The sequence below is a fragment of the Jujubicoccus corallicola genome (genome assembly GCF_047345645.1).
GTDB lineage: Bacteria > Pseudomonadota > Alphaproteobacteria > Rhodobacterales > Rhodobacteraceae > JBLEFH01.
This window is the reverse complement of the sequence record NZ_JBLEFH010000006.1, coordinates 1-54,525: the sequence shown is the minus strand read 5'-3', so window position 1 is coordinate 54,525 and position 54,525 is coordinate 1. Positions and strand designations below refer to the sequence as shown.

Genomic DNA, 54,525 nt, shown 5'->3' with positions numbered 1-54,525 from the left:
TGCCTTGGGCGGTGCCGGGCGCGGCGGCGCTGGTGCTGGTCGGCGGGAGCCTGACCTTTCTTGCCTATGAGTGGTTTCACGCGACCGCGCATCTGCCGGTGCCGAAAACTGCCGTTGAGCGCCATGTGACGACGCTCCACAATCAGCACCATTTTCGCGATTTCTCGAAATGGTTCCATGTCACCGCAGGCGGCGCGGTGATCGACCGCGCCATGGGCACCGCCATCGACCGCGACGCGCTCAAAGGCCAGCAGCGGATGGAGTTTATCCGCACATTGGGGCTTCAGCCGGATGATCCAAGACTGGTCGCGGCGCGGACGCGATATGCCGGAAAATATGGTTTGACCGAGGAAGAGATCACGCGCGCCGCGAAAACCTAAGCGGCGCGCGTCGCCTCAATCATCCATCTTCAGCGCATTGATAAATGCTTCCTGCGGGATCTCGACTTTCCCGAACTGGCGCATCTTCTTCTTCCCCGCTTTCTGCTTGTCGAGCAGCTTGCGTTTCCGGCTGACATCGCCGCCATAGCATTTCGCGGTCACGTCCTTGCGCAGCGCCGAGATGGTTTCGCGGGCGATGATCCGGCCGCCAATCGCCGCCTGGATCGGGATTTTGAACATATGCTGGGGGATCAGCTCTTTGAGCTTCTCGCACATGGCGCGGCCGCGGGCTTCGGCGCGGGCGCGGTGGACCATGGTGGAGAGCGCGTCGACCGGTTCGTCATTCACCAGAATCTGCATTTTCACGAGCTGATCCTCGGCATAGCCGATCATCTCATAGTCGAAGCTGGCATAGCCGCGCGTGACCGATTTCAGCCGGTCGTAAAAGTCGAACACCACCTCGTTGAGCGGCAGATCATAGACCGCCATGGCGCGGGCGCCGACATAGGTGAGATCGAGCTGGATGCCGCGCCGGTCCTGACAGAGTTTCAGTACATCGCCCAGATATTCATCCGGCACGAGAATGGTCGCCTTGATGCGCGGCTCCTCGATATGGTCGATATAGACGGGGTCGGGCATGTCGGCGGGGTTGTGCAGCTCGATCATCGTGCCGTCAGTCTTGTAGATATGGTAGATCACCGAGGGCGCGGTGGTGATCAGGTCAATGTCATATTCGCGTTCCAGACGGTCGCGGATGACTTCGAGATGGAGAAGCCCAAGGAACCCGCAGCGGAAGCCGAAGCCGAGCGCGGCGGAGGTTTCCATCTCATAGGTGAAGCTGGCATCGTTGAGCGCGAGTTTCTCGATGGCGTCGCGCATATTCTCGAACTCGGATGTGTCCACCGGGAAGAGGCCGCAGAACACCACCGGGATCGAGGGTTTGAAGCCCGGCAGCGGTGTCGTGGTGCCGTGTTTTTCGAGTGTGATCGTGTCGCCGACGCGGGTGTCGCGGACCTGTTTGATCGAGGCGGTCAGGAACCCCATTTCGCCCGGCCCGAGGCTGTCCACCTGCACCATGGCGGGTTTGAACACGCCCACCTGGTCAATCTGATAGGTGCCGCCGGTTTTCATCATGCGGATGCGCTGGCCCTTTTTCATCACCCCGTCGATGATGCGCACCAGCACGACGACGCCGAGATAGGGATCGTAGCGGCTGTCCACCAGCATCGCTTTGAGCGGGGCCGACGCATCGCCGCCATGGGGCGGGGGCAGACGCTTGACGATGGCCTCCAGCACCTCGGGGATGCCGACACCGGTTTTGGCGGAGATCATCAGCGCGTCCGAGGCGTCGATGCCGATCACATCCTCGATCTGCTCTTTCACCCGGTCGGGCTCCGCGGCGGGCAGATCGACCTTGTTCAGCACCGGGACGATCTCGTGATCCGCCTCGATCGCCGTATAAACATTGGCGAGCGTCTGCGCCTCGACGCCCTGCGCCGCATCGACCACCAGAAGCGAGCCCTCGACGGCCTTCATCGAGCGGCTGACCTCATAGGCGAAGTCCACATGGCCGGGCGTGTCGATCAGGTTCAGCACATAGGTGTGGCCGTCCGACGCCGGATATTCGATCCGCACCGTGTTGGCCTTGATCGTGATGCCGCGCTCGCGCTCGATATCCATCGAGTCGAGGATCTGGTCCTTCATATCCCGCTCGGACAGCGTGCCGGTGAGCTGGATCAGACGGTCGGCGAGGGTGCTTTTCCCGTGGTCAATATGGGCGACAATGGAAAAGTTACGAATATGGGCTAGATCGGTCATAAAGGCGCTTATGAGGGCGCGTGAGAGGCCCGTCAAGCGGGGGAAATTGCCGGGGCCGCAGATCGTGACTTGCAAGGGCGATTCCCGCACGGCAAACTGGGGCAAAACAAGAGCAGTGGCTAAAGAATGAGGGCAGTTATGACTATCAAAACGAAGATTGGGGCGCTTGTCGTCACCGCCGCCGCGCTGTCGGCTTGCGGGGTTGGCGGCTCGACCACGGTGACGAAGAGCTGCATGGGTTCCTCGCGCAGTCCGGGCGGGTCCGCCTGTTCCTGCGCGCAGCAGGTGGCCAACCAGTATCTGAGCGGGTCGGATCAGGCGAAACTCGCCAAGATGGTGAACGAGCCGGATCTCTACCTGCGCTATAAGGAGCGGGATCGCGGCTTTATCAATCGCCTCAGCAACTACGCCGAGGCCGCCGAAGCCTATTGCGGCTAAGGGCTTAGATAGACACGAAAAACCCCGCCTTGTGAGCGGGGTTTTCTTTTGGCCGGGTTACTGCTCGTTGGCGACTTCGGGCTGATGATCCATGTTTTCATGGTCCATTTCTTCGCCCGCATCCTCGGGCATCCGGGCGTTATCGACGGTCACATCGACGGTCATTTCCCCTGCCGTTTCAAAGATCAGCGTGAGCGGGAAGGTCTGGCCGTCCTCAAGGCCCGTGACGCCGAACATCATGATGTGATCTCCGCCGCGCTCCAGCGCATGCTCGCCCTCCGCCGGGATCACCGCGCCATCTTCGAGCGGGCGCATCCGGGCAATGCCGTCCTCCATAATCGTCGTGTGCAACTCGGCGGAACCCGCGACATCGGTGGTCGCGCCGATCAGCCGGTCATCGGTGTCGGTGTGATTCTCAATGACCATATAAGCCGCGCCGGTCGGGGCAGGGCCGCCCGAACGGGCATAGGCATCGACAATCGCCAGCCCGTCATGGGCAAAAGCGGGCAGGGCGATAGTGGCGGCAAGGGCCGCGAAAAGAGTGGTTTTCATGATTTTTCCTCTGATTTGAACTGCGTTTTGTAGACTCACGCAGACAGAGGCGGCTCCCGCGCTCGGAATCGTTTCGGCAGGATCGGCGCGGCACTGGCGCGCGCCACCTGCGGCGCGACAAAATCCAGCTCCACCCAGACCGCATCCGCCTCAGGCGTCTCGCCCGCGACGAAATTTGCCAGACAGCACTCATGATGATGCGCGCTCGGCGGCGCATTCGGATCGGGGATCTGTTTCGTCTCACCGCCCGCGCAAATCGTGATCATCCGCGCGGGACCGGGAACGGTCGCCGCCGAGAAACTGACGATCAGCAGAAGGGCAATGAGACGCAACATCGGGCGGACTATAGGGCGCAGATGTTTAAGGAAAAAGTCACAAAACCGCGCCAGACACAAAAAACCCCGCCGAGGCGGGGCTTTCATCAATGCTGTCGAGCCAGATCAGGCTTCGAGCGCAGCCGCTTCGTCCGAGGACTTGGCGATCAGCTTTTTCACTTTCAGCGCGTTCGGCGAAAGCTGGGTGTCTTTGGCTTTCTGAAGGAACGCGTCCAGGCCGCCGCGGTGATCCACGGTGCGCAGCGCTGCCGCCGAGATGCGGAACTTGAAGTTGCGGCCGAGTTTCTCCGAGGTCAGCGTCACGTCGTTGAGGTTCGGGAGGAACCGACGACGGGTTTTGTTGTTGGCGTGGCTGACATTGTTCCCGGTCTGCACAGCCTTGCCGGTGAATTCACATACGCGAGACATGGGACTGTCCTATCTTTCTATTAGCGTCATTGAGCGTGGCGCCGGCCAAAGCCCTGCGCGAAAACTTGAAGCGCGTCTATACGTCCGCCTTGGGCTGCCGTCAAGCCTTTGGGTGGGGTATTTTTAACGCTTGGGGGCAAAAACACTCTCGATAAGCTGCGCCGCCGCGTCGTCGGGGGCAATCTCGCCTGCGGCGGTCTGATTGGCAAGGGTTTCGAGCCGTGTGCGCGCCGCCTCATCGGCCGTCAGCCGCGCCATCAGACCCGCCTCAACCTCCTGCCGGAACCAGTGCCGCGCCTGCTCGCGCCGCCGGGCCTCGAAATGGCCCGACTCGCGGCGCCAATTGGTGAGCGCCTGCATCTCGTCCCAAAGCGTATCCAGCCCGGTGTTTTCATAGGCCGAAATCGCGACCGCCTTGGGGAAATCCTCCGGGTCATAGCTGCGCTTGCGCAAGAGCCGGAGCGCGCCGGAGTAATCCGCCCGCGTGCGCTCGGCCTGCCGCTTCATCTCGCCATCCGCCTTGTTGATGCAGATGATATCCGCCGTCTCCATGATCCCGCGCTTGACCCCCTGCAACTCGTCGCCGCCCGCAGGGGCGAGCAGCAGCAGGAAGAGATCGGTCATATCCGCGACCATTGTTTCCGACTGGCCGACGCCGACCGTCTCGACAATGATCACGTCGTAACCCGCGCCCTCACAGAGCAAAATCGCCTCCCGCGTGCGCCGGGCGACGCCGCCAAGGGTGGAGCGGCTCGGGGAGGGGCGGATGAACGCATCGGGATGGCGCGAGAGGGTCTCCATCCGCGTCTTGTCCCCCAAAATCGAGCCGCCGGAGCGGGCCGAGGACGGGTCCACCGCCAGCACGGCGACTTTCAGACCCATTTCGATCAGCATATTGCCAAACGCTTCGGTGAAGGTGGATTTGCCGACCCCCGGCGTGCCCGAAAGGCCGACCCGCAAACTCGACCGCTCCGCCGCCATCACCTCCCGCAAAAGCGCCCGCGCCGCCTCGCGATCATCGGCCCGCGTCGATTCCACCAGCGTGATCGCCCGCGAGAGCGCACGGCGCTGGCCCGCCAGCAAATCAGCGGCAAGGGTGGCAGGGTCGGGAAGCGTGCGGCTCAAATCATCCTCACATTAGAGTCAGCCTTGATATTGCGCCCTTTTGTGCCGAAGCCAAACGGGCTATGTCCAGTGTAAATCTGATTATGGAGCGTGATATGCGTCTTGTCGCAACTCTTCTGACCCTGGCCGCCGCGCCGATGGCGATGGCCGAAAGCATGACTTACACCGCCAAAGTGTCCGGCGCGCGGATCGGCACGATCACCATGAATGGGGAGGCGAACAGCAGCTCTTACGCCGTGTCGGGCCAGCTCTCCGGCTCGGGTGTGCTCGGGGCGATTTTCGACATCAGCTATAACGGCACCGCCTCAGGGAGCCGCGCCGGTGAGGCCTTCCGCCCCGCCAAGACCGATTTCACCTCGGGCAGCCGCGGCGATGTGACGAACACGGCCATTCGCTGGAATGGCACCACGGTTGCAAGCGCCACCCGCGGCGATGGCGAACAGGCGAGCAATCTCGGCGCCTATTCCGGCGCGCTGGATCCGCTTTCCGCCACCTATTTCCTCGCCCGGACCCAGCCGAAGGCAAGTGTCTGCAACGACCGCATGAAGGTGTTTGACGGCAAACGCGCCGTCGATATCGTGATCGGTGCGCCGACCGCGACCGCCAATGGCGTGACCTGCAACGCCCGCTGGACCCGTCAGGAAGATGAAAATCTCGGCAAGGTCATGGAGCGCTCCGGCAGCTTTACCCTGACCTATACCGGCGGCGATCAGGTCAGCCTCCAGCGCATCGACGTGCCGAGCCCGGTGGGCCGTGCCGTCATCTCCCGCTGATCCGCTCCCGATAGACGCGATCCTGCCCGAGATCGGGCAGGCCCTCGCGGACCGCGCCCGCGTTGTCATCGAAGCCCCTCCGGGGGCGGGGAAAACGACGCGGGTGCCGCTATTTTTGCTGGACCGTGTCGAGGGGCAGATCCTGCTCTTGGAGCCCCGACGTCTCGCCGCCCGCGCCGCCGCGGAGCGGATGGCGGATACGCTCGGCGAGGTGCCCGGCGGGACCGTCGGCTACCGGATGCGCGGCGCGGACAAGACCGGCCCGAAGACCCGCATCATCGTCATCACCGAGGCGCTGCTGACCCGCATGATCCAGGCGGATCCGGGGCTGGAGGGCGTCGGCTGCGTGATCTTCGACGAATTCCACGAGCGCAACCTGCATTCCGATCTCGGCCTCGCCCTTGCCCTCGAAGTGGCGGCCCTGCGTGAGGATCTGGCGCTGGTCGTCATGTCCGCTACCCTTGATGCGGAGCCGGTGGCGACACTGATGGACGCGCCGCGCGTGCGCTCCGAAGGGCGAAGCTATCCCATTGAAACGCGGTGGCTTCCCCGTCCGCGCGGGCAGGGGCGGATCGAGGGCGACATGGCCGATCTCATCCGCACCGCCTTTGCGGAGACGGAAGGAACGCTGCTCGCCTTCCTGCCCGGCGAGGGCGAGATTCGCCGCGTCGAAACCCTGCTCGGCGATCTCGCCCCCATCTTCCCCCTCTATGGCGCGCTGCCGTGGAAAGCGCAGCAGGCGGCGCTCCGGCAAACGGGCGCGCGCCGCATCGTGCTGGCCACCGCCATCGCCGAAACCTCGCTGACCATCCCCGATGTGCGCGTCGTCGTCGATGCGGGCAAGGCGCGGCGGGTGGCGTTCGATCCCGGTGCGGGGATGAGCCGCCTCGTGACCCGCCCGGTCTCCCGCGCCGAAGCCGCGCAGCGGGCGGGCCGCGCGGGCCGGGTCGCCGATGGCTGGGCTTACCGCCTCTGGGCCAAGGCCGAAGAGGGTGCGCTCCCGGCCTTCCCCCCGGCGGAGATCGAGGAGGCGGATCTGACCGGCCTCGCCCTCGACCTCGCCGCTTGGGGGGCGGAGGATCTGCCCTTCCTCACCCCGCCCCCGGAGGGCGCGCTGACCGAAGCGCGGGCGCTTTTAGAGGCCCTTGGCGCGCTCAAAGACGGGCGCGTGACCCCCCATGGCGAAGCGATGGTGCAACTCCCGCTCCACCCGCGCCTCGCGCATATGCTCCTCGTTGCGGGCGCGCAGGCGGCACCGGTCGCGGCGCTCCTCTCGTCCCGCGATGTGCTTCTGCGCGGCGCGCCAGTGGACTTTAAGTATCGCCTTGAAGCCCTTGCGGACGAACGAAAGTTCCGCGCAAATCGATCCTACGGCGTCAACAAAGCCGCGCTGGCCGAAGCCCAAGCCGAAGCGCGGCGGCTCACCAAACTCGCCCCGAAAACGCAACACATCCTGTCCCCCGGAGCCATCGCCGCGCTGGCCTATCCCGACCGCATCGGGCTGCGCCGCCCCGGCAATGACCCGCGCTATCTGCTCTCGGGCGGCAAGGGCGCGGTGCTGCCCGCCGAGGACGCGCTGGCGGGCGCGCGGATGCTGGTGGCGCTCGATCTCGACGGCGATGCGCGGGAGGCGAAAATCCGGCTGGCGGCGGAGACCTCGGAGGCGGAGCTGCGCGAGGTCATGCCGGAGGCGTTTTTCGAGGCGTCCGTCTGCGAATGGGACCGCCAGACCCGCCGGATCGAGGCGCGGCGGCAAACCCGGCTCGGCGCGCTTGTTCTCGAAAACCGCCACTGGCCCGATGCGCCGGAGGACGCCCGCGCCGAGGCGGCGGTGGCGGGGCTGCGCCATGTCGGCTTGCAGGCGCTGAACTGGACGCCCGCCGCGAAACGCTTTCAATCGCGGGTCGAATGGCTGCGCGAGAAGGGGGGCGAGGTGCCGGACCTCTCGGACGCCGCCCTCACCGAGACGCTGGAGACATGGCTCGCCCCCTATCTCGGCCAGATCAAAACCGCGCAGGATTTCGGCAGGATCGATCCGCTCGCGCCGATGGAAGCGCTGCTCGACTGGGACGCCTGCCAGCGGCTCGACCGCGAAGCGCCGATGGCGATCACCGCGCCGACAGGGACCAAGCTGCCGATCGATTACGGCGCGGCCAATCCCACGGTGGAGGTCCGGCTTCAAGAACTGTTCGGGCTGACCGAACACCCCAAAGTCGGGCCGAACCAGATGCCGCTGACGCTCTCGCTGCTCTCGCCCGCCCGCCGTCCGGTGCAGGTGACGCAGGATCTGCCGGGCTTCTGGGCGACAAGTTACGCCGATGTGCGCAAGGATATGCGCGGGCGCTACCCAAAGCACCCCTGGCCCGAAGACCCCACCACCGCCGAGGCGACCACCCGCCGCAAACCGCGCGGCCAATAAGCCGCTGAAGATAAAGCCTTGCCGCGCCGCGCGCGCTCCGCTTAAGTCGCGCCTATGAACAGTGATCCGATGATCCTCGCCGCCACCGCGCTGGCCGTGACGCTGGTCGGCCTTTCCAAGGGCGGGCTTGGCGGCATGGCGATCATGGGCGTGCCGATCATGGCGCTGGTGATGTCGCCCGTGACGGCGGCGGCGATCCTGCTGCCGATCCTGCTCGTTATGGACGCCGTGAGCCTTTGGACATGGCGCGGCTGGCGCGATCTCAAAACGCTGAAACTGCTGCTCCCGCCCGCCTGTTTCGGGATTTTCATCGGCTGGGCGACCGCGTCCTTTGTCTCAGATGATGCGATCAAACTCATTATCGGCATTGTCGCCGCATGGTTCGTGTTGCGGCAGGTCTTTCAGGCGCGGGCCGGGCGGGTGGAGCCGCGCGCCCATGCGGCGGGCCCCGCATGGATCTGGGGGAGCGTCGCGGGCTATACCAGCTTCGTCGCCCATGCCGGCTCGCCCCCTTTCCAGATCTACACCCTGCCGCTGCGCCTCAGCCCGCAGATTTATACGGGCACAAGCGTGGTGTTTTTCGCCGTGGTCAACACGGTAAAACTGATCCCCTATGCGGCGCTCGGCCAGCTCGATGCGAGCAATCTCAAACTCTCGCTGCTCTTCGTGCCGCTGGCGATTGCGTCGACCTATGCGGGGGCGTGGATCGTGAAACGGATGCGCGCCGAAGTCTTCTACCCGATGATCTACAGCTTCGTCGCGCTGGTGGCGGTGAAACTCATCTGGGACGGCCTCGGCGGCCTTCTCACCTAGCGCGCCCACCCAAACGGAAAAGAGGCCCGACACGCGGACCTCTTTGCGGTTTTTGCTGGGAGATTACAGACCCTTGGAGCGATAACTGCTGGTGATCCGCTCGATGGCGAGGATGAAGGCCGCTGTGCGCAGGTCCTTCACATCTTCCCGCGAATGCCAGATCTCGCGCATGTCCTGATAGGCGGTGCGCATGGTGTCATCGAGACCCGAGCGCACGAGTTCCAGCTCGTCCGAGCCTTTCAGATACTCGTCCTTGAAATGCGGGGTCATGGACCATTTGTCGCCCAGGTAGCGGTCGAGACGCTCCAGCTCCGCCACGATCAGGCGGTGGCGTTTTTCCTCCGCGCGGCGCTCCATCCGGCCAAAGCGGATATGCGAGAGGTTCTTGACCCATTCGAAATAGGAGACCGTCACACCGCCCGCGTTGGCATACATATCCGGGATGATGACGACGCCCTTTTTGCTCAGGATCTCATCCGCGCCGAAGGTTACGGGGCCGTTCGCCGCCTCGATGATCAGCTTGGCCTTGATCCGGTCCGCATTGTCGAGATTGATCACGCCTTCAAGCGCCGCCGGGATGAGGATGTCGCATTCCATCTCCAGACCCGCCGCGCCGTCGTCATGGGTGGTCGCGCCCGGAAAATCGCGGATCGAGCCGGTTTTCAGTTGGTGCTGTTTCAGCGCCTCGATGTCGATCCCGTCCGGGTTGTCCACACGGCCATCATATTCGATGACCGAAATGAATTTCACGCCGTCCTGCTCCGTGAGGAACTTGCCCGCGTGATAGCCCACATTGCCGAGACCCTGCAGAACGGCGGTCTTGCCTTCCAGTGTGCCGTCCATATTGGCGATCTTCACGTCCTCTTCATGGCGGAAGAATTCCTGCAGCGCATATTGCACGCCGCGGCCCGTCGCCTCGACGCGGCCCGCGATCCCGCCCGCATTGCGCGGCTTGCCGGTCACACAGGCGCGGCCATTGATGTCGGTCGTGTTCATCCGCTGATACTGGTCGGAGATCCACGCCATCTCGCGCTCGCTGGTGCCCATATCGGGGGCAGGGACGTTCTGTGCCGGGTTGATCAGATCGCGCTTCACCAGCTCATAGGCGAAACGGCGGGTGATCTGCTCCAGCTCGTTCTCGTTCCACTCTTTCGGGTCGATCGCGAGACCGCCCTTGGAGCCGCCATAAGGCACCTCCACGATCGCGCATTTATAGGTCATGAGGGAGGCCAGCGCCTCCACCTCGTTCTGGTTGACCTGCGGCGCGTACCGGATCCCCCCCTTCACAGGCTCCATATGCTCGGAATGGACCGAGCGATAGCCGGTGAAGGTGTGGATCTTGCCGCGCAGGCGGACGCCGAAACGCACGGTATAGGTGGAGTTACAGACCCGGACTTTTTCGGCCAGCCCCTCGGAAATATCCATGATGGACACGGCCTTGTCGAACATCAGCTCGACGGATTCGCGGAATGTTGGTTCTTTGCCACTGGTGCTGGACATGATTCCCCCCTCTGATCGGTTGATCCACAGGGCTAAGCTATGCACAGAAGTTAAGCAATTGGCAAAAACTTCGTGACATTTCCGTGAATTACGCGCTGCACTGCAACAAATTCGGAAGCGGTCTTTTCGGGGGAGAGAAAGGGGGGAGATGGTACCGACGCCCCGGCTCGAACGGGGGACCCCTAGATCCACAATCTAGTGCTCTAACCTACTGAGCTACGTCGGCACGCTCTTCCCATGCGGCGCAAGCGCTGCACTGGGTGAGGGACATAGCGCGCAGGTCTGGGGAATGCAACCGGGATTTGGGGGAATTTCGCGCCAAATCGGGGGAGCGCTTTCCCTCAGGATGCGCCATGGGGACCGGCGGGCGGTGCGGCGAAGGGAACGTTGTTTTTCAGATGCCGCATCACCAGCCGGTCGATCTTGCGCCCGCGCAGGATGCCGTGGGCGGGGATGGGGGTGAAATCCGGGTCGGTGAATTCGGGAAAGAGGGCGGAGAGTTCCGCCCACGCGTCTTCGCCAAGGTTCTTGCGCGTGATCGGGCCGGGAAAGAGCGTCTCACAGGGCGCGCCATTGGCGGTGATCACGGCGTGATGGTCGAGCAGGATGTGGAAATAGGCTGTGCTCTCCACATCCTCGGCGATCTCCACACCGTCCAGCGCCAGCAGGCGTTTGGCGGGGATGAGCACCTGATCGGCGGCGCACATCCGCGCCACGATCTTCGATTGCACGCGGATGCGGTGCTGCGGGCTCACGAGCAGATCCGCCGCCGGAACACCGGGGCCGAGCGCGCCCGCGCGGATACGGATCGGGCGCAGCTTCGGCTGGCGCGTGAGATCCGCCGCGCTGAGTCGCCGCTGGCCGATCCAGCGGATCGCTTGCGGGCCGTGGGTGGCGGTCTCCACCACATCGCCGACGCTCAACGTCTCGATGGCGCGCGGTCCGGTCTCTGTCTCGATCATCGTGCCGCGGGTGAAGCAGACAAACTCGACATTTTCCGCAAACCCGCCCCCGTCGAAATTGCTCGCCAGCATCACCTGCGTCAGATCCACGCGGCCGCTGCCCGTCCCGACATAGTTGCCGAGCGTCACGCTGGTGATGCCGACGCCCTCCTCCTGGGTCTCGGCATTGATGCTGTCGACCATATTGTCGCCGAACAGCACCGTCTGATAGCTCTCACCCGTCACCGTATTCGTGATCGTCACGAGATTGACCGCGCCCGTCACCGTCTCGCCATTGTTGAGCGTGACCTGCGTGCCGCCATAGCGGGCGATCTCGGTGATCCGCAGCCAGCTGTCATCGGCTTCGCTGCCATCGTCATTCTGGTCGATGCGCATGGCCTCGCCGAGTTCCAGATAGACGTCATCCTGCGGATGGTCCTCGGGAAAAACGGTGGACGTGTTGCTCGCCGGTATGCCGCCGACCTGCGCCGAGCTTGGGTCCGTATAAAAGGAGGATTTGGTGAAAAAGGAATTGGCGCGGGTGAACACCGCCCCATTGCCGCCCGCGCCGCTATAGCTCGTGTCGCCCAGATAGAGCGTGGAAGCGTTGATGAACTCATTGGCCATGGGGCACCGGGCTTTAGGTTAATATGTCATTTTTATAAGGCTTTAGTTCTGTTACGCAACCCTTCGCCGCGCGTTCTGGCGCCGCGTTTGTGCTGCCGGAGTTGCGTCAAACTGTCGCGATCTTGCGGCAGTGCATATCCGGGCAGCCGCGCGCTGCGTGACCCCTTGTTCTTCTCGCGCAATCAAGGGAGACTGGCGGCGACATGAGGCGCGCTGCGCCGCAGACGGATCAAGGAGTGACAAATGGGCATTAACCGCCAGAGCGATGATGTCGCGAATTTGCAGATCGGGCCGACCGATCACGGCATGGTGCGGCTCTATATCGAGACCAGCAAAATGGATTATCCGATGGATTTCGACCCCGATGAGGCGGAGGAAATCGCCGAGGAGATCATGGCGGCGGTGAAGATCGCGCGCTCGGTCAGCAAGTGAGCGACTGCCAGGCGCCGAAGACGGTCAAATTGCTCTCCGGCGACAATCCCCAGATTCCAAAAGGTTATGGCGATGCGCCGGTCGAGGCGTGGCTTGCTGCCGTGCCGGGCTGGAAACAGCGCGTCTGCAAAGAGGTGGACCGGCTCATCCGCGAGGCGGTGCCCGAAGCGCAGCGGGCGATCAAGTGGAACTCGCCGCTTTACGGGCTGGAGCGGGATCTCTGGTTCACCTCCATGCACTGCTACAAAAATTTCGTGAAGGTGGCGTTTTTCCAAGGCGCGTCGCTGGATCCGGTGCCGCCGGGTCCGTCGAAACAGGCGGCGGTGCGCTATCTCGATCTTCGTGAGGACGACCCCATCGACGCCGACCAAATCCGCGATTGGATGCGGCAAGCGGCGGCGCTTCCGGGCGAGAAAATGTAATCAGCCGGGCAGGGCGGCATCGGCCAGCGCCTGCCAGCGGCGCAGCCCGTCTCGGGCGAGCTTCAACGTTACCGCCTTGCGCCGCGCCCCCGCCAGCGCATCAAGCGGCGCGTCCCGGATCACCTCCCCGTCCCAGGCATCGGCGCGGATAAGCCCCGGCTCCGGCGGCAGGATCTCTTCCGGGAACCCCGGCGGGACCGCGAAAAAGAACCGGTCGCACCATTCGAGATAGCCCTGCCATTTCCGGTCCGACTGGAAATCGGCGCGACTCGATTTGCACTCGACGATCCAGATTTCCCCCTTCGGCCCGAGCGCCATCACATCCGCCCGGAGCCGCGTTTTCAGCGTCATTTCCGTCAGGCAGGAAAAGCCATGGCTCGCCAGAAGGCGGCAGGTGCCACGCGCGATGGCGGGGCCGAAAAGCGGGGTGTCGGGTGCGATTTCCATGAAAAAGAATATAACGTGAACATTTACCGGCAAGCAAGCGCCAAACCCTTATTTTGTTATACGTTAACGCCTTGCCGCGCCCGACTCATCCGCGTAGATTTCGCCCCATGGCACATAATCACGACGATCACAGCGGACATAATCACAGCCACGGCGCAGGCCATGTTCATGGCGGCGGCGATGCGAAATCTCTCGGCTTTGCGGCAGCGATCACCGGCGGCTTCATGCTGGCCGAAGTGGCGGGCGGCATCATCTCCGGCTCGCTCGCGCTTCTGGCCGATGCCGGGCACATGCTCACGGACTTCGCGGCGCTCACCATGGCGTTCTTCGCCCTGCGCTTTGCGCTGCGCCCGGCGGATGCGAAACGCAGCTATGGGTTTGACCGACTCGCCGTCCTCGCGGCCTTCGTCAACGGCATCGCGCTCTTTGCCATCGCCATCTGGATCACCATCGAGGCGATCGAGCGCTGGCGCGAGCCGGTGGAGATCCTCGGCGGGCTGATGTTCTGGATCGCCCTCGCGGGCCTCGCGGTCAACGCGCTGAGCTTCTGGATCCTGACCCGCGGCGAAAGCAACACGCTCAACGTGCGCGCGGCGGCGCTCCATGTGATGGGCGACATGCTCGGCTCCGTCGCGGCGCTGGTGGCCTCCATCATCATCATGTGGACCGGCTGGGTGAAGATCGACCCGATCCTCTCTGTCCTCGTCTCCGTCATCATCCTGCGCGCGGCTTGGACCATCGTGCGCGAAAGCGGGCGCATCCTGCTCGAAGCGGCCCCGTCGGGCTTCGATCAACCGGCGGCCAAGGCGGCGCTGGAGAAGGTCAGCGGCGTTGCGGATATCCACCACATGCATGTCTGGTCGATCAATGAGGCCCGCCCCATGGCGACGCTCCATGCCCGGCTGACCGAAGGCAGCGATGCGGAAACCGTGAAGCGCGACCTCAAGGCGGTGCTGGAAAATGAGTTCAACATCAGCCACGCCACCGTCGAGATCGAAGCCCCCGGTGCCGATTGCGCCGATGAGGGCGCGCCGGACGGCCATGGCGCGGAGGGCGATCATTCCGGTCACAGCCATGGCGAAGACGGCGATCACGCTGGCCATGACCATGACGAGGAGGAAGAGCGCCCCGCCCGTCCGGGCGAGCTTCCGGCGACCTGACGCGCGACTTTCTCAACCGAACCCCTTGCGCCCGCCCGGCAAACTCCTATCTCATGTCCTCGGCGGGTGCTGTTCCTCGCGTGTGGGCCCTGTATTCCAGTGGCCTTAATTTCTCGAAAGGGAGCCGGCTCTGCGACTGGCCCTGGCCTATCGCACCTGGCGCCCACCTGGTTTACCAGGCTCTCGGGAATCTGTGCGCCCCACGGTTGCTACGGGCCCGCCACCTGCGCTAAAGGCGCTTATGCAATCGGTAGATGACGATCCCAAAGCCGCGCTCCGGCGCGAGATTCGCCAGCGCCGCGACACCGCGGAGCGCGCGGCGCTGAGTGCGGCGCTGAACACGCGGCTTGCCGGTTTTCTCGCCGATGCGGCAGAGGATGCGATCATCGCAGGCTACTGGCCCATTGGCAGCGAGGCGGATATCCGGCCCGCGCTGGAAGACCTCTCCGCCCGCCACAAGGTCGCGCTCCCGGTCGTCACCGCCAAGGCCGCGCCGCTCACCTTCCGCCTCTGGACGCCCCAAACACCCATGACCGAGGGCCGCTACGGCGTGCAAATCCCCGAACAGGGCGATCCCGTCAGCCCTGACGTTATCCTTGCGCCGCTTCTGGCCTTCGACAAAAATGGCACCCGCCTTGGCTATGGCGGCGGATATTACGACCGCAGTTTCGCGGCGCATCCCGCCGCCCGCCGCCTTGGCGTGGGGTTCGCGTTTCAACAGGTGCCGCTGGTGCCCGCCGAGGCGCATGACATCCATCTTGAGACCATCATCACCGAGGAAAGGGTGATCCAGATATGAAGCTGCTCTTTCTTGGCGATGTGATGGGCAAGGCGGGCCGAAATGCGGTCGCCGAAAAACTGCCGGCGCTGCGGCGCGATCTGGGGCTCGATTTCGTCGTGGTCAACGGCGAGAATGCCAGCCATGGACGGGGCCTCACCCGCGATCACGCCAACCTCTTGTTCGAGGCGGGAGCCGATTGCGTCACCCTTGGCGATCATGCGTTCGACCAGAAAGACATGCTCCGCGCGGTGGAGGACGACCCGCGAATCCTGCGCCCGATGAACATCGCCAAGGATGCGCCCGGCGTGGGCGCGCGCGTCTTCACCATCGGCTCGCGCAAGGTGCTGGTGGTGCAGGTGCTCGGGCAGGTTTTCATGAAACAGCCCTTTAGCGACCCGTTCTCCGCCCTCGATCAGATCCTCAAGCGCCATCCGTTGGGGCAGGGGGTCGATGCCGCCATCGTGGATATCCACGCCGAAGCCACCTCGGAGAAAATGGGCGTCGGGCATTTTTGCGACGGGCGCGCCTCGCTCGTCGTCGGCACCCACACCCATGTCCCGACCGCCGATCACATGGTCCTGCCGGGCGGCACGGCATATCTCAGCGATGCGGGCATGTGCGGCGATTATCATTCGGTGATCGGCATGGACAAAACCGAGCCGATGCGCCGTTTCATCACCGGCATGGCCAAAGGGCGGTTCAACCCCGCCGAAGGCCCGGCGACCCTCAGCGGCGTTCTCGTGGAAACCGGCCCACGCGGGCAGGCCAAATCGGTTTCGCCGCTGCGCGTCGGCGGCCATCTCAGCCAGACACACTGACGCCTGCCTTGACACACCCCGCCCTGAAAAGGGTTTCATTGCGGCGCGCGACTCCTCTTGCAACTGCCCCCCCGATGCGCCATCTTCAGCGCCGTTGCCCTAATTTCGGATAACAGCTTGGACTTTCTGACACAGATTCCACAGTTCGAGGCGTGGTTGGCACTGGCGATCGTCATGGCCATGTTGGCGCTCTTTATCTCCGAGAGATATCCCCCCGAAGTCACCGCCATGCTCGGCGCGACGGCGATGGTCGTCACCGGCCTTCTGCCCGCCGATGATATGGTCGATGTCTTCGCCAACCCCGCCCCATGGACCATCGCGGCCATGTTCGTCCTCTCCGGCGGGCTGGTGCGCACCGGGGCGCTCTCCTACATGTCGAACCAGATCACCGAATATGCGGCGGTCTACCCGGTCCGGGTGCTTGGCGGGATCACGGCCATGGTGCTGATCGCTTCGGCCTTCATGAACAACACGCCGATCGTCGTCGTCATGATCCCCGTGGTGATGCAGCTTGCCCAGGTGCTGAAAATCCCGGCCTCCAAACTGCTGATCCCGCTCTCCTATTTGGCCATCCTGGGCGGCATGTGCACCCTGATCGGCACCTCCACCAACCTGCTCGTCGATGGTGTGGCGCGCGGCTCCGGCCTCGATGCGTTCTCGATGTTCGAGGTCACACCCGTCGCCGCCGTCATGGCCCTTGTCGGCGTGGTCTATATCCGCCTCATCGGGATGCCGCTCCTGCCCGCCCGCGAGAGCATGGGCGACATGCTGATCGGCAAGAAACAGATGAAATTCTTCACCGAGGTCGCGATCCCCGAAGGCTCCCCCGTGGCGGGCCGCATGGTGAGCGAGGTGGATCTCTTCGCCCGCGAAGGGATGCGCATCATCGACGTGCTGCGCCATAACGAGTCGCTCCGCCGCCAATTGCCCGATGTCATGCTGGAGGAGGGCGACCGCGTCGTCCTGCGCACCGGGGTCAACGAGCTTCTGGGCCTCAAGGAAAGCCGCGCGCTCGCCATGGTCGATAAACTCAGCTCGCAGAAGACCACCACGGTCGAAGCGCTGATCTCGCCGGGCTGCAAACTCGTGGGCCGCTCGCTCGGCTCGCTGCGCCTGCGCCGCCGCTACGGTGTGTATCCGCTCGCCGTCCACCGCCGGAACCAGAACCTTGGCCGCCAGCTTGACGAGGTGATCGTCCGCGTCGGCGACACGCTGCTCCTCGAAGGCGCGCCGGAAGACATCTCGCGCCTCGCCCGCGACGTCGACCTCGTGGACGTCTCCCAACCGACCGATCTGCCCTATCGCCGCCAGCACGCCCCCATCGTGATCGGCGTGCTCGCCGCCGTGGTCGCGCTCTCCGCCTTCGGGGTCGCTGCGATCCTGCCGCTGGCGCTGCTCGGCCTCGTGATCGTCCTCGCCACCCGCTGCATCGACAGCGACGAGGCGTTTTCCTTCATCGACATTCCGCTCCTCGCGCTCATCTTCGCCATGCTGATGGTCGGGGCCGCGCTCGACAATTCCGGGGCCGTCGCGCTCATCGCCGCCGCCGTCGCCCCAATCCTCGACGGGCTCCCCCATTGGGCAATCATCACGGCGGTCTACCTTATCGCGACCATCCTCACGGAACTCGTCTCCAACAACGCCGTCGCCGTGGTCGTGACCCCCGTGGCCATCGGGCTCGCCAGCCAACTCGGCGTCGATCCGCGCCCGCTGGTGGTGGCCGTCATGCTCGGCGCCTCCGCCAGTTTCGCGACCCCCATCGGCTATCAGACCAACACGCTCGTCTACGGTCCCGGCGGCTATAAATTCACCGATTTCACCCGCGCGGGCCTGCCGCTCAACCTCATTATGTGCGCGGTGGCGAGCGTGATGATCCCGATTTTCTTCCCCCTCTGATTTCGCGCGTAGATTCTCCCTTTGGCGAGAGGGCAAGAGCGGTTAGGCTACACGCAAACAAGGGAGACACCGATGGCCAACCGAACCGGATCCTGCCGCTGCGGCGCGCTTGAAATCAGCCTCGCCGGCCCGCCGCTGATGAGCGTCGCCTGCCATTGCAAGGGCTGCCAGAAAATGACCGGCAGCGCCTTTTCCATGAGCGAAATGCACCCCGAACCGGCCTTCTCCGTCACCAAGGGCGACCCGGTCCTCGGCGGCCTCAAAGGCGAGACCGAGCATAATTTCTGCCCCGAATGCCTGTCCTGGGTGTTCTCCCGTCCCGCCCGCCTCGACGGGCTGGTCATGGTGCGCGGCTCGATGATGGACGACGCGGACCAGTTCCCGCCCTTCGCCGAAACTTGCACCGCCGAGAAATTCGCTTGGGTTGAGACCGGCGCCGAACACAGCTTCCCCTCCTTCCCGCCCGAAGAGGCCATGCCGGAGATTCTGCAAGCCTACGCGGCGCTCCACGAGCCCCAAGCCTGACGCCCACACCGAACCTGCCTTGCACCGGGCGCGCGCCGGGTTATATTGCCCCCCAAATCATTTCACGGGGTGTCACATGGCTGGCCATTCAAAATGGGCAAATATTCAGCATCGCAAGGGCCGTCAGGACGCGGCGCGCTCGAAGCTGTTCTCGAAACTGTCGAAGGAAATCACCGTCGCCGCGAAGATGGGCGACCCGGACCCTGAGAAAAACCCGCGCCTGCGCCTCGCGGTGAAGGAAGCCAAAGGGCAGTCCATGCCCAAGGACAATATCGACCGGGCCATCAAAAAGGCGACGGGCGGAGACGCGGACACCTATGACGAAATCCGCTATGAAGGCTACGGCCCTGCCGGGGTCGCGGTGATCGTCGAAGTGATGACCGACAACCGCAACCGCAGCGCCTCCAATGTCCGCTCGATCTTCTCGAAAAACGGCGGCAATCTGGCCGAAACCGGCGCGGTCTCCTTCATGTTCGACCGCAAAGGCCAAGTGGTCTACCCGGCCTCCGCAGGCGCGCCCGACGACATCATGATGGCCGCCATCGAAGCGGGCGCCGAGGATGTGGAAAGCGACGAAGACGGCCACATCATCTGGTGCGCCGACACGGACCTCAACGATGTCTCCAACGCTTTGGAAGAGCAGCTCGGCGAATCCGAGACCTCCAAACTCGTCTGGAAACCGCAAAACACGACCGAGGTGGACGAGGATTCCGGCCGCACCCTCATGAAACTCATCGACGCGCTCGAAGACGATGACGACGTGCAGAACGTCACCGCGAATTTCGAGATGTCGGATGAAGTGATGGAAGCGGTGATGGGGTGAGGTTCATTCCGCTATCTTGGAATATTATGATATTTAAGGTTCGTATGGTGAGGGGTCCTCGTATTTAATAAAATTATCGAATTTATCACGATGAATCGGAGTCTTATCGTTAAATTGGATCGATTCGATCTCTTCGTCCTCTTTACATGTGCGAAAGAATTTGCTTCTAGCCTCGATTGCTCCTTGGCTAAGCTCGCTATTTTCTTCCGTCATAAAAGTATCGAATTCTTTCCGTAGCTCTTCACCGGCATATGCCGCCCATTCAGGAAAGTTTTTTTCGGTCAATCCTTCCAGAAAAGCATTAGTTAAATCGCTTTCAGATGCCTGGCTGATTGCAACTAGAATTGCAGCGAAGTTCACCCAGAAAATTGACTTAAAACTTCCGAATTCGGGAGGGACTATATTTATAAGATCATCGCTATGATATATGTCATGACTAATTGTATCTAATATATTACTGTATAAAATTTCATGAAGTACGTATATTACACATTTATTTGTTTGATCGTATGTTTGTAATTTAAGATGAAAATCCTCTGTATAAACATTCTTGAATTTAATTTCAATTTTAACGACATATTTACCTGGATCTATTCGGTTTTTATCTATCATTTTATTTATCATATTGTCGCTCCTTGTGTAGTATTTTCTTGAGTATGTGGCCGAGTAAACTATTTTACAATAGGCAATCTCAATCAAACCGATAGGGCAGCAAATCCCGGCTGTCCGGGTCCACCCTGAGCGGCCTGTCCATGGGCGGTACGGCCCGTTGGTGGCAGCTTTGCCTCGGGCAAATCCGGCAGGAAATCCCGATGGGCTCGAAGGCGCTGTCGCGGTTGGGGGCGAGGTCGTCCGCATAGACGATCTGGTCCGCATGGGTGATCTCGCAGCCGAGGCCAATCGCGAATCGGCGGGTGGGGGCGCGGAAATGGCCGCCCGGTTTGAACACGTCGCGGGCGAGGCAGAAATAGCGCCGTCCGTCCGGGGTTTCGGCCAGTTGGCGCAGGAAGCGGCCCGGCGTTTCAAACGCGCGGTGGACGTTCCAGAGCGGGCAGCCCCCGCCGAAGCGCGCGAATTGCAGGGCCGTCGCCGAGTGGCGTTTGGTGATCGTCCCCGCCTGATCCACCCGCACGAAAAAGAACGGCACGCCCTTGAGGCCGGGGCGCTGGAGGGTGGAGAGGCGGTGCGCGACCTGCTCGATGCTCGCGCCAAACATCTCGGCGAGGCGTTCGAGGTCGTGCCGTGTCTCTCGGGCGGCGCGGTGGAAGCGGGTATAGGGCATCAGCATCGCGCCGGCGAAGTAATTGGCGAGGCCGATCTTGCAGATCTCGCGGCTCTCGGCATTGCGGAACCGGGCGAGATCGAGGGTGGCGTCCAGCAGATCGTCCCGTGCGATCAGCGCCAGTTGATGGCAGAGCTGGAAGATGCGGGTGGCGGGTCCGGCGCGGGCGGAGAGCAGCACTTCGCCAAGCGCGTAATGGCGCAGCGGCGCGTCCTGCGCGTGTTTCACCTCGATCCCGATGGCGCCCAGATGGGCGATGATGGCGGCCTCGGTGAGCGGCCCGTCGCCCACGATCTGGCGGGTCATGGTCTCCGCCGAGCGGTCGATCGCGTCGAGGTAATTGTCGCAATAATGGAAGAAATCGCGGACCTCCTCCCAGGGCGCCGGGCTGTGGACGCTTTGATCCATCCGCGCATCGAGGCTGGCGAGCCGGTCATTGGCCCGCAGATGCGCGTGGTAAAGGTCCAGCAGGGCGCGGCCCATGGCGGGGGCGTTGGAGGCGATGAGGGAGAGATCCGCCTGCTGGATGCCATGATCGCCAAAGAGCGGGTCCGCCAGCGCCTCCTTCATATCCGCAATCAGCCGGGCATTGTCGCCCGCAGACAGCTCGGTCACGTCGAGGCCGTATTCCGAGGCCAGCGCGAGGACCACGGCGGTTGAGACGGGGCGGTTGTTGTTCTCCATTTGGTTGAGATAGGAGAGCGACACGCCGAGGCTCGCGGCGAAGTCTTTCTGGGTCAGCCCGCGCCCGGTGCGCAGGCTGCGGAGTTTGGTGCCAGCGTAAAGTTTTTGCATCGCTTCGCAATTTCGCAATTCACAAGATTTATGCAGAATAAAATTTGCAAATTTGCTAATCAAGGCTTTTCGCGCGCGTCAACTTCTCTATGCTGCTCTGCAAGATAACAAGACGCGGAGGGACGGCCCCATGGACATTCTCGATGAGCTTGAGCAGCGGCGCGACGTCGCGCGGCTTGGCGGCGGTCAGAAGCGGATCGACGCGCAGCACGAAAAGGGCAAGCTGACGGCGCGGGAGCGGATCGAGGTCCTGCTCGACACCGGGAGTTTTGAAGAGTTCGACATGTTCGTCCAGCACCGCGCGACGGATTTCGGCATGGCGGAGCAGAAATATCCCGGCGATGGCGTGGTCACGGGCTGGGGGACCATCAATGGGCGTCAGGTCTATGTGTTCAGCCAGGACTTCACCGTGCTTGGCGGCTCGCTGTCGGAGACCCATGCCCAGAAGATTTGCAAGATCATGGATATGGCGGTGCAGAACGGCGCGCCGGTGATCGGGCTGAACGACTCTGGCGGGGCGCGGATTCAGGAGGGCGTGGCGAGCCTTGCGGGCTATGCCGATGTATTCCAGCGCAACATCATGGCCTCGGGCGTCGTGCCTCAGATCAGCGTCATCATGGGGCCTTGCGCGGGCGGCGCGGTCTACTCGCCCGCCATGACGGATTTTATTTTCATGGTGAAGAACAGCTCTTACATGTTCGTCACCGGCCCGGATGTGGTGAAAACCGTGACGAATGAGGTGGTTACGGCGGAGGAGCTTGGCGGGGCCAAGACCCATACGACCAAATCCTCGGTCGCCGATGGTGCGTTTGACAATGACATCGAGGCGCTGGAAGAGGTCCGCCGCCTTGTCGATTTCCTGCCGCTTTCGAACCGCGAGAAGCCGCCGGTGCGGCCTTTCTTTGACGATCCGGCGCGGGTGGAGGACAGTCTCGACACGCTGGTTCCGGCCAATCCGAACACCCCTTACGACATGAAAGAGCTGATCGAAAAGCTCGCCGATGAAGGCGATTTTTACGAGATCCAGGAAGCCTTTGCGCGCAACATCATCACCGGGTTCATCCGCCTTGAGGGGCAGACGGTGGGCGTGGTCGCGAACCAGCCGATGGTGCTGGCGGGGTGTCTTGATATCGACAGCAGCCGCAAGGCCGCGCGCTTCGTGCGGTTCTGCGATGCGTTTGAAATTCCGATCCTGACGCTGGTCGATGTGCCGGGCTTCTTGCCGGGGACGAGCCAGGAATATGGCGGGGTCATCAAACACGGCGCAAAACTGCTCTTTGCTTACGGCGAGGCGACGGTGCCAAAGGTCACGGTGATCACCCGGAAGGCCTATGGCGGGGCCTATGACGTGATGGCGTCCAAGCATCTGCGCGGCGATTTCAACTATGCGTGGCCGACGGCGGAGATTGCCGTGATGGGCGCCAAAGGGGCGGTGGAGATCCTGTATCGCAAGGATCTGGGCGACGCGGAGAAGATCGCGGAGCATACCAAGAGCTATGAGGACCGGTTCGCCAACCCCTTCGTGGCGGCGGAAAAAGGCTTCATCGACGAGGTCATCATGCCCCATTCCACACGTCGCCGTGTGTCACGGGCCTTTGCGAGCTTGCGCAACAAAAAGCTCTCAAACCCGTGGAAGAAACACGACAACATCCCGCTTTGAGGCCGTAAGTCATGGAAAAGCATCGCGGATTTCCGACACGCCTGCCGGGGACGGACTTTCAGTTCACCATCCGGCGCGCGTCGAAAGACCCGACCGAGATCAAAAGGCGGGAACGGTTTCGTGACCGGCGCCCGGCGGATCGAGAGGCGGATGACAATTTTCTGGCCTGTCTGATCGAGTATTTCGGCTATGAGCCGTTTGCGCGCGGAAATCTCGATGCGGGACGGCTCTCATGGCTCTTTGGTCGCGAAGTTGTGCCCGCAGAGGAGCCCTTTGATTCAAAAAGTTACGACGCCTTGTTAAGAGTTGATGAACAGGCCGCGCGTTCCGCTTTCCCACATGTCTTTGACATATTAGACTCGCGCCAAGTGCGGTGAACCGCGCTTAACGTTAACAGGAGAAAAACATGAATAAGATCATCCTTGCCCTGGCCGTCGTGAGCAGTCTCGCAGCATGTGCAACCACCAGCCGCCAGACCAACAACGCCGCGATCGGCGCAGGTATCGGCGCAGGTGCGGCTGCCATTCTCGATGAGGACGTGGCAACCGGTGCGCTCATCGGTGGCGCAGCTGGCCTCGGCTGCACCGAAGCAGGCATGTGCTAAGCACCGCCTGACGTAACAAGTAAGAAGGAGACAGATATGAACAAGATCGTTCTCGCTCTCGCCGTTGTCGCTGGCCTTTCGGCATGTGCGCAAGGCCCCAGCCGTCAGACTCAAGCCGCTTCGGTCGGCGGGATTATCGGCGCTGCTGGCGCGACCATTCTTGATGAGGACCCGGCAAAAGGCGCGCTGATCGGCGCGGCTGGTGGTCTGGCCTGTGCCGAAGCTGGCGCTTGCTGAACCATTTTGAATACGGGGGGCGGCTTTCGGGCCGCCCTCTTTTTAAGACCTGATTTGATGCCTTTTTCTTTTTTCATTTTTTCGCGTGAGGACCGTTTGTCCGTTTCCGGTGAGGCCAGAACTGGCCCCGCCCGGAGGGATGCGGCCCGCTAGAGACAGATCACGAGGTTACGCGCGTGCCGCGAGGGAGCGGCGCGCCGGAGAGGGAGACAAGAATGATCAAGAAAATCCTGATTGCCAATCGCGGGGAAATTGCGTGCCGGGTCATCAAGACCGCGCGCAAGATGGGCATCAAAACGGTGGCGGTCTATTCGGACGCCGATGCGCGGGCGCTGCATGTGGAGATGGCCGATGAGGCGATCCATATCGGCCCGCCGCCGGCGAACCAGTCCTATATCGTGATGGAAAAGATCCTCGATGCGGTGAAGCAATCGGGCGCGGATGCGGTGCATCCGGGATATGGGTTCCTCTCGGAGCGCGCGGATTTTGCCAAGGCGCTGGAGGATCTGGGCGTCGCGTTCATCGGCCCGCCCGCGAGCGCGATTGAAGCCATGGGGGACAAGATCACCTCGAAGAAGCTCGCCGATGAGGCCGGGGTTAGCACGGTGCCGGGCTATATGGGGCTTATCGAGGACGCCGATGAAGCGGTGAAGATTTCGGGCGAGGTCGGCTATCCGGTGATGATCAAGGCCTCGGCTGGCGGCGGCGGCAAGGGGATGCGCATCGCGTGGAATGACGAGGAGGCGCGGGAGGGCTTCCAGTCGTCCAAGAACGAGGCGGCGAGTTCCTTTGGCGATGACCGGATTTTCATCGAGAAATTCGTGACGCAGCCGCGCCATATCGAAATTCAGGTGCTGGCGGACAAGCATGGCAACTGCATTTATCTCAATGAGCGGGAATGTTCGATCCAGCGCCGCAACCAGAAGGTGATCGAGGAAGCGCCGTCGCCTTTCTTGGATGAAGAGACCCGCCGCGCCATGGGCGAGCAGGCGGTCGCGCTGTCGCAGGCGGTGGATTATTGCTCGGCCGGGACGGTGGAATTCATCGTCGATGGGGACAAGAATTTCTACTTTCTGGAGATGAACACGCGGCTTCAGGTGGAGCATCCGGTGACGGAGCTGATCACCGGGATCGATCTGGTGGAGCAGATGATCAAGGTCGCGGACGGTCAGGAGCTGGAGATCGCGCAAGTGGATGTCGGGATCAACGGCTGGGCCATGGAGAGCCGGATTTACGCCGAGGACCCCTATCGCAATTTCCTGCCCTCGATTGGCCGGTTGTCGCGCTACCGCCCGCCGGAGGAAGCGCAGACGGAGAAGGGGATTATCCGCAACGATACGGGTGTGTATGAGGGCGGCGAGATCTCGATGTTCTACGATCCGATGATCGCCAAGCTCTGCACATGGGGCGAGACGCGGGACGAGGCGATTGACCTGATGCGCGACGCGCTCGACAGTTTCGAGGTGGAGGGGATCGGCCACAATATCCCGTTCCTGCAAGCGGTGATGGACCATGACAAATTCACCTCCGGCAACATGACCACCGCCTTTATCGCCGAGGAGTTCCCGGACGGGTTTGATGGCTCGGATCTCGAAGAGGTCACGCGGGAGAAACTCGCGGCGCTGGCGGCGCTGATGAACCTGATTGAGGAGGAGCGCCAGACGAAGATTTCGGGCGCGATTGCCCATCACGAGCGGGCGGTGAACCCGGTGCGCGTGGTGTTCTTGAATGACGAAAGCTACACGGTGGCGCTGGAGCAGGCGGGCGAGGTCTGGACCGCCGAGATCGACGATGGCCGCCAGTTCACCGTGACGACCGACTGGACGCCGGGCCAGAGCCTTTGCGAAGCGGAAGTGGACGGCGCGCCGATGACGGTGAAGGTGAATATGGTCCGCGGCGGGCGGCGTCTGCGCTATCGCGGTGCGGATTTCAAAACCGCCGTGCGTTCCGAGCGGGTGGCCGCGCTGATGCAGCATATGCCCGAAGATGCGGGCGGCGCGGGCGAGAATGCGCTGCTCTGCCCGATGCCGGGGCTCATCATGTCGATTGCCGTCAATGAAGGCGACGAGGTGCAGGAGGGTCAGGCCCTTTGCACCGTCGAGGCGATGAAGATGGAAAACGTGCTGCGCGCCGAGCGCAAGGCCGTGGTCAGCAAGATCGTCGTGGAGCCGGGCGACAGCCTCGCCGTGGACGAGGTCATCATGGAGTTTGAGGCCAGCTGATGTTTGACGAGCGGGTCATAGCCTCCATCGCATCGGCCCTGATCGGGGCGATCGTGGTGGCTGTCGGCTGGCTCGTCACCGCGCATCGCGAGCGCGCGGCCTATCGGCGCGATGCGGAGAAGGAGCGCCGGGCGTCCTTGCGTCTGCGGATCGAGCGGATGGAGGATGTGCAGCGGGCGCTCAAGGCGGAGATCATGACCCATATCGCGCAGCTGGCGCGCAATGATCTCTCGGCTTTTGCGGCGAAGATGATCGGGCGGATGGAGTCGGATGAGAATTTCATCCCTTTCGTTCCGCGCGAAAAGCATGACGCGATTTTCGAGGCGCTTTTGCCCGATATTCACATTTTGGGAACGGAGATCGTGCTGCCGGTGACGTTTTACTACGCGCACACGATTTCACTGTCGATGATGGTGGAGGATTTGCGAAGCGATGGCTTCAAGCAACTGAGTTCAGAACGCCGGATCGCGATGTTCCGGCACTATATGTCGATGCTTCAGGTTGCGGAGGAATCGGGCATGAACGCCCTTGAGGCGCTCGATCTGGAAGATGACGAACGCGCTTGGCTTACGAGCTTAAGCCGTAACTCGGGTCCGGACCATTCCGACCCTGAAACGGGGGCTTAAAAGGTGTCTTTTGCATCGCTTGCTCCTTTATTCCGGAGGTTAAGTCTTACCGCTTACACTCCAGTTAACAAGAAGATAGGCGAAACAGCCTAAATAATCAAGTTTTACGGCCCATCAGGGGGATGAGATGACCAAGGCAAGCATGGATGATTGGAAGGCGCTGGCGGAGAAAGAGCTGAAGGGCAAGGACCCGGAAAGCCTTGTCTGGAACACGCCAGAAGGCATTGATGTGAAACCGCTTTATACGGCGGAGGATCTGGAGAACCTGGAGCATCTCGGCGGGTTGCCGGGGCTTGCGCCCTTCACCCGCGGGCCGCGCGCGACGATGTATGCGGGCCGCCCCTGGACGATCCGGCAATATGCGGGCTTCTCGACGGCCGAAGAATCGAACGCCTTTTACCGCAAAGCGCTGGCGGCGGGTCAGCAGGGGGTGTCGGTGGCCTTCGATCTGGCGACGCATCGGGGCTACGATTCCGACCATCCGCGTGTCGTGGGCGATGTGGGCAAGGCCGGGGTGGCGATTGACAGCGTTGAGGATATGAAAATCCTCTTTGACGGCATCCCGCTCGACCAGATTTCCGTGTCGATGACCATGAATGGCGCGGTGATCCCGATTCTGGCGAATTTCATCGTGACCGGGGAAGAGCAGGGCCATGACAAATCGGTGCTGTCGGGGACCATTCAGAACGACATTCTGAAAGAGTTCATGGTCCGCAACACCTATATTTACCCGCCTGAGCCGTCGATGCGGATCATTTCGGACATTATCGGCTATACCTCGGACAACATGCCGCGTTTCAACTCAATCTCGATCTCCGGCTATCACATGCAGGAGGCGGGGGCGAACCTCGTGCAGGAGCTGGCCTTTACGCTCGCCGATGGCCGCGAATATGTGCGGGCCGCGATTGGCGCGGGCATGGATGTGGACAAATTCGCGGGGCGTTTGTCGTTCTTCTTCGCGATTGGCAAGAATTTCTTCATGGAGATTGCCAAGCTGCGCGCGGCGCGGCTCTTGTGGCACCGGATCATGAGCGAGTTTGAGCCGAAGAAGCCGCAAAGCTCGATGCTGCGGACCCATTGCCAGACGAGCGGTGTGAGTTTGGCCGAGCAGGACCCTTATAACAACGTGATCCGCACCGCCTATGAGGCGATGAGCGCGGCGCTTGGCGGCACGCAAAGTCTGCACACCAATGCGCTGGATGAGGCGATTGCGCTGCCGACGGAGTTTTCCGCCCGGATCGCCCGGAACACGCAGCTCATTTTGCAGGAGGAAACCGGGATCACCAATGTCGTCGATCCGCTGGCGGGGTCCTATTATGTGGAGAGCCTGACCGCATCGCTCGCGGAGGAAGCGTGGAAGCTGATCGAGGAGGTCGAGGCGCTTGGGGGTATGACCAAGGCGGTGGAAAGCGGGATGCCGAAGCTACGGATCGAGGAATCCGCCGCGCGCTGGCAGGCGCGGGTGGACCGGGGCGAGGAGGTGATTGTCGGGGTCAACAAATACCGGCTGGATAAGGAAGGCGATCTCGACATTCTCGATGTGGACAATGTGAAGGTCCGCGAGAGTCAGGTGGCGCGGCTCGAAAAAATCCGCGCGTCCCGCGATCAGGCGGCCTGCGACAAGGCGCTGGCGGATCTGACGGAGGTGGCGAAATCCGGGCGTGGCAACCTGCTCGGGGCCGCCGTTGAGGCCGCGCGGACGCGGGCCACGGTTGGCGAGATTTCGGATGCGATGGAGGCGGCTTTCGGGCGGCACAAGGCGGAGGTCAAGACATTGGCAGGGGTGTATGGGTCCGCCTATGAGGGCGATGACGAGTTCGCGGCGATCCAGAAGGATGTCGAGGCCTTCGCCGAGGAAGAGGGCCGCCGCCCGCGGATGCTGGTCGTGAAAATGGGGCAGGACGGGCATGACCGCGGCGCCAAGGTGATCGCGACGGCCTTTGCGGATATCGGGTTTGACGTGGATGTCGGCCCGCTTTTCCAGACGCCCGAGGAAGCGGCGCAGGATGCGGTGGACAATGACGTGCATATCGTCGGGATTTCATCGCAGGCTGCGGGGCACAAGACTCTGGCCCCGAAGCTGATCGAGGCGCTGAAGGCGCAGGGGGGCGAGGATATTCTGGTCATCTGCGGCGGCGTGATCCCGCAGCAGGATTACCGGTTTTTGAAAGACGCCGGGGTCTCCGCGATCTTCGGGCCGGGGACGAATATTCCCGTGGCGGCGCAGGAGATTCTCGGCCTCATTCGCGAGACGCGGGGGTGAGCCCGAAGCGCCGCATCGTGCTGGCCGGGATGGCTGGCGGTGCGGTCTGGGCGGTGCTGGTGGTGTGGCTTGGCACCGGGCCTGTTCGGCGGATCGTGCCGGAAGGACCGGGCGCGATGTTCACAGGGGCTTTTCTGCCCGGCCTTGTCTATATGGCGATGATCGGACGGCTCGCGGCCGTCCGTTTCTTTTCGGACACGCTGATTGATGGCGGCAAACCCGCGCCCGGAAGCGGCACGGAGATTGACCTGCGCGTCTTGCAGAACACCAGCGAGCAGCTTTTGCTGGCCGCGCTCATCTGGCCTTTTGCCGATTGGCAGCTTGGGGCCGGGGGCGCGCTGGTGCTGACGCTTGGCGCGGCGTTCGCGCTCACCCGGCTGGCGTTCTGGATCGGTTATCACCGCGCGCCGGCGCTGCGCGGCTTCGGCTTTGCAGGCGGATTTTATCCGACGATCCTTGCGGCCTTGCTTGCGCTTGGCGCGGCCTTTATCTGATAAGGCAAAGCACAAGGACGGGTTCATGAAACGCACCATCGCCTGCCTCAAATGGGGCACGAAATTTCCGCCGGATTATGTGAATGTCCTCCACCGGGCGTGCCGGGCCAATCTCAAGGGAGAGTTCCGCTTCGTCTGCATGACCGATGACGGGACGGGGCTGGACCCGGAAATCGACGTGCTGCCTTTCCCGGATTTCAAAGTGCCGCGCAAGACGTGGCGGCATAGCTGTTTTCCGAAAATCGGCCTGCTTGCGCCGGGGGTTCTGGACGATGACGAGGTGGTGCTGCATCTCGATCTCGACATTCTGGTGCGGGGTGATTTGCAGCCGTTTTTCGATCTTTATGCGGAGAAACCGGCGTTTTACTCCCTGCGCGAATGGAACCCGGCGATTTACCGCACGGCGGTCCCGCTCTCGATGCGGCCGGATCGGGGCACGCAAGGCTCGGTCTATCTCTACCGGGTCGGCGATCAGCGGCATATGTTCCATGAGTTCAACGACAATATCGAATGGGTTTTTGCCAATTACCGCTCGGACCGGCAGTATTTCCCGACGATTGCGAAGGATCCGACCTATTTCCCTTACGACTGGATCGTGAGTTTCAAGAACCATTGCCTGTGGTATTGGCCGCTCAACAAGGTTTTTACGGAGCCAAAAGCGCCAGCCTCCTCGAAAATCGTGGTGTTTCATGGGGATCCGAAGCCCTCGGATCTTTTCGGGCCGGACGGCCGCCGTTGGGGGACGAGCCGGAAATTCGGCTTTGGCCCGGTGCCCTGGGTGCGCGATTACTGGACCGGCTATGGCGGGCGGCTCGATGTCGATACGGGGCCGGGCGAGCGGGTGGTCGCGCGGCCAGAATGAGCCTTTCCTGAATCGTCACAGATGCCTACACTCCTCCGGCACACTAGCGGAGGACGAGCATGGCAGACGATCAAAAACAAAGAACACATCGCGACGCGGCACTGGATTATCACCGTCTGCCCAAGCCCGGTAAGCTGGAGATTCGGGCCACCAAGCCGCTCGCGAACCAGCGCGATCTGGCGCGCGCCTATTCGCCGGGCGTCGCGGAGGCCTGTCTTGAGATCAAGGCGAATGAGAGCGCCGCTCGGGACTACACGGCGCGCGGCAATCTCGTGGCGGTGGTGAGCAACGGCTCGGCGGCGCTTGGGCTGGGGAATATCGGGCCGCTGGCCTCCAAGCCGATCATGGAAGGCAAGGCGGTTCTCTTCAAGAAATTCGCCAATATCGACTGTTTCGATCTGGAGATTGACGAGAGCGACCCCGAAAAGCTCGCCGATATCGTCGCCTCGCTCGCCCCGACCTTTGGCGCGATCAATCTCGAAGACATCAAGGCCCCGGATTGCTTCATCGTGGAGCAGAAATGCCGCGAGAAGATGAATATCCCGGTCTTTCATGACGACCAGCACGGCACCGCGATTGTGGTCGGCGCGGCGGCGACCAATGCGCTGCATATCGCGAAGAAGGATTTTTCGGAGATCAAAGTGGTCTCGACGGGCGGCGGCGCGGCCGGAATTGCTTGCCTCAATATGCTGGTGAAGCTGGGGGTGCGGCGCGAAAATATCTGGCTCTGCGACATTGAGGGGCTGGTTTATAAGGGCCGCGAGAGCGACATGACGCCGCAAAAAGAGGCGTTTGCGCAGGAGAGCGATCTCAGAACCCTCGATGAGGTGATCGAGGGGGCGGATTTCTTCCTTGGCCTCTCCGGGCCGGGGGTTTTGAAAGCCGAGATGGTTGCGAAAATGGCCGAAGCGCCGATTATTTTCGCCCTCGCCAACCCCAACCCTGAGATTGATGTCGAGGCGGCCAAGGCGATTGCGCCGAAGGCGTTGATTGCGACGGGCCGGTCGGATTATCCCAATCAGGTCAACAATGTGCTGTGCTTCCCCTTCATCTTCCGGGGTGCGCTCGATGTGGGCGCGAGCGACATTAATGACGAGATGCAGATCGCCTGTGTCGAGGCGATTGCCAAGCTGGCGCGGGCCACATCGACGGCGGAAGCGGCGGCGGCCTATCAGGGCGAGACGCTGAAATTCGGGCCGGAATATCTGATCCCGAAACCGTTTGATCCGCGCCTTCTGGCGACCGTGGCGAGCGCCGTCGCGAAGGCGGCGATGGATAGCGGGGTGGCGAGCCGCCCCATCGAGAGCCTCCAGCGCTATCGCGAGAAGCTGGATCATTCGGTCTTTAAATCCGCGCTGATTATGAAGCCGATTTTCGAAGCCGCACGGACCCGCTCGCGCCGGGTGATTTTTGCCGAAGGCGAGGATGAGCGCGTGCTGCGCGCCGCGCAGGCGATGATCGAGGAAACGGTGGACAAGCCGATCCTGATCGGTCGCCCGGATGTGGTGCAAAACCGCTGTGACCGGCTGGGGCTGGAGATCCGTCCGGGCACGGATTTCGATCTCATCAACCCCGAGCAGGACGACCGGTTCCGCGACTATTGGGGCACCTATCACAAGCTGATGTGCCGCCATGGGGTGACGCCCTCGATTGCGCAGGCGATCTTGCGGACGAATGCCACGGCGATTGCGGCGGTGGCGGTGCAGCGCGGCGAGGCGGACAGCATGATTTGCGGCACCTTCGGGCAATATCTGTGGCATCTCAACTATGTGGCGCAGATCCTTGGCTCGGAGAAACGGACCCCGGTGGGCGCTTTGTCGATGCTCATTCAGGATGGCGGCGCGCTCTTTGTGGCTGACAGTCAGGTGCTGGCGCAGCCGAGCCCGGAGCAGATCGCGGAGATCACCATCGGCACGGCGCGGCATATGACCCGCTTTGGCCTTGCGCCGAAAATCGCGCTGATTTCGCAGTCGCAATTCGGCTCGCTTGACACGGATGCGTCGCGGCGGATGCGTGCGGCGATGGATATTCTCGACAGCCTTCCGCGCGATTTCGAATATGAGGGCGAAATGAATGTGGACACGGCGCTGGATCCGGCGCTGCGTGAGCGCGATTTCCCGCAGAGCCGCCTCAAGGGCAAGGCCAATGCGCTGGTCTTCCCGTCTGCCGATACGGCGGCGGCGGTGCGCGACACGCTGCGCGCCTCAGCCGGGGCGTTGGAGGTCGGGCCGGTGCTGATGGGGATGAAGAACATGGCCCATATCGTCACCCCGTCGATCACCGCGCGCGGGCTCCTCAACATCGCGGCGCTGGCGGGCACGCCGGTGCAGAACTATGCGTGAGGGCCTGCCGGAGAGCGCCGTGAGCGGCGAGGAACATGACCTGCGCGGTGTCGCGGGGCTGTTTCTGGCGCTGCTCGACAAGGTGAATCTCCGGGCGCTCGATCCTGACGATGCCGTGACCCTGCGCGCGGCGCTGACCTCGGGGCGCGCGCTGGCGGCGCGGCTCGATGAGGTGGTGGCGCAGCTCAATGGCGATGCGGCGACGGAGGCGGCGCAGAGCATCCGCCCGATCCGCGCGCTCGCTGACCGGATCATCGACCGCTGGCAGGGCGTCGCGGCGCATCTCGGCGTGACCGCCTTTCGCGTGGAAGCGGGGGACGGCGCGGGCCGGGCGCTTTTTGCGGACCATCAGCGGCTCGACCGGCTGATCGATAATCTCTTCGGCGCGGCGACCGTGCAGTCCATCGGGGCGGAACTCGCCGCGATTTTCGTCGATGAAGGGGAGGGGCTGGACCTCGTCATTTCCTATGGCGGCGACGGCCCGCGGTTCCTCTCGCGCCATGCCGCGCGCGGTTTGGCGGCAGCGGAGGACAAGGCCGAAGCGCTTGGCCTGACCATCGCGCGGCGCGTGCCTGCCGAGGGCCGCAGCGAGTTGGTGCTGAAACTGCCGGGTGATCTTCTGCTGCCGGGCGGGTTCGCGCCGGAGCGCTTGCCGAACCTCTCGTCCCTGCGGATTGCTATTTCCGGCGTGGATGTGGCGAGCCGCCTGCAAACCGCCGCCATGCTGCGCAGCATGGGCGCGGTGGTGCGCGATGCGGGTGATGCGCTCGACCGGGTGGATATCCTGCTCGTGGACCTTGATGGGCTGGACGGGCGGGAGGCGGCGACGGTCTCGCGGCTCGCGCTCACCGCGCAGAATGTGCCGCTGGTCGCGATGGCCTCCGACCTCTCCGCCTTGCCCGACGATATTGGCGGCATGGTCTCGGCGCTGGCGGGCAAACCGCTCGCCAATCTGGAGGATTTCGGCGGGCTGATGCTGGCCCTCGCCGCCGGGCGCGATCCGGCGGAGGTGCCGCTGGAGCCGCGTCTTTATGAGGAGCTGACCCGCACCGTCGGGCCGGACCTCATGCCCGATATTCTCGGCCAGTTGTCGCATGATCTGAATGATATCGCGGCGCAGCTTGAGGCGGCGCTGGCGGGCCCGACGCGCGGCAAGATCCGGGTGCAGACCCATCTTCTGAGCGCTGTGGCGAGCCTGATTGGCGCGACGCGCTTAGGCAAATTGGCGCGGCAGGTCAGTCATTTGAGCCTTGATGGCGAGGACGAGCCCTTGCGCGATGCCGCCGGAATTTGCCTCCAGGCGGTCCGCGCCCATGCTCGTGACGCAGCGCGCGCCGCGGATCATCGCCGGGAGACCGCGCGCGGCTCTTGAACTTTCGCGCGCCCCGTCCGATGAAGGAAGGGTAAACGCGGCGGCAGAGATCGGCGCGAGGGAGAGTTTATGGATTTGATTGAAAAGGCCCTTGAGGCCATGGCCCGCGCCTATGTGCCCTATTCGCAGTTCCATGTCGGGGCGGCGATCGAGGCGGAAAACGGCGATGTGTTTCAGGGCTGCAATGTCGAGAATGTCGCCTATCCCGAAGGCACTTGCGCCGAAGCGGGGGCGATTGCGGCGATGGTTCTGGGCGGGCAGACCCGGATCAAGCGGATCGCGGTGACGGCGAACGGGTCCGAGACGATCACCCCCTGCGGCGGTTGCCGCCAGAAAATTGCGGAATTTGCGCCGCCCGAAGCCGAGGTGATCCTCGCAGGCCCCGAGGGCGAGCGCGCCAGAATGACAGTGAAAGACTTGCTGCCGGGCGCATTCGCCAAGGCGCATCTTTCGGGAAATGAGGACAAATCATGAGCAAAGACACCCCCGCCCTCCGCGCGCTGAAAGCGCTGGATCTGACAAATCTCGACGAGGCCTGCACGGATGAGGATATCGACGCGCTGATCGCCCGCGCGCAGACCAAATACGGCAATGTCGCGGCGGTGTGCATCTGGCCGCAATTCGTGTCCAAGGCGAAGCGGCAATTGGCGGGCACGGGCATTCGCGTGGCCACGGTCGTGAATTTCCCGTCGGGCATGGATGACAGCAATCTGGTGCGCGAGATGACCGAGAAGGCCGTTGAGGATGGCGCGGATGAGATCGACATGGTGATCCCCTATCCGCTGCTCATCGAGGGCGATATTGGCCCGGTCGCGGCGACGGTGGCGCGGGTGCGCCGCGCGGCGGGCAATGCGCGGGTGAAGGCGATTTTGGAGACTGGGATGCTGCCGGATCCGGACACGATCCGTCTGGCCGCCCGCGAGGCGATTGGCGGCGGCGCGGATTTCATCAAGACCTCGACCGGCAAAGTGCCGATGAATGCGACCCCGGAGGCCGCGCGGATCATGCTTGAGGAGATCAAGGAGTCCGGCAAGAAATGCGGGCTGAAACCCTCCGGCGGGGTGAAAACCGTGGCCGATGCGGAGACCTATCTGGGGCTTTGCGACGAGATCATGGGGGACGGCTGGGCCGATGATCCGGCGCATTTCCGCATTGGCGCGTCCGGCGTTTTGAGCGCGCTTCTGGCCGATCTTGAAGGGCAAGACGTGCCCGAAGCGGGCGAGGGTTACTGATGCTTCCGCAGGAGGTCATCGCGCTGAAACGGGACGGCAAACCGCTGCCCGAAGCGGCCATTCAGGGGTTCGTGGACGGGCTGACCTCCGGGGACTGGTCCGACGCGCAGATCGCCGCGCTCGCCATGGCGATTTTGCTGAACGATCTTGGCAATGACGAGCGCGTCACGCTGACGACCGCGATGCGCGATTCCGGCGATGTGCTGGACTGGGATCTGCCCGGCCCGGTGGTGGACAAGCATTCGACCGGCGGGGTTGGCGACAATGTCTCGCTGATGCTCGCGCCCGCGCTGGCCGCCTGCGGTGCCTATGTGCCGATGATTTCGGGGCGGGGGCTGGGCCATACCGGCGGCACGCTCGACAAATTCGATGCGATCCCCGGCTATGACACCGCGCCGGACTTGGACACGCTGCGGCAGGTCACACGGGACGTGGGTTGCGCGATTATCGGCCAGACGGGGGACATTGCGCCGGCGGATAAGCGGTTCTATTCGATCCGCGACATCACGGCGACGGTGGAGAGCATTGATCTCATCACCGCGTCGATCCTGTCGAAAAAGCTGTCGGCGGGGCTCGATGCGCTGGTTCTCGACGTGAAATGCGGCTCCGGCGCGTTTATGGCGACCCCGGAGCGGGCGCGGCGGCTGGCCGAAGTGCTGGTCGAGGTCGCCAATGGCGCGGGCTGCAAAACCTCGGCGCTGGTCACCGATATGAACGAGCCGCTGGCGAGCGCCGCGGGCAATGCGCTGGAGATGCGCAATGCGGTGGAATTTCTGACTATGCGCGAGGTTGATGGGCGGCTCTGGGATGTGACGACGGCCCTTGGCGGCACGCTTCTGGCGAGCGCGGGTTTGGCGACGGATGCCGAGGATGGCGAGGCGAAAATGGCCGAAGCGTTCCAGTCCGGCGCGGCGGCGGAGCGGTTTGGCCAGATGGTTTCGGCCCTTGGCGGGCCGAGCGATTTCATGGAGCGGTTTAACCATCATCTGCCGGTCGCGCCGATTGTGGAGGAGATTTTCGCGCCGGAGCCGGGCTTTGTGCAAAGCGTGAATGCTCGCGAGATCGGGCAGGGCGTTGTCGAGCTTGGCGGCGGGCGGCGGCAGGTCAGCGATACGCTCGATTATTCGGTCGGCTACGACTGGCTCGTCGGGGTGGGCGATATGGTGGATGGCAGCCGCCCGCTCGCCCGCATCCATGCGGCGACCAGCACGGCGCTGGAAGAGGCGAAGGCGCGGCTTCTTGGGGCCTACGTCCTTGGCGAGACCGCGCCGGAGGAGACGCCGCTCATCCTCGAAAGGATCGCGCCATGACCCGCGCCTTTGTGGTTGTCCTCGATTCCGTCGGCGCAGGCGGCGCGCCCGATGCGGCGGATTTTGGCGATGAAGGGGCGAACACGCTCGGCCATATCCATGCGGCTTGCGCGGCGGGCGAGGCGGAGGAGGAGCGGTCTGGTCCGCTTCGCCTGCCCAATCTGGCGCGGCTTGGCCTGTGGAATGCGGTCGAGGCGGCAAGCGGCTATCGCGGCGATGTGGCGGAGGCACCCGAAGGGTTCTGGGCCGCCGCGACCGAGCATAGCAATGGCAAGGACACACCCTCCGGCCATTGGGAACTCGCGGGCCTGCCGGTCCCCTTCGACTGGTATTACTTCCCGCAGGAGGTCCCGGCCTTCCCCGCGAGCCTGACGGATGCGCTGATCGAAAAGGCGGATCTGCCGGGGATCATCGGCAACAAACACGCCTCCGGGACCAATATCATCGACGAATTGGGGGAGGAGCATATCCGCACCGGCAAGCCGATTTGCTATACCTCGACCGACAGTGTGTTCCAGATCGCCGCCCATGAGGCGCATTTCGGGCTGGAGCGGCTCTATCAGCTTTGCGAAATTGCCGCCGAAATGTTGCACCCGCTGAAGGTTGGGCGTGTCATTGCGCGGCCGTTTGTCGGCGAGAACGGCGAGTTCACCCGCACCCCGAACCGGCATGACTACGCCATCACCCCACCGGGCCGCACGATCTGCGACGCGGTGATCGAGGGCGGCGGGCGGACCATTGCGATTGGCAAGATCCGCGATATTTTCGCCGGGAAAGGTATCAGCGAGGTGCTGAAGGGTAAGGATGACATGGCCCTGTTCGACCAGCTTTTGGTGCAGGCGGAGACGGCGGAGAGCGGGGATTTCGTGTTTACGAACCTCGTGGAATTCGACAGCCTTTACGGCCACCGCCGCGATGTATCGGGCTATGCGCGGGCGCTGGAGGCGTTTGATGCGCGGCTGCCCGAGCTCACCGCCAAGCTGAAAACGGGCGATCTGCTCATCATCACCGCCGATCACGGCAACGACCCGACATGGCGCGGCACGGACCACACCCGCGAGCGTGTGCCGGTGATCGGCCTTGGCGCTGCGGGCGCGTTCGGGATCATCAATTTCGCGGATGTGGGGCAGACGGTGGCGCGCCATCTCGGCCTTTCCCCGCTCGATCATGGAGAGAGTTTCCTGTGAAGAAAATCGAACTGCATTGCCATCTGGAAGGCGCCGCGCCGCCTGATTTCATCCGCCAGAAAGCGGCGGCCAAAAAGCGCGAGCTTGGCGATATTTTCGATGAAAAGGGCAATTATCGCTGGGTCGATTTCGCCGATTTTCTGGAAACTTACGGCAAGGCCTCGGCCATGCTGGAAACGCCGGAGGATTTCCGCGATCTGGTGGAGGAGGTGCTGCGCCACTCCGCCGAGCATGGCGTGATTTACCAAGAGCTGTTCATCGCGCCGGATATTTACGCCGATGGCGATCCGGGGGCGTTTCCCGATTATCTCGCCGCGATGCGCGAGGGCGCAGAGGCGGCCAAGGCCGCGCATGGCATCGAGACGCGGCTCATTTCCACCATCATCCGCAATTTCGGGGCGGAGCGCGCGCGCAAGACGGCGGCGCTCTCAGCCCGCTATGCGGATGATTTCATGACCGGATTCGGCATGGGCGGCGAAGAGCGCATGTATGAGATGAAGGATTTCGCCATGGCCTTTGACGAGGCGCGCGAGGCGGGTTTGGGCATCACGGTTCATGCGGGCGAGTGGCGCGGCGCGCCGGAGGTGGCCGCCGCGCTCGATCACATCCGCCCGGCCCGGATCGGCCACGGGGTGCGCGCGATCGAGGAGGACGATCTCGTCAAGCGGATCGCCGATGAGGGCGTGGTGCTGGAGGTGAACCCGGTCTCCAACATCGTCCTCGGCGTCTTCCCGACCATGGCGCAGCACCCGATCCAGAAACTCCGCGAAGCGGGCGTGAAGGTCACCGTCTCCACCGATGATCCGCCCTATTTCGACACCACGATGAGTCGCGAATATCGCGAGCTTGGCGAGACATTTGGCTGGGAGGAGGAGGATTTCCGCGAAATCAACCTCAACGCCATTGACGCGGCTTTCTGTGATGAGGCAACCAAGGCGCGTTTGCGCAAGGAGTTCAGCTCATGAAAAATCTCACCATCGTCGATCACCCGCTCGTTCAGCATAAACTCACGATCATGCGGGAAAAATCCACTTCGACGAGTGAGTTCCGGCGGCTCCTCAAGGAGATCAGCCATCTGCTTGCCTATGAGGTGACGCGCGATCTGCCGCTGACGACCAAGCAGATCGACACGCCGATGACCGAGATGGAAGCGCCGACGCTCAAGGGCAAGAAACTGGCGCTGATCTCGATTCTGCGGGCCGGAAACGGGCTGTTGGACGGGGTGCAGGAGCTGATCCCCTCGGCCCGCGTCGGCTTTGTCGGGCTCTACCGGGATGAGGAAACGCTGAAGCCGGTGCAATATTACTTCAAGGTGCCGTCGGAGCTGGCCGACCGCCCCGTCATCGCCGTGGACCCGATGCTGGCGACCGGCAACTCGGCGGCGGCGGCGATTGATTTGCTGAAAGAGCAGGGCGCGAAAGACATCCGCTTCCTCGCGCTGCTGGCGGCCCCGGAGGGGGTTGAGACGTTGAGCAAAGCGCATCCCGACGTGCGGATCGTCACGGCGGCGCTGGATGATGGGCTGGACTCGCGCGGCTATATCATGCCGGGGCTTGGGGATGCGGGGGACCGGCTGTTTGGGACGAAGTGAGGGTGTGGCCGCGCGATGCGTAGCCTTCGCGCTCTGAAATAAGCCGGTGATCGCTGCGAAAATGAGGATTTGCTATGCCTGACCGATTGAAACCATGGCAAATCGACCTCATCGAAGCGCTGCCTTCTTTGGTGTTTATGGCGATCTGGCGCGCCACTGGCGATCTTGAGGCGGCAGGCTGGACGGGATGCGCGCTCGCGCTTCTCGTTTTGATTGGCCTGCGGAGCGCACGGGCGCCCTTCAATCCGATTTTCCTCGAGATCAATCTCCATCTGATTGTGATCACGCCGTTGATCATCGGGCTATATCGGTTTGGTGCGAGCGATAGTGCAGCGCGCCTTGAAGGCGTTTCCTATCACGCTGTGCTCGTCACGATCTTTCTGACCGGCCTGATCCTTACGGTGGCATCGCCGCGCGGATTTGTGGGGCAAGACGACCCGCGCAGTACTGGGTCCGTTCGAGCAAAATCAGCGCTGATGCTTGCGGCGAGTTTCATCGGCATCATCTGGGCGTCGTTGAATGACGGGTCCGCTTTTATCGCGGTCGGTCTGCCGATCATCGCGCTGTTTGCGCTGCGGCGCGTGTTGCTGGCACGCTAGAGCTTTGAGGCATCTTCCCGTTTCGGGGCCGGATTGAATAGAGGAGGGCGGTTCCCCGAAAACACCGCCCCTCCACCCCGAAAACTATCCAAAACGTCGCAGGTGAATTCTTCACCGCCACACCAAAACCACCTTCCTACAGCGCCATCCCTTTGCTAAAAGACGCGTGGACGTCCCGTTCCCAGCCCAACATCGCCAACGCCTTCAGGAGAATCGCCCATGAGTGAAATGGACCTCGCCGACGTGATCGAAGATGCGGATGCCTATGAGTTGAAAGCGGCGACGGTCGCGGCGATTTGGGAAGCGGTTGAGAATGAGGATCGCGACCGGCTGCTGGCGTTGCTTGATGGCGAGCATGCGGCGGATATCGCCGACCTTCTGGAGCAGTGGAATCAGGAAAACCGTCTCAAGCTGCTGACGCTTTGGGGCGAGGATCTGGACGGCGATGTGCTGTCGGAGCTGGAAGAGGGCGCGCGGGACCAGATTTTGCAGGATCTGCCGCCGGAACTCCTCTCCGCTGCGGTCAAGGATCTTGAGACCGACGATGTTGTTTACCTGATCGCGGATATGGAGGACGCCGACAAGGCGCATGTCCTCGATGCGCTTGATGCGGCGGACCGGGTCGCCGTCGAGCAATCGCTGACCTATCCCGAGGAGACGGCGGGCCGGATGATGCAGCGCGAGCTGGTGCTGGCGCCGCCGCATTGGACCGTGGGCGATACGATCGACGCGCTTCGGGCCAATGACGATCTGCCGGACGAGTTCTATTCGGTCTATATCGTGGATGAGCGGATGCGGCCCCTCGGGTCGGTCAAGCTTGGGCAGATCATGGCGCGGCCGCGCGACGCCAAGCTGGTCGATCTGATGGACGAGGATTTCCGCACCATCCCGGTCGATCAGCGGCAGGAAGATGTGGCCTATGCGTTCAACCAGTATCACATGGTCACGGCCCCGGTGGTCGATGAGGACGGGCGGCTGATCGGGGTGATCACCATCGACGATGCGATGGAAGTCCTTGAAGATGAAGCGGAAGAGGACATGATGCGCCTCGCCGGTGTGGGCGATGAAGAGATTTCCGACAGCATTTGGGAGACGACCCGCCTGCGCTTTCCGTGGCTGGCGGTGAACCTCATTACGGCGATTGTGGCCTCGTTGGTGATCTCGATGTTCGAATCGACTTTGCAGGCGATTGTGGCGCTGGCGGTGCTGATGCCGATTGTCGCCTCCATGGGCGGGAATGCGGGCACGCAGTCGCTCACCGTCGCGGTGCGCGGTCTGGCAACGCGCGATCTCACGGGCACCAACGCCTGGCGGGTGATCCGCCGCGAAGGGATCGTGGGGCTTTTGAACGGCGCGGCCTTCGCGATCATTATCGGGATCATCGGCACGATCTGGTTCGGGATGCCGATGCTTGGCGTGGTGCTGGCCGTGGCGATGGTCATTAACCTCTTCGTCGCCGGGCTGGCGGGGATTCTCATCCCCATTGTTCTCGACAAATTCGGGGCGGACCCGGCACTGGCCTCCGGCACCTTCGTGACCACCGTGACCGATGTGGTCGGTTTCTTCGCCTTCCTCGGGCTTGCGGGCGTGCTCTTGCTTTAAACCATGGCCGCCAGCGGGCCGTCGAGATCGAGCCAGATCGGGCGGTGATCGCTTGGCCGCTCGGTGCGGCGGCGGCCGCTGCCCTCGACCTCGGCATCGAAAATCTCATGGGCAATCCTGGCATTGCTGACATGGGATTTCAGGCCCGGTGAGACCAGAAAATGATCGAGCAGAAGCGGGCGGTCCTGCACCCCGTCGATGAAATCATCGAAACGGGCGGTGAAGAGGGACGGCGTTTCGACATGGCGCAGGAGCGGGTGATCGAAAAGCAGGTCCGGGTAGAAGGTGCTGCCGAGCAGGATGTCCGTCAGGTTGTGGGTGAGATAGTGTCGCTCGAAGAGATCCGAGCCGGGGCCATCATTGAGATCACCCGCGACGACCACCCGCGCTTCGGGGTCATTGGCGACCAGCGCGTCGAGATAGGTCCGCATCATGAACCCTTCGGCGGAGATGCGGCGGCGGGCCTCCAGCGCCTCGACGATGAAGCTTTGCCGGGTCGCCGGGTCGAGATATTTCGCTTGCCCGTTATGCACATATTTCGATTTGGCATGCATCACGGCGACCCGGACCGGCGCGCTGCCAATGGGGTCGATATCGACGACGAGGGGCAGGCGGGTGAAGTCATACGCCTCCAGCATCATGTCGCCATTCACATCGGCGTCCCACGGGATTTGCAGGGCGCGCGTCACCTCGTCGGTGGCGTAATCCATCGCCGCGATCCCGCCATCCTTGCGCCGCAGGACATACATTTTCTGGGCTCCGCCATCGGCGGCGATGAGCGCCTCATAGTTGTCATCGAGGAAATCGGTGATGAAGAGCCCCATCTCCTGAATCGCGCTCGGCCCTTCCTGAAGGCAGATGAGATCCGGCGCGATGTTCCCGATCACGCGGGCGACGCGGCCCGCGACCTCCCGCGCCTCATCGGGCCAGAGCGAGCCGGGATCATCAGGCGCGAGTTTGCTTCCCCAGACCGGCTCCGCATTGCCCGAGAACCAGTTGTTCATCCATTCGATATTCCAGTTGAGGATTCGCATGGGCCGCTCCTTTTCGCCGCAGTCTAGCAGACCCGCGCGGCAGGTCTGTGACATGCGCCACGCAAAGGGCCGGATGCGGCATGAAAACGCCGCCCGGAGGCGGCGCATTTGCGATTATTGCAGGCCGAGGGTGGCGCTGCGTCCGCCCGAGGCGGTGAGCTGCACCGTGCTGGCGGTGATGTCCGCCACGGTCCAGCCGCCGACGGTTTGGCCCGGCTCGACCCGGACGAATTTGCCGTCGGGCATGCGCAACATGGCGCGGCGCGCGCCGGAGCCGCCGAAGATCCCGATGATCCGAATCCCGCGATTGCTGCCCGCCGAGGGTTGCGAGGGCTGTTGCGGAGCAGGGGTCGCCTGCTGCGGAGCAGGGGTCGCCTGCTGCGGAGCCGGGGTCGGGGCGGGTGTTGGTGCCGGCGTGGGCGCGGGAGCGGGAGCCGGGGTTGGCGCCGGCGCCGGTGTCGGAGTCGGTGCGGGACGCGGGGCCGGATCGGGTTGGCGCGCCGGTGCGGGCGCGGGTTCCGGTTCCGGCTGCGGCGCAGGACGCGGGGTCGAGGCCGGACGCGAGGCGCGCTCGCGCTGCTCATCCCACCGGCGCTGCATCGCGGCGGTCCGCTCGCGCGGTGTCATCACGCCGTCAGGCACTGGGGTCAGCGACGCGGTGCGGGTCTCTTCCTCCGCAGGTTCCGGGCGCTCGCGGGTTTCGGGCCGGGCTTGCGGTTTCAGCCCGCCATCGAGATCGGCCATATTCACCGACCCGGAAGGCGCTTGCGCCGGAGCGTCCCCGGACGCGCTTTCCGCATCCTCCGGGCGCGGTTCGGGCCGCAAACCGGCGGTGCTGGGGTTGCCCGAGTTCGCAGACGCAGCGGGCCGGGCTGGCGGCGAGGTGCGAGCGCGCGGTGTCATGATGGGATTGGCCGAGGCGGCGCTGGTGGCTGGCGCGGCAGCGGGTTCCGCACTCGGTTCGGAAGGCGCGCTGATCCCGGCGGGCCGGGCGCGCGGTGTCATATCCTGCGCGAGGACCATCGGCGCGGCGGTCAGCCCGCTTCCAAGGAGCGTGGCCAGAATCAACGGCGTGCGTTTTGCAATCATAATAAGCCTCTGCTCGCGGGCAGTTCTCCGCCCGATTACCTCTTTCGGCCACGTCACGGACCGTTTCCCAGCACTATAAATCGCGGCATCGCTCATGGCCAGAAGAACCCCAAAAATGTGACAAAAAGGTGAGTGGACGAGGGCGGGCCGGGCGCGCAGGATGACGCCGCATAAGGAGTTCTCATTATGAAAAAATTGGTTAAATCTTCCCTTACAGTCGCGCTTCTTGCGCTGCCTTTTGCGGGTTTTGCGCAGGAAAGCGCGCCGCAGAGCCCGCCGCGCCTTATCAGCGTGACCGGCGAGGGTGAAGTGACCGCGAGCCCTGATTTCGCGACCATTCGTCTCGGCGTGCGCGAGGAAGCGGACACAGCGGAGGCGGCCATGCAAGCGGCGGCGGAGAAAATGTCGCAGATTTTCAGCGGTCTGGAAGAGGCCGGGATCGCGCCCGAGGATATGCAGACGAGTCAGCTGCGCCTTGGCCCGGTCTATAGCTACCCCGAACGGAGCCAGCCGCAGCTTGAGGGCTACGAGGCGCAGAACACGCTGGCGATCCGGCTGCGCGATATCGACACGATGGGCGAGACGCTGGACACGCTGACAAGCCTTGGTGCGAATGACATTCAGGATATCGGGTTTGACATCGAGGACCGCGCGCCGCTCAGCGACGAGGCAATGCAGGCGGCGGTGGTCGATGCGCGCCGCAAGGCGGAGCTTCTCGCCGAAGCGGCGGGTGTGACATTGGGCGATGTGGAGAGCATTAATATCGGCGGGCGCTCCGGCCCGGTGCCGGTGGTGGCCGTGGGACGGATGGCGATGGCCGAAGATTCGTCGGCGAAAACACCAATCGCGGCGGGCGAGCTCACCATCTCCAGCACGGTCCAGATCACCTATGGTATCGAGTAATTAGCCGCTTTTCTCCAAGCGCTTATGTTCGATCTTGGTGCATTTGTTCTGCACCACATCCCAACCGGCGGCGCGGGCAACCTGCGCCGCTTCTTCATTCTGGATCCCAAGCTGCATCCAGATCGTTCGCCCTTCGCCATCGGGAAAGGCCGCGAGCGCTTCGCCGACCACGGGGGGAATATCCTCGGAGCGGCGGAAGATATCGACCATATCCACGTGAATTTCATCCGGAATATCCGCGAGCGACGCATAGGTGATCTCGCCGAGGTGTTTCTCCCCCGCAATGCCGGGATTGATAGGGATCACGCGATAGCCGTGATGCGCGAGATAATGGCCGACCGCATGGGACGCCCGCTCGGGCTTGGGCGAAAACCCGACCAGCGCAATCGTTTTGGTGCGGGTGAGAATCTCATCAATATCAGCCATCTGCGCCCCTGTTTCCGAAATGATGCTGGAATGATGCGCCTTTACGCGCCGCGCGGCAAGCTTGCATAGAGCGCGACGGCGGCGGCGTTCGACACATTGAGCGAGCCGAAGCTGCCTTGCGCGGGCAGGCGGCCGAGTTTGTGGCAGGTCTCGCGGGTCAGTTGCCGCAGCCCCGGACCCTCCGCACCAAGCGCGAGCGCCAGCGGCACATCGGGAAGCTGGCCGAGAACGTCGGCCACCGTTTCCTCCGCCTCGCCATCGAGGCCGAGGATGAAATAGCCCATTTCTTTCAGCGCGTTCATGGCGTTGGCGAGGTTCTTGACCCGCAGATAGGGCTGCCGCTCCAGCGCGCCCGAGGCGGTTTTCGCCAGCGCCCCGGTTTCCGGCGCACTGTGCCGATGCGGCGCAATGACTGCCCGCGCGCCAAACACCTCCGCCGAGCGCAGAATCGCACCGATATTATGCGGGTCCGTCACCCGGTCGAGCAGCAGCACCCGCGGCGCGTCATTGTCGATCCGGCACAGCTCCGACACCGATCCCCAATCGAGCGGGGAGACTTCCACCGCCGCGCCCTGATGTACCGATTGCGGATCGAGCGGCGCGTTGAATTTGCGCGCATCCGCGATCTCCGGCGTCATCCGGCTGGCCGCCAGCGCGTCCTCCAGCTTGTTCGCCGCGTTGAGCGTGAGGATTAGACGGTGCTTCTTGCGGTTCGGGTTCATCAGCGCATCGCGCACCGCATGGATGCCAAACAGCCAAACCCGTTCCGGCCCGGCTTTGCTGCGCTCCTTGTCGATCACCCATTGAGGTTTTTTCTGTGCCATAGCGCGGGTGTGACCGATTGCGGCGCTTTGTGCAAGCGAGTCCCAAAAATTTGGACTTCTCTTGTTGACGCCGCTTTGCACCTCCCGTATCAGTCCCTCCACGCACCACCGGGGAGGTGGCAGAGCGGTCAAATGCAACGGACTGTAAATCCGTCGGGGCAACCCTACGCTGGTTCGAATCCAGCCCTCCCCACCACGTCTTTTCATGTGGTGTTTTCCTGAAAAAAGAGCCGCGCTTGACCGTCTATCGGTTTCCGATGCCGTCGGCGCCTTTCCCATCTTCCAAATGACAATCTGCCGCATTGCGGCATCGTTAACCTTTGCCTTATTCCGCGCGGAAGGCGCGCTTGGCTGCGCCAATATATCGCGCTTTTTCGGAAGAGTTTTATTTTAAAATTTTAAGAACAAAGTGCAATGTTTTCAGGACATTATGCGTTGCGAATCGACATGTAATTTTTTAACCAGCCACGTGTTAACGGAAGGTTAACGCTTCAAAAGTCTTAGAAGAAAAGGAGTAGTGGGTATGGGTTTTTCTTTTACGAATCCGTTTAGCGGGTTGCTCTCATTTGCTGGTCATGTGGTGGAAAATGTGGCGACCGGGCTGGCCAATGGCATCAGCACCGCGGTGAGTGTCGTCGATGAAGGGCTGAGCCATGTGGGCAATGTCATCGCCGATAGCACCGCGCATATTCCGGTGATTAACGGCGTGACGGCGGGCCTCGCGACCATCGTTGACGATGCGACCGATGCGGTGGAAATCGTCGCGCATCACGCCATGATGATGGTGGCCGAGGCGGGCCAGGCGGTCGAGACCGTGGCGAGCACCGTGGGCGACAGTCTCGATGCGGTGGCGAGCGGCGATCTCGATTGCGTGGCCTATATCCTCAAGGATGGTCTGGGCGAAATTCTCGTGGCCAATCAGCAATATACTGCGGCGCATATCGCGCATGACGTGGAGCTGGTGATGATCCCGATCGGCATGGTGTCCGAAGCGGGCAGCGAGATCCTCGAAGGCATTCTCGGCGATAATTTCATCTCCGACGCGCCGCTGATCCTCGATGATGTGCAGCATCTGGCGATTGATGCGGGTCTTTACGACAGCCTGCTGGTCCCGGCCATGGAAGCCTATGCGGACGCCAACAGCGCGATCTTCGGCGATGATTACGAGGTGCTGACCCATGCCGATATGGGCATGGGCTATCTCTGGGATCACCCGATGAACGCCGAGATGGACATGTTCGCTCTGGCCTGAATCGCGCCAAAGCGCCTGCCGGGCGTTTGTGCGAGAGGCGAGGCGGATCATTGTTCCCACGTCTCGCCGGAGGGTCTCCCAATCGGGAGGCCCTTTTTTCTGCGCGCGGCTTTTCCGGGCGGGCAAATCATGAGATGAGAACGCCATGAAACCCGCGCCGCTCCTCCATTACACTCCGCCGACCGATCCGATCCGGGTGCTGCACCGGGACGCGGATTTGCTGGTGGTCGAAAAACCGGCGGGGCTGTTGTCTGTGCCGGGGAAGGATCCGGCTCATGCGGATTGCCTGATCACGCGGCTGGAAGGCGAGGGCGCGCTTCTCATCCACCGGCTCGATATGGACACCTCGGGCGTGATGGTATTTGCGATGAACCGGCCCGCGCAGCGGCATCTGGGGCTGCAATTCGAGCGGCGGCATGTGGCTAAAACCTATGAAGCGCTGGTTGAGGATAAGCCGGGTGTCGGCGGTGTGATCGACCTGCCGTTGGTGTGTGACTGGCCGAACCGACCGCTGCAAAAAGTATGTCATGAGACCGGGCGACCCGCACGAACGGAGTGGCGCAGGATCGGGCCGTCGCGGCTGGAACTCACGCCGTTGACGGGCCGCTCGCATCAGTTGCGGGTGCACTTGAAGGAACTAGGGCATCCTATTGTCGGGGATCGGTTTTATGGCACGGAAGGCGCGCGGCTCTGCCTGCACGCGACGCGGCTGGAGCTCTATCACCCGGCAGATGGACGGCGCGTCGCCTTTGAGAGCGCCGCGCCGTTTTAGGGTTTTATTTTCGCGCCTTACCCCGCGATCTTCATGTTATTTCGGAGCCATCCGCAGCGCGCCGTCGAGACGGATCGTCTCGCCGTTCAGCATGTTGTTCTGCGCAACGGCCATGACCAGCGCGGCATATTCGCCGGGATCGCCGAGGCGGGACGGGAAGGGCACCTGCGCGCCGAGACTGTCCTGCGCCTCTTTGGGCAGGCTTTGCAGCATCGGCGTGAGGAACAGGCCCGGCGCAATCGCGACGACGCGGACCCCGAGGCGGTGAAGATCTCGCGCCATCGGCAGGGTCATCGCGGCGACGCCACCCTTGCTGGCCGCATAGGCGATCTGGCCGATCTGCCCGTCCATCGCTGCGATGGAGGCGGTGTTGATGATGACCCCGCGGCTGCCATCGGCATCGAGCGGGTCGAGCGCGGTCATGCCCGCCGCCGCTTGGCTCGCGACGTTGAAGGTGCCGATCAGGTTCACGCCGACGGTTTTCTGGAACAGCTCCGCGTCATGCGGGTTGCCGTCGCGGTCCACCGTCTTGGCGGCGAAGGCGACACCGGCGCAGTTGACCGCCAGCCGCTCCGGGCCATTCGCGGCGCGCGCTTTGTCGAACCCGGCGCCGACGGAAGCGGGGTCCGTCACATCAACTTCGCAGAACACGCCGTTGATCTCCTTGGCAAAAGCCTCGCCCTTCTCCGCATCCCGATCAAAGATCGCGACTTTGACACCCGCGTCGCTCAGTGCCGCCGCCGTGGCCGCGCCGAGACCAGATGCGGCGCCGGTGACGACCGCAGATATTCCATTCAAATCCATGCTCAAACCCTTTCGATAGCCAGCGCGGTGCCTTCACCGCCGCCGATGCAAATGGCGCTCATGCCGCGTGTTTTGCCGGTCTGTTCCAGCGCGTTCAGCAGCGTGACGAGGATCCGCGCGCCGGAGGCCCCGATGGGGTGGCCGAGCGCGCAGGCCCCGCCATAGATGTTCATCTTCTCGCGCGGCACATTCAGCTCCTGCATCAGCGCCATGGGGACGACCGCGAAGGCCTCGTTAACCTCCCAGAGATCGACATCCTCGACAGTCCAATCGAGGCGCTCCAGCAGCTTTTTCACCGCAGGCACGGGGGCGGTCGAGAACCATGCCGGTTCCTGCGCATGGGTGGCGTGACCCAAAATCCGCGCGCGGATCGGCAGGCCCTGCGCTTTCGCCTCGCTCTCGCGCATCAGCACCAGCGCCGCCGCACCGTCTGAAATCGACGACGCGTTGGCAGCGGTCACCGTGCCATCCTTGGCAAATGCGGGCTTCAATTGCGGGATCTTGTCGGGACGGGCGTTCTGCGGCTGCTCATCGGTCGCGATCTCTGTATCGCCCTTGCGGGTGGACACCGTGACCGCCGCGATCTCTTTGCCGAACGCGCCGCTTTCGGTCGCCTTCAGCGCGTTGTCGAGCGAGCCGAGCGCATAATCGTCCTGCGCCTCGCGGGTAAACTGATATTTGCGGGCGCAATCCTCGGCGAAGGTGCCCATGAGACGGCCCTTGTCATAAGCGTCCTCCAGCCCGTCGAGGAACATCGAATCCTGCGTGACCTGATGGCCGATCCGCGCGCCGCCGCGCATTTTCGGGATGAGGTAAGGCGCGTTGGTCATGCTCTCCATGCCGCCCGCGACGATCACATCGCCATTGCCTGCGCGGAGCTGATCATAGGCCATCATCGCCGCCTTCATGCCCGAGCCGCACATTTTGTTCAGCGTGGTCGCGGGGACATCCTGCGGGAGCCCGGCGTGAAACCCGGCCTGCCGGGCAGGGGCCTGACCTTGGCCCGCGGGCAGAACGCAGCCCATCAAAAGCTCGTCCACCTCCGGGTTGCCTGCATCGTCCAGCGCCGCGCGGATCGCCGCGCCGCCAAGTTCGCTCGCGGTCAGTGGGGCCAGCGCGCCCTGAAACCCGCCCATAGCGGTGCGCTTTGCGCCGACAATCACAATCGGATCCTGATCTGACATTAAATGACCTCCCGTTCAGTTTCGTTTACATTACTTTGCCGCGATGCAGAAATCCAGCGTTTCGGCTCTGGTCAATCCTAACGCAGATGCCTATTCTCCGCCCATAATTTTAAGGAGAGTCCCATGACCCGTGATTGGACGAAAAGCGATTGGCGCAAGAAAGACCGGATCCAGATGCCAGATTATCCCGACCAGGGTGCTCTGGGTGAAGTGGAGACCCTGCTTGCCTCCTATCCGCCGCTCGTTTTTGCGGGCGAGACGGCACGGCTCAAGCAGGAATTGGCGGAAGTGGCCGAGGGCCGCGCGTTCCTTTTGCAAGGGGGCGATTGCGCGGAGAGCTTTGCCGAGTTCCGCGCCGACAATATTCGCGACACCTTCAAGGTGATGCTCCAGATGGCGGTGGTCCTGACATGGGGCGCGAAAATGCCGGTGGTGAAAATCGGGCGGATGGCCGGGCAGTTTGCCAAGCCGCGCTCCGCGCCGACCGAGACCGTGGGCGGCGAGGAGCTTCCGAGCTACCGCGGCGACATCATCAACGACATCGCTTTCACGCCGGATGCGCGGATCCCCGATCCGGCCCGGATGCTGCGCGCCTACACGCAGGCGGCGGCGTCGCTGAACCTGCTGCGCGCGTTCAGCCAGGGCGGCTATGCGGATATTCACCGCGTCCATAGCTGGAACAGCGATTTCGCCGCGGGCGGCGAAGGATATGCGCAATATCAGCATCTTGCGGACCGGATTTCCGACAGTCTCGACTTCATGGAAGCCGCCGGGATCACGGGCGAGAGCGTCGATGCGCTTGCGAAGGTGGATTTCTACACCTCCCATGAGGCGCTCCTGCTAGAGTATGAAGAAGCGCTCTGCCGGACGGACTCGATCAGCGGCAAGCCCGTGGCAGGCTCTGGTCACATGATCTGGATCGGCGACCGGACCCGTCAGCCCGATGGCGCGCATGTGGAGTTCTGCCGGGGCGTTCAGAACCCGATTGGCCTCAAATGCGGCCCGAGCATGGAGACGGATGATCTCAAACGTCTGCTCGCCGCGCTCAACCCGGAGAACGAGGCCGGGCGTCTCACGCTCATTGCGCGGTTCGGGCAGGGCAAGGTGGGGGACCATCTGCCGAAACTCATCAAGGCGGTTGAGGAAGAGGGCGCGAAGGTCGTCTGGTCCTGCGATCCGATGCACGGCAACACGATCAAATCGGAGAGCGGCTTCAAGACGCGGCCCTTCGATTCCGTGCTGGGTGAGGTCACCGAGTTCTTCGACATTCACGCGGCCGAAGGCACCTATGCGGGCGGCGTCCATTTCGAGATGACGGGCCGCGATGTGACCGAATGCACCGGCGGCGCGAGCGATGTGAAGGATGAGGATCTGAGCCTGCGCTACCACACCGCCTGCGATCCGCGCCTCAATGCGGAGCAGTCGCTGGAGCTCGCCTTCCTCATCGCGCACCGCATGGAAGAGACGCGGAAAGGCCGCTGATGCCGGTTCTCGTTCTGACCTCTGCTGGCGGCGTCTCGTCGGATCATGTCGAGGCGGCGCTGGCGAGTTGCGCCGCGCCCGGTGCGCCGAACCGGTTGGCCGATACGGCGGTGGAGATCCCGTGCGCCGCGGCGGCGGTGTCGCTCCGCGGTGTGGATTGCAACCTGCTCCCCGATGGTGTGCGCGAGAAAAAGCTGCTCATCGCCGATATGGACAGCACGATGATCACCGTCGAATGCATTGACGAGCTGGCCGATTATGCCGGGGTCAAGGCCAAAGTCGCGGAGATCACCGAGCGGGCCATGCAGGGCGAGCTGGATTTCGAAGGCGCGCTCACCGAGCGTGTGGCGCTGCTCAAAGGCTTGCCGCTGTCGGCGCTCGATCAATGCTATGCCGAGCGGGTGCATCTGTCTCCCGGCGCGGCGGTCGCGGTGAAAACCATGGCTTCGCGCGGCGCGATGACGGCGCTGGTCTCGGGCGGCTTCACGGCGTTTTCGTCCAAGGTGGCCGAGGCGGCGGGCTTCCTGTCCCATCAGGCCAATGTTCTGCTTGATGATGGCGAGACGCTGACCGGCGATGTGGCGCGGCCCATCCTCGGGCGCGATGCCAAGGCCGAAGCGCTGGCGAAGATCTGCGCCGAGCGCGGGATTGAGGCGAGCGACGTGATGGCCGTTGGCGATGGTGCCAATGATCTGGCGATGATCGAGGCGGCAGGTTTAGGCGTGGCTTACAAGGCGAAGAAAACGCTGCGCGATGCGGCGACGGCGCGGCTCGATCATTCTGATCTGACGGCGCTTCTGGCGCTGCAAGGGATCCCGGAAACCGACTGGGTTCGCGACTGACAAAACCCGCCAAGCGCGGGTTTCTCTTTATCTGGCTAAAGCGTTTAATCCTCGTTCGGCACCACCCGCAGATCAGCGGTGTTCGCGGGCGTGCGCCGCCCGCCGCCCTGAATGGTGCGCAGACGCGGCGTTCCCGGCTCCGGCCCTGCGAAGGCGGCTTGCGCGGGCTCGCCGAAACCGGGTAGGGGCGCGCTGTCAAAGCCCTGTTCTTCATAGATGATCCGGTCGATCGAGAGCGACTGGATGGTCAGTTTCTGCGGCCCGCCGAGCTCCGTCACCCGGCTGCTGATGACCCCAAGCCCGCGGGAGATTTCGCCAAAATCGCTGAGCATCGGCATCAGGATCATGTCGGCGGCTTCCTTGCCCTCGCTCTCGCGCACCCCGGCAAAACGCACACGCATGATGCCCGGTGTCTCGAACATCTTTTTCAGCCCGTCCTCGAATTGCGGGCGGCTCTCCATGTCGAAAAGGTTGGAGGGCCGCATCCCGCGCAGTTCCATCCCGGCGAGTGAACACATATAGGCGCCGGCCAGACGGATGCGCACATTGACGGCGTTGAGCCGCTCGACGATGAAAAGCTGCTCCAGCGTGCCTTCGATCTGGCGCGGGTCGAGTTCAGAACGATAGGGCGCGCGACGACCGGCGCGGAGGGTCTCCCAGTAACTTAGAACCTTATGCACTGTGTCCATCGGGTGCCCTCTCCTGACATGTCCCGGCAGCATTTAACCGAACATATACCAAATCGACCCGGTTTTCTCAATCACGGCGTCTCGAACAGATTAAGCAAATCGATGTGGCTTTGCCATAATAACTTACAAAAGATTACTGGAATTTTTCGTGATGAGTTAATGATTTATAAAGGTTTGGTTAACCTTGCGCGGAAGTTTCTGTCTTTATTTGGCCTTAGCTGTGACACCCTCCGGGCATTGCTCTGCGCCGCGCTGCGCGTTAAGCCAAGGCAAATGTCGCAGAAGGGCCATTCATGACCACACCAGATTTTCGCCGCGGTTTGCTCATCATCCTGTCCTCACCTTCGGGGGCGGGCAAATCGACCCTCTCGCGGCGGCTTCTGGAGGATGACCCGCAGGTGAATTTCTCCGTTTCAGCCACGACTCGCGCGCCGCGTGAGGGGGAGGTGGACGGAAAGGATTACCATTTCAAATCCCGCGCGGATTTCGAGCATCTGGTCGAGACCGGCGGGATGTTGGAACATGCGACGGTCTTCGGCAATCTTTATGGCAGCCCGCGCGCGCCGGTCGAGGCGGCGATCGAGGCGGGGCGCGACGTGCTTTTCGATGTGGACTGGCAGGGCGGGCAGCAGATCCGCAACTCGCCGCTGCGCCATGACACGGTGTCGGTCTTTATCCTGCCGCCCTCCATCGCTGCGCTGGAAACCCGGCTTCGGACCCGCGCGCAGGACAGCGAAGAGACGGTGGCCCGCCGCATGGCGCAAAGCCGCAGTGAAATTTCGCATTGGGCGGAATATGATTATGTTCTGATCAATGATGATCTGGCGAAATGCGAGGCGGAGCTTCGGGCGATCCTGACGGCGGAGCGCTTGCGGCGGGAGCGCCGTCCGGGGCTGAATGCCTTTGTGAAGGGGCTGAACATCGAATTTGAGGAGGGCGATCATGCTGTATGAACTGGAAGGACGGGTGCCGCAGGTGGCGAAGAGCGCGTGGATCGCGCCAAATTGCCATGTGATCGGGGATATCGTGCTCGAAGAGGACAGCTCCGTCTGGTTCGGCTGCGTTCTGCGCGGCGACAATGAGCAGATCCGCCTCGGCGTCGGGAGCAATCTTCAGGAATATGTGGTCTGCCACACCGATATGGGCTTCCCGCTGACCATCGGGCGCAATTGCACCATCGGGCATAAGGCGATGCTCCATGGCTGCACGATTGGCGACAACACGCTGGTCGGCATGGGCGCGACGGTGCTGAATGGCGCGAAGGTCGGCAAGAACTGCCTGATCGGGGCGGGGGCGCTGGTCACGGAAGGTAAGGAGATCCCGGACGGCTCGCTCGTCGTCGGCGCGCCCGGCAAGGTGGTGCGCGCGCTCGATGAAGAGAGCATCGCGGCGCTGGAAACATCGGCGCAGAACTACCAAGCCAATGCCCGGCGATTCCGCGCCCATCTCAAAGAGATCAAAGAATAAGGGGCCGGGGGGGGGGGGGGGGGGGGGGGGGGGGGGGGGGGAGG

At 63.0% G+C, this 54,525-nt stretch carries 56 protein-coding genes and 2 tRNA genes (1 of these 58 only partly in view); 40 read left to right on the top strand and 18 right to left on the bottom strand.

Annotation, left to right across the window (positions count from 1 at the left end):
- On the top strand, positions 1-380 hold the 3' portion of the coding sequence (locus ACMA5I_RS09935; protein ID WP_525886112.1) for a sterol desaturase family protein. The gene continues 343 nt to the left of window position 1, outside the view; only the last 380 of its 723 coding nucleotides appear in the window; its start codon lies beyond the left edge, outside the window; its stop codon occupies positions 378-380.
- A gap of 15 nt (positions 381-395) precedes the next feature.
- Here ACMA5I_RS09935 and lepA read toward each other — a convergent pair whose 3' ends face one another.
- The gene (gene lepA, locus ACMA5I_RS09930; RefSeq protein ID WP_525886111.1) at positions 396-2,198 is read right to left on the bottom strand and encodes a translation elongation factor 4; all 1,803 of its coding nucleotides are present in this window, start codon (positions 2,196-2,198) and stop codon (positions 396-398) included.
- A 138-nt stretch (positions 2,199-2,336) separates the two neighbouring features.
- Between lepA and ACMA5I_RS09925 the strand changes: the two genes are divergently transcribed.
- Complete coding sequence (locus tag ACMA5I_RS09925; RefSeq protein ID WP_525886110.1) at positions 2,337-2,636, top strand: hypothetical protein; 300 nt, start codon at positions 2,337-2,339, stop codon at positions 2,634-2,636.
- A gap of 57 nt (positions 2,637-2,693) precedes the next feature.
- Here the strand turns inward: ACMA5I_RS09925 and ACMA5I_RS09920 are convergent, their stop codons facing one another.
- The 4 genes from ACMA5I_RS09920 to meaB form a co-directional block, all read right to left on the bottom strand.
- Positions 2,694-3,188, bottom strand: a complete 495-nt coding sequence (locus ACMA5I_RS09920; protein ID WP_525886109.1) for a copper chaperone PCu(A)C — start codon at positions 3,186-3,188, stop codon at positions 2,694-2,696.
- A 35-nt stretch (positions 3,189-3,223) separates the two neighbouring features.
- Positions 3,224-3,523, bottom strand: coding sequence for a hypothetical protein (locus ACMA5I_RS09915; RefSeq protein ID WP_525886108.1), 300 nt, complete (start codon positions 3,521-3,523; stop codon positions 3,224-3,226).
- Positions 3,524-3,628: 105 nt separating this feature from the next.
- Positions 3,629-3,931, bottom strand: coding sequence for a 50S ribosomal protein L28 (gene rpmB / locus ACMA5I_RS09910; RefSeq protein WP_525886107.1), 303 nt, complete (start codon positions 3,929-3,931; stop codon positions 3,629-3,631).
- Positions 3,932-4,054: 123 nt separating this feature from the next.
- A complete protein-coding gene (gene meaB, locus ACMA5I_RS09905; RefSeq protein ID WP_525886106.1) occupies positions 4,055-5,056 on the bottom strand; it encodes a methylmalonyl Co-A mutase-associated GTPase MeaB in 1,002 nt (333 codons plus the stop codon).
- Positions 5,057-5,151: 95 nt separating this feature from the next.
- On the opposite strand from meaB, the gene ACMA5I_RS09900 reads away from it, so the two are divergent.
- Genes ACMA5I_RS09900 through ACMA5I_RS09890 form a run of 3 tightly spaced genes read left to right on the top strand, consistent with a single transcriptional unit; the run spans position 5,152 to position 9,061 of the window.
- Positions 5,152-5,829 (top strand): DUF3108 domain-containing protein, encoded by a 678-nt coding sequence (locus tag ACMA5I_RS09900; protein ID WP_525886105.1) that lies wholly within the window; start codon positions 5,152-5,154, stop codon positions 5,827-5,829.
- Positions 5,810-8,248: an ATP-dependent helicase HrpB gene (hrpB, locus tag ACMA5I_RS09895; RefSeq protein WP_525886104.1), complete on the top strand. Its 2,439-nt coding sequence runs from the start codon at positions 5,810-5,812 to the stop codon at positions 8,246-8,248. The genes ACMA5I_RS09900 and hrpB overlap by 20 nt, the downstream gene beginning before the upstream one ends.
- A gap of 54 nt (positions 8,249-8,302) precedes the next feature.
- On the top strand, positions 8,303-9,061 hold the full coding sequence (locus tag ACMA5I_RS09890) for a sulfite exporter TauE/SafE family protein (RefSeq protein ID WP_525886103.1): 759 nt from the start codon (positions 8,303-8,305) through the stop codon (positions 9,059-9,061).
- A 63-nt stretch (positions 9,062-9,124) separates the two neighbouring features.
- Here ACMA5I_RS09890 and ACMA5I_RS09885 read toward each other — a convergent pair whose 3' ends face one another.
- From ACMA5I_RS09885 to ACMA5I_RS09875, 3 genes are all read right to left on the bottom strand, one after another.
- Positions 9,125-10,561 (bottom strand): Glu/Leu/Phe/Val family dehydrogenase, encoded by a 1,437-nt coding sequence (locus ACMA5I_RS09885; protein ID WP_525886102.1) that lies wholly within the window; start codon positions 10,559-10,561, stop codon positions 9,125-9,127.
- A 149-nt stretch (positions 10,562-10,710) separates the two neighbouring features.
- Positions 10,711-10,787: transfer RNA gene (locus ACMA5I_RS09880), tRNA-His, on the bottom strand.
- 115 nt (positions 10,788-10,902) lie between these two features.
- A complete protein-coding gene (locus tag ACMA5I_RS09875; RefSeq protein ID WP_525886101.1) occupies positions 10,903-12,129 on the bottom strand; it encodes a Hint domain-containing protein in 1,227 nt (408 codons plus the stop codon).
- Between the two features lie 243 nt (positions 12,130-12,372).
- Between ACMA5I_RS09875 and ACMA5I_RS09870 the strand changes: the two genes are divergently transcribed.
- Both ACMA5I_RS09870 and ACMA5I_RS09865 read left to right on the top strand, forming a co-directional pair.
- A complete protein-coding gene (locus tag ACMA5I_RS09870; protein ID WP_525886100.1) occupies positions 12,373-12,561 on the top strand; it encodes a DUF6324 family protein in 189 nt (62 codons plus the stop codon).
- On the top strand, positions 12,558-12,983 hold the full coding sequence (locus tag ACMA5I_RS09865; RefSeq protein ID WP_525886099.1) for a DUF1801 domain-containing protein: 426 nt from the start codon (positions 12,558-12,560) through the stop codon (positions 12,981-12,983). The genes ACMA5I_RS09870 and ACMA5I_RS09865 overlap by 4 nt, the downstream gene beginning before the upstream one ends.
- Here ACMA5I_RS09865 and ACMA5I_RS09860 read toward each other — a convergent pair whose 3' ends face one another.
- Positions 12,984-13,430, bottom strand: a complete 447-nt coding sequence (locus ACMA5I_RS09860) for an MmcB family DNA repair protein (protein ID WP_525886098.1) — start codon at positions 13,428-13,430, stop codon at positions 12,984-12,986. It lies immediately after the preceding gene.
- 107 nt (positions 13,431-13,537) lie between these two features.
- Here ACMA5I_RS09860 and ACMA5I_RS09855 point away from each other — a divergent pair, with 107 nt between their 5' ends.
- The 6 genes from ACMA5I_RS09855 to ACMA5I_RS09830 all read left to right on the top strand — a co-directional run bounded on the left by ACMA5I_RS09855 (position 13,538) and on the right by ACMA5I_RS09830 (position 19,433).
- Positions 13,538-14,590: a cation diffusion facilitator family transporter gene (locus ACMA5I_RS09855; RefSeq protein ID WP_525886097.1), complete on the top strand. Its 1,053-nt coding sequence runs from the start codon at positions 13,538-13,540 to the stop codon at positions 14,588-14,590.
- A gap of 241 nt (positions 14,591-14,831) precedes the next feature.
- Positions 14,832-15,389 carry a 5-formyltetrahydrofolate cyclo-ligase gene (locus ACMA5I_RS09850; RefSeq protein WP_525886096.1) on the top strand — a complete coding sequence of 186 codons (558 nt, stop codon included), beginning with the start codon at positions 14,832-14,834 and terminating at the stop codon, positions 15,387-15,389.
- Positions 15,386-16,189 (top strand): TIGR00282 family metallophosphoesterase, encoded by an 804-nt coding sequence (locus tag ACMA5I_RS09845; protein WP_525886095.1) that lies wholly within the window; start codon positions 15,386-15,388, stop codon positions 16,187-16,189. Before ACMA5I_RS09850 ends, ACMA5I_RS09845 begins: the two co-directional genes overlap by 4 nt.
- A 174-nt stretch (positions 16,190-16,363) precedes the next feature.
- Positions 16,364-18,085: an SLC13 family permease gene (locus ACMA5I_RS09840; protein ID WP_525886293.1), complete on the top strand. Its 1,722-nt coding sequence runs from the start codon at positions 16,364-16,366 to the stop codon at positions 18,083-18,085.
- Positions 18,086-18,157: 72 nt separating this feature from the next.
- The gene (locus ACMA5I_RS09835) at positions 18,158-18,610 is read left to right on the top strand and encodes a GFA family protein (protein WP_525886094.1); all 453 of its coding nucleotides are present in this window, start codon (positions 18,158-18,160) and stop codon (positions 18,608-18,610) included.
- Between the two features lie 76 nt (positions 18,611-18,686).
- A complete protein-coding gene (locus ACMA5I_RS09830; RefSeq protein WP_525886093.1) occupies positions 18,687-19,433 on the top strand; it encodes a YebC/PmpR family DNA-binding transcriptional regulator in 747 nt (248 codons plus the stop codon).
- Between the two features lie 33 nt (positions 19,434-19,466).
- On the opposite strand, the gene ACMA5I_RS09825 is transcribed toward ACMA5I_RS09830, so the two are convergent.
- Together ACMA5I_RS09825 and ACMA5I_RS09820 are read right to left on the bottom strand one after the other, a co-directional pair.
- Positions 19,467-20,057 carry a hypothetical protein gene (locus ACMA5I_RS09825; RefSeq protein ID WP_525886092.1) on the bottom strand — a complete coding sequence of 197 codons (591 nt, stop codon included), beginning with the start codon at positions 20,055-20,057 and terminating at the stop codon, positions 19,467-19,469.
- 67 nt (positions 20,058-20,124) lie between these two features.
- Positions 20,125-21,510: a helix-turn-helix domain-containing protein gene (locus ACMA5I_RS09820; RefSeq protein ID WP_525886091.1), complete on the bottom strand. Its 1,386-nt coding sequence runs from the start codon at positions 21,508-21,510 to the stop codon at positions 20,125-20,127.
- 130 nt (positions 21,511-21,640) lie between these two features.
- On the opposite strand from ACMA5I_RS09820, the gene ACMA5I_RS09815 reads away from it, so the two are divergent.
- The 19 genes from ACMA5I_RS09815 (at position 21,641) to mgtE (ending at position 41,713) form a co-directional block, all read left to right on the top strand.
- A complete protein-coding gene (locus tag ACMA5I_RS09815) occupies positions 21,641-23,170 on the top strand; it encodes an acyl-CoA carboxylase subunit beta (RefSeq protein WP_525886090.1) in 1,530 nt (509 codons plus the stop codon).
- An 11-nt stretch (positions 23,171-23,181) separates the two neighbouring features.
- Positions 23,182-23,547 carry a hypothetical protein gene (locus tag ACMA5I_RS09810; protein ID WP_525886089.1) on the top strand — a complete coding sequence of 122 codons (366 nt, stop codon included), beginning with the start codon at positions 23,182-23,184 and terminating at the stop codon, positions 23,545-23,547.
- A gap of 29 nt (positions 23,548-23,576) precedes the next feature.
- Positions 23,577-23,774 (top strand): YMGG-like glycine zipper-containing protein, encoded by a 198-nt coding sequence (locus ACMA5I_RS09805; RefSeq protein WP_525886088.1) that lies wholly within the window; start codon positions 23,577-23,579, stop codon positions 23,772-23,774.
- 36 nt (positions 23,775-23,810) lie between these two features.
- On the top strand, positions 23,811-24,011 hold the full coding sequence (locus ACMA5I_RS09800; RefSeq protein WP_525886087.1) for a hypothetical protein: 201 nt from the start codon (positions 23,811-23,813) through the stop codon (positions 24,009-24,011).
- A gap of 215 nt (positions 24,012-24,226) precedes the next feature.
- Positions 24,227-26,233, top strand: a complete 2,007-nt coding sequence (locus ACMA5I_RS09795) for an acetyl/propionyl/methylcrotonyl-CoA carboxylase subunit alpha (RefSeq protein ID WP_525886086.1) — start codon at positions 24,227-24,229, stop codon at positions 26,231-26,233.
- Entirely contained in the window at positions 26,233-26,859 is a 627-nt protein-coding gene (locus ACMA5I_RS09790; protein WP_525886085.1) for a hypothetical protein, read from the top strand. Before ACMA5I_RS09795 ends, ACMA5I_RS09790 begins: the two co-directional genes overlap by 1 nt.
- A gap of 127 nt (positions 26,860-26,986) precedes the next feature.
- On the top strand, positions 26,987-29,122 hold the full coding sequence (gene scpA, locus ACMA5I_RS09785) for a methylmalonyl-CoA mutase (protein WP_525886084.1): 2,136 nt from the start codon (positions 26,987-26,989) through the stop codon (positions 29,120-29,122).
- Positions 29,119-29,616 (top strand): MAPEG family protein, encoded by a 498-nt coding sequence (locus ACMA5I_RS09780; protein WP_525886083.1) that lies wholly within the window; start codon positions 29,119-29,121, stop codon positions 29,614-29,616. The genes scpA and ACMA5I_RS09780 overlap by 4 nt, the downstream gene beginning before the upstream one ends.
- Before the next feature lie 25 nt (positions 29,617-29,641).
- Positions 29,642-30,478: a hypothetical protein gene (locus tag ACMA5I_RS09775; protein WP_525886082.1), complete on the top strand. Its 837-nt coding sequence runs from the start codon at positions 29,642-29,644 to the stop codon at positions 30,476-30,478.
- Positions 30,479-30,537: 59 nt separating this feature from the next.
- Positions 30,538-32,820, top strand: coding sequence for a phosphate acyltransferase (locus ACMA5I_RS09770; protein WP_525886081.1), 2,283 nt, complete (start codon positions 30,538-30,540; stop codon positions 32,818-32,820).
- Positions 32,813-34,192, top strand: a complete 1,380-nt coding sequence (locus tag ACMA5I_RS09765; protein ID WP_525886080.1) for a hypothetical protein — start codon at positions 32,813-32,815, stop codon at positions 34,190-34,192. Before ACMA5I_RS09770 ends, ACMA5I_RS09765 begins: the two co-directional genes overlap by 8 nt.
- Positions 34,193-34,261: 69 nt before the next feature.
- Positions 34,262-34,666 carry a cytidine deaminase gene (locus tag ACMA5I_RS09760; RefSeq protein ID WP_525886079.1) on the top strand — a complete coding sequence of 135 codons (405 nt, stop codon included), beginning with the start codon at positions 34,262-34,264 and terminating at the stop codon, positions 34,664-34,666.
- The gene (gene deoC / locus ACMA5I_RS09755; RefSeq protein ID WP_525886078.1) at positions 34,663-35,424 is read left to right on the top strand and encodes a deoxyribose-phosphate aldolase; all 762 of its coding nucleotides are present in this window, start codon (positions 34,663-34,665) and stop codon (positions 35,422-35,424) included. Before ACMA5I_RS09760 ends, deoC begins: the two co-directional genes overlap by 4 nt.
- Positions 35,424-36,734: a thymidine phosphorylase gene (gene deoA / locus ACMA5I_RS09750; RefSeq protein ID WP_525886077.1), complete on the top strand. Its 1,311-nt coding sequence runs from the start codon at positions 35,424-35,426 to the stop codon at positions 36,732-36,734. Before deoC ends, deoA begins: the two co-directional genes overlap by 1 nt.
- Positions 36,731-37,921 carry a phosphopentomutase gene (locus ACMA5I_RS09745; protein WP_525886076.1) on the top strand — a complete coding sequence of 397 codons (1,191 nt, stop codon included), beginning with the start codon at positions 36,731-36,733 and terminating at the stop codon, positions 37,919-37,921. The genes deoA and ACMA5I_RS09745 overlap by 4 nt, the downstream gene beginning before the upstream one ends.
- A complete protein-coding gene (locus ACMA5I_RS09740) occupies positions 37,918-38,886 on the top strand; it encodes an adenosine deaminase (protein ID WP_525886075.1) in 969 nt (322 codons plus the stop codon). The genes ACMA5I_RS09745 and ACMA5I_RS09740 overlap by 4 nt, the downstream gene beginning before the upstream one ends.
- Entirely contained in the window at positions 38,883-39,512 is a 630-nt protein-coding gene (upp, locus tag ACMA5I_RS09735; protein ID WP_525886074.1) for a uracil phosphoribosyltransferase, read from the top strand. The genes ACMA5I_RS09740 and upp overlap by 4 nt, the downstream gene beginning before the upstream one ends.
- A 137-nt stretch (positions 39,513-39,649) precedes the next feature.
- Positions 39,650-40,111 (top strand): hypothetical protein, encoded by a 462-nt coding sequence (locus tag ACMA5I_RS09730; protein WP_525886073.1) that lies wholly within the window; start codon positions 39,650-39,652, stop codon positions 40,109-40,111.
- A 219-nt stretch (positions 40,112-40,330) separates the two neighbouring features.
- On the top strand, positions 40,331-41,713 hold the full coding sequence (gene mgtE, locus ACMA5I_RS09725; protein WP_525886072.1) for a magnesium transporter: 1,383 nt from the start codon (positions 40,331-40,333) through the stop codon (positions 41,711-41,713).
- On the opposite strand, the gene ACMA5I_RS09720 is transcribed toward mgtE, so the two are convergent.
- Together ACMA5I_RS09720 and ACMA5I_RS09715 are read right to left on the bottom strand one after the other, a co-directional pair.
- Positions 41,710-42,747 (bottom strand): endonuclease/exonuclease/phosphatase family protein, encoded by a 1,038-nt coding sequence (locus tag ACMA5I_RS09720; protein ID WP_525886071.1) that lies wholly within the window; start codon positions 42,745-42,747, stop codon positions 41,710-41,712. The two genes, mgtE and ACMA5I_RS09720, sit on opposite strands and share 4 nt — an antisense overlap.
- A 114-nt stretch (positions 42,748-42,861) precedes the next feature.
- Entirely contained in the window at positions 42,862-43,836 is a 975-nt protein-coding gene (locus tag ACMA5I_RS09715) for a hypothetical protein (RefSeq protein WP_525886070.1), read from the bottom strand.
- A gap of 186 nt (positions 43,837-44,022) precedes the next feature.
- Here ACMA5I_RS09715 and ACMA5I_RS09710 point away from each other — a divergent pair, with 186 nt between their 5' ends.
- A complete protein-coding gene (locus tag ACMA5I_RS09710) occupies positions 44,023-44,739 on the top strand; it encodes an SIMPL domain-containing protein (RefSeq protein WP_525886069.1) in 717 nt (238 codons plus the stop codon).
- Here ACMA5I_RS09710 and ACMA5I_RS09705 read toward each other — a convergent pair whose 3' ends face one another.
- Positions 44,740-45,165, bottom strand: coding sequence for a CoA-binding protein (locus ACMA5I_RS09705; RefSeq protein WP_525886068.1), 426 nt, complete (start codon positions 45,163-45,165; stop codon positions 44,740-44,742).
- Between the two features lie 41 nt (positions 45,166-45,206).
- Entirely contained in the window at positions 45,207-45,989 is a 783-nt protein-coding gene (rlmB, locus tag ACMA5I_RS09700) for a 23S rRNA (guanosine(2251)-2'-O)-methyltransferase RlmB (RefSeq protein ID WP_525886067.1), read from the bottom strand.
- A 110-nt stretch (positions 45,990-46,099) separates the two neighbouring features.
- Between rlmB and ACMA5I_RS09695 the strand changes: the two genes are divergently transcribed.
- The 3 genes from ACMA5I_RS09695 to ACMA5I_RS09685 all read left to right on the top strand — a co-directional run bounded on the left by ACMA5I_RS09695 (position 46,100) and on the right by ACMA5I_RS09685 (position 48,013).
- Positions 46,100-46,185: transfer RNA gene (locus ACMA5I_RS09695), tRNA-Tyr, on the top strand.
- Between the two features lie 327 nt (positions 46,186-46,512).
- Positions 46,513-47,241, top strand: coding sequence for a hypothetical protein (locus ACMA5I_RS09690; RefSeq protein ID WP_525886066.1), 729 nt, complete (start codon positions 46,513-46,515; stop codon positions 47,239-47,241).
- 145 nt (positions 47,242-47,386) lie between these two features.
- Positions 47,387-48,013: an RluA family pseudouridine synthase gene (locus ACMA5I_RS09685; protein ID WP_525886065.1), complete on the top strand. Its 627-nt coding sequence runs from the start codon at positions 47,387-47,389 to the stop codon at positions 48,011-48,013.
- 36 nt (positions 48,014-48,049) lie between these two features.
- On the opposite strand, the gene ACMA5I_RS09680 is transcribed toward ACMA5I_RS09685, so the two are convergent.
- Together ACMA5I_RS09680 and ACMA5I_RS09675 are read right to left on the bottom strand one after the other, a co-directional pair.
- The gene (locus ACMA5I_RS09680; protein ID WP_525886064.1) at positions 48,050-48,817 is read right to left on the bottom strand and encodes an SDR family NAD(P)-dependent oxidoreductase; all 768 of its coding nucleotides are present in this window, start codon (positions 48,815-48,817) and stop codon (positions 48,050-48,052) included.
- A 2-nt stretch (positions 48,818-48,819) separates the two neighbouring features.
- Entirely contained in the window at positions 48,820-50,001 is a 1,182-nt protein-coding gene (locus ACMA5I_RS09675) for a thiolase family protein (protein WP_525886063.1), read from the bottom strand.
- Positions 50,002-50,124: 123 nt separating this feature from the next.
- Here ACMA5I_RS09675 and ACMA5I_RS09670 point away from each other — a divergent pair, with 123 nt between their 5' ends.
- Together ACMA5I_RS09670 and serB are read left to right on the top strand one after the other, a co-directional pair.
- Positions 50,125-51,483, top strand: coding sequence for a class II 3-deoxy-7-phosphoheptulonate synthase (locus ACMA5I_RS09670; protein ID WP_525886062.1), 1,359 nt, complete (start codon positions 50,125-50,127; stop codon positions 51,481-51,483).
- Positions 51,483-52,325, top strand: coding sequence for a phosphoserine phosphatase SerB (serB, locus tag ACMA5I_RS09665; RefSeq protein WP_525886061.1), 843 nt, complete (start codon positions 51,483-51,485; stop codon positions 52,323-52,325). Before ACMA5I_RS09670 ends, serB begins: the two co-directional genes overlap by 1 nt.
- 44 nt (positions 52,326-52,369) lie before the next feature.
- On the opposite strand, the gene ACMA5I_RS09660 is transcribed toward serB, so the two are convergent.
- Complete coding sequence (locus ACMA5I_RS09660) at positions 52,370-53,014, bottom strand: PAS domain-containing protein (RefSeq protein ID WP_525886060.1); 645 nt, start codon at positions 53,012-53,014, stop codon at positions 52,370-52,372.
- A gap of 293 nt (positions 53,015-53,307) precedes the next feature.
- Here ACMA5I_RS09660 and gmk point away from each other — a divergent pair, with 293 nt between their 5' ends.
- Both gmk and ACMA5I_RS09650 read left to right on the top strand, forming a co-directional pair.
- Complete coding sequence (gmk, locus tag ACMA5I_RS09655; protein ID WP_525886059.1) at positions 53,308-53,967, top strand: guanylate kinase; 660 nt, start codon at positions 53,308-53,310, stop codon at positions 53,965-53,967.
- The gene (locus tag ACMA5I_RS09650; RefSeq protein WP_525886292.1) at positions 53,954-54,481 is read left to right on the top strand and encodes a gamma carbonic anhydrase family protein; all 528 of its coding nucleotides are present in this window, start codon (positions 53,954-53,956) and stop codon (positions 54,479-54,481) included. Before gmk ends, ACMA5I_RS09650 begins: the two co-directional genes overlap by 14 nt.
- Positions 54,482-54,525 lie beyond the last annotated feature (44 nt).

Bases quoted from the DNA above. Each gene is read 5' to 3' on its own strand.
- upp (WP_525886074.1), top strand. From the start codon at position 38,883: ATGAAAAATCTCACCATCGTCGATCACCCGCTCGTTCAGCATAAACTC.
- ACMA5I_RS09730 (WP_525886073.1), top strand. From the start codon at position 39,650: ATGGCGATCTGGCGCGCCACTGGCGATCTTGAGGCGGCAGGCTGGACG.
- ACMA5I_RS09885 (WP_525886102.1), bottom strand. From the start codon at position 10,561: ATGTCCAGCACCAGTGGCAAAGAACCAACATTCCGCGAATCCGTCGAG.
- rpmB (WP_525886107.1), bottom strand. From the start codon at position 3,931: ATGTCTCGCGTATGTGAATTCACCGGCAAGGCTGTGCAGACCGGGAAC.
- ACMA5I_RS09710 (WP_525886069.1), top strand. From the start codon at position 44,023: ATGAAAAAATTGGTTAAATCTTCCCTTACAGTCGCGCTTCTTGCGCTG.
- ACMA5I_RS09850 (WP_525886096.1), top strand. From the start codon at position 14,832: ATGCAATCGGTAGATGACGATCCCAAAGCCGCGCTCCGGCGCGAGATT.
- ACMA5I_RS09745 (WP_525886076.1), top strand. From the start codon at position 36,731: ATGACCCGCGCCTTTGTGGTTGTCCTCGATTCCGTCGGCGCAGGCGGC.
- rlmB (WP_525886067.1), bottom strand. From the start codon at position 45,989: ATGGCACAGAAAAAACCTCAATGGGTGATCGACAAGGAGCGCAGCAAA.
- ACMA5I_RS09875 (WP_525886101.1), bottom strand. From the start codon at position 12,129: ATGGCCAATGAGTTCATCAACGCTTCCACGCTCTATCTGGGCGACACG.
- ACMA5I_RS09660 (WP_525886060.1), bottom strand. From the start codon at position 53,014: ATGGACACAGTGCATAAGGTTCTAAGTTACTGGGAGACCCTCCGCGCC.
- ACMA5I_RS09870 (WP_525886100.1), top strand. From the start codon at position 12,373: ATGGGCATTAACCGCCAGAGCGATGATGTCGCGAATTTGCAGATCGGG.
- ACMA5I_RS09705 (WP_525886068.1), bottom strand. From the start codon at position 45,165: ATGGCTGATATTGATGAGATTCTCACCCGCACCAAAACGATTGCGCTG.
- ACMA5I_RS09795 (WP_525886086.1), top strand. From the start codon at position 24,227: ATGATCAAGAAAATCCTGATTGCCAATCGCGGGGAAATTGCGTGCCGG.
- ACMA5I_RS09920 (WP_525886109.1), bottom strand. From the start codon at position 3,188: ATGAAAACCACTCTTTTCGCGGCCCTTGCCGCCACTATCGCCCTGCCC.
- ACMA5I_RS09675 (WP_525886063.1), bottom strand. From the start codon at position 50,001: ATGTCAGATCAGGATCCGATTGTGATTGTCGGCGCAAAGCGCACCGCT.
- scpA (WP_525886084.1), top strand. From the start codon at position 26,987: ATGACCAAGGCAAGCATGGATGATTGGAAGGCGCTGGCGGAGAAAGAG.
- ACMA5I_RS09845 (WP_525886095.1), top strand. From the start codon at position 15,386: ATGAAGCTGCTCTTTCTTGGCGATGTGATGGGCAAGGCGGGCCGAAAT.
- ACMA5I_RS09790 (WP_525886085.1), top strand. From the start codon at position 26,233: ATGTTTGACGAGCGGGTCATAGCCTCCATCGCATCGGCCCTGATCGGG.
- ACMA5I_RS09715 (WP_525886070.1), bottom strand. From the start codon at position 43,836: ATGATTGCAAAACGCACGCCGTTGATTCTGGCCACGCTCCTTGGAAGC.
- deoA (WP_525886077.1), top strand. From the start codon at position 35,424: ATGCTTCCGCAGGAGGTCATCGCGCTGAAACGGGACGGCAAACCGCTG.
- ACMA5I_RS09800 (WP_525886087.1), top strand. From the start codon at position 23,811: ATGAACAAGATCGTTCTCGCTCTCGCCGTTGTCGCTGGCCTTTCGGCA.
- ACMA5I_RS09765 (WP_525886080.1), top strand. From the start codon at position 32,813: ATGCGTGAGGGCCTGCCGGAGAGCGCCGTGAGCGGCGAGGAACATGAC.
- ACMA5I_RS09830 (WP_525886093.1), top strand. From the start codon at position 18,687: ATGGCTGGCCATTCAAAATGGGCAAATATTCAGCATCGCAAGGGCCGT.
- ACMA5I_RS09825 (WP_525886092.1), bottom strand. From the start codon at position 20,057: ATGATAAATAAAATGATAGATAAAAACCGAATAGATCCAGGTAAATAT.
- lepA (WP_525886111.1), bottom strand. From the start codon at position 2,198: ATGACCGATCTAGCCCATATTCGTAACTTTTCCATTGTCGCCCATATT.
- ACMA5I_RS09835 (WP_525886094.1), top strand. From the start codon at position 18,158: ATGGCCAACCGAACCGGATCCTGCCGCTGCGGCGCGCTTGAAATCAGC.
- ACMA5I_RS09680 (WP_525886064.1), bottom strand. From the start codon at position 48,817: ATGGATTTGAATGGAATATCTGCGGTCGTCACCGGCGCCGCATCTGGT.
- ACMA5I_RS09915 (WP_525886108.1), bottom strand. From the start codon at position 3,523: ATGTTGCGTCTCATTGCCCTTCTGCTGATCGTCAGTTTCTCGGCGGCG.
- deoC (WP_525886078.1), top strand. From the start codon at position 34,663: ATGAGCAAAGACACCCCCGCCCTCCGCGCGCTGAAAGCGCTGGATCTG.
- ACMA5I_RS09720 (WP_525886071.1), bottom strand. From the start codon at position 42,747: ATGCGAATCCTCAACTGGAATATCGAATGGATGAACAACTGGTTCTCG.
- ACMA5I_RS09760 (WP_525886079.1), top strand. From the start codon at position 34,262: ATGGATTTGATTGAAAAGGCCCTTGAGGCCATGGCCCGCGCCTATGTG.
- ACMA5I_RS09685 (WP_525886065.1), top strand. From the start codon at position 47,387: ATGAAACCCGCGCCGCTCCTCCATTACACTCCGCCGACCGATCCGATC.
- ACMA5I_RS09820 (WP_525886091.1), bottom strand. From the start codon at position 21,510: ATGCAAAAACTTTACGCTGGCACCAAACTCCGCAGCCTGCGCACCGGG.
- ACMA5I_RS09855 (WP_525886097.1), top strand. From the start codon at position 13,538: ATGGCACATAATCACGACGATCACAGCGGACATAATCACAGCCACGGC.
- ACMA5I_RS09840 (WP_525886293.1), top strand. From the start codon at position 16,364: ATGGCCATGTTGGCGCTCTTTATCTCCGAGAGATATCCCCCCGAAGTC.
- ACMA5I_RS09900 (WP_525886105.1), top strand. From the start codon at position 5,152: ATGCGTCTTGTCGCAACTCTTCTGACCCTGGCCGCCGCGCCGATGGCG.
- ACMA5I_RS09770 (WP_525886081.1), top strand. From the start codon at position 30,538: ATGGCAGACGATCAAAAACAAAGAACACATCGCGACGCGGCACTGGAT.
- ACMA5I_RS09815 (WP_525886090.1), top strand. From the start codon at position 21,641: ATGGACATTCTCGATGAGCTTGAGCAGCGGCGCGACGTCGCGCGGCTT.
- ACMA5I_RS09670 (WP_525886062.1), top strand. From the start codon at position 50,125: ATGACCCGTGATTGGACGAAAAGCGATTGGCGCAAGAAAGACCGGATC.
- ACMA5I_RS09805 (WP_525886088.1), top strand. From the start codon at position 23,577: ATGAATAAGATCATCCTTGCCCTGGCCGTCGTGAGCAGTCTCGCAGCA.
- gmk (WP_525886059.1), top strand. From the start codon at position 53,308: ATGACCACACCAGATTTTCGCCGCGGTTTGCTCATCATCCTGTCCTCA.
- mgtE (WP_525886072.1), top strand. From the start codon at position 40,331: ATGAGTGAAATGGACCTCGCCGACGTGATCGAAGATGCGGATGCCTAT.
- ACMA5I_RS09890 (WP_525886103.1), top strand. From the start codon at position 8,303: ATGAACAGTGATCCGATGATCCTCGCCGCCACCGCGCTGGCCGTGACG.
- ACMA5I_RS09860 (WP_525886098.1), bottom strand. From the start codon at position 13,430: ATGGAAATCGCACCCGACACCCCGCTTTTCGGCCCCGCCATCGCGCGT.
- ACMA5I_RS09925 (WP_525886110.1), top strand. From the start codon at position 2,337: ATGACTATCAAAACGAAGATTGGGGCGCTTGTCGTCACCGCCGCCGCG.
- ACMA5I_RS09775 (WP_525886082.1), top strand. From the start codon at position 29,642: ATGAAACGCACCATCGCCTGCCTCAAATGGGGCACGAAATTTCCGCCG.
- serB (WP_525886061.1), top strand. From the start codon at position 51,483: ATGCCGGTTCTCGTTCTGACCTCTGCTGGCGGCGTCTCGTCGGATCAT.
- ACMA5I_RS09810 (WP_525886089.1), top strand. From the start codon at position 23,182: ATGGAAAAGCATCGCGGATTTCCGACACGCCTGCCGGGGACGGACTTT.
- ACMA5I_RS09690 (WP_525886066.1), top strand. From the start codon at position 46,513: ATGGGTTTTTCTTTTACGAATCCGTTTAGCGGGTTGCTCTCATTTGCT.